54 protein-coding genes and 3 pseudogenes are annotated in these 55,500 nt (G+C 68.0%); 32 read left to right on the top strand and 25 right to left on the bottom strand.

The genetic code is table 11. From position 1 onward, the window contains the following. Window positions 1-302 precede the first annotated feature (302 nt). From rox to AB0H42_RS16450, 3 genes are all read left to right on the top strand, one after another. Entirely contained in the window at window positions 303-1,790 is a 1,488-nt protein-coding gene (rox, locus tag AB0H42_RS16460; RefSeq protein ID WP_357056190.1) for a rifampin monooxygenase, read from the top strand. A 345-nt stretch (window positions 1,791-2,135) separates the two neighbouring features. Beyond that, window positions 2,136-3,014, top strand: coding sequence for a VOC family protein (locus tag AB0H42_RS16455; RefSeq protein ID WP_357056187.1), 879 nt, complete (start codon window positions 2,136-2,138; stop codon window positions 3,012-3,014). 198 nt (window positions 3,015-3,212) lie between these two features. Further along, window positions 3,213-4,457 carry a cytochrome P450 gene (locus tag AB0H42_RS16450; RefSeq protein WP_357056184.1) on the top strand — a complete coding sequence of 415 codons (1,245 nt, stop codon included), beginning with the start codon at window positions 3,213-3,215 and terminating at the stop codon, window positions 4,455-4,457. Window positions 4,458-4,460: 3 nt separating this feature from the next. On the opposite strand, the gene AB0H42_RS16445 is transcribed toward AB0H42_RS16450, so the two are convergent. From AB0H42_RS16445 to AB0H42_RS16435, 3 genes are read right to left on the bottom strand one after another with little or no spacing between them, the layout of a single operon-like run. Beyond that, a complete protein-coding gene (locus tag AB0H42_RS16445) occupies window positions 4,461-5,129 on the bottom strand; it encodes a TetR/AcrR family transcriptional regulator (RefSeq protein ID WP_357056181.1) in 669 nt (222 codons plus the stop codon). Beyond that, a complete protein-coding gene (locus AB0H42_RS16440; protein ID WP_357056178.1) occupies window positions 5,126-6,724 on the bottom strand; it encodes an AMP-binding protein in 1,599 nt (532 codons plus the stop codon). The genes AB0H42_RS16445 and AB0H42_RS16440 overlap by 4 nt, the downstream gene beginning before the upstream one ends. Beyond that, window positions 6,721-7,644 carry a crotonase/enoyl-CoA hydratase family protein gene (locus AB0H42_RS16435; RefSeq protein ID WP_357056176.1) on the bottom strand — a complete coding sequence of 308 codons (924 nt, stop codon included), beginning with the start codon at window positions 7,642-7,644 and terminating at the stop codon, window positions 6,721-6,723. Before AB0H42_RS16435 ends, AB0H42_RS16440 begins: the two co-directional genes overlap by 4 nt. A gap of 227 nt (window positions 7,645-7,871) precedes the next feature. On the opposite strand from AB0H42_RS16435, the gene AB0H42_RS16430 reads away from it, so the two are divergent. Beyond that, the gene (locus AB0H42_RS16430; RefSeq protein WP_357056525.1) at window positions 7,872-8,579 is read left to right on the top strand and encodes a hypothetical protein; all 708 of its coding nucleotides are present in this window, start codon (window positions 7,872-7,874) and stop codon (window positions 8,577-8,579) included. A 135-nt stretch (window positions 8,580-8,714) separates the two neighbouring features. On the opposite strand, the pseudogene AB0H42_RS16425 reads toward AB0H42_RS16430, so the two are convergent. After that, window positions 8,715-9,785 (bottom strand): annotated as a pseudogene (locus AB0H42_RS16425) (HipA domain-containing protein); the annotation flags it as partial. Next, window positions 9,782-9,982, bottom strand: a complete 201-nt coding sequence (locus AB0H42_RS16420; RefSeq protein ID WP_357056173.1) for a helix-turn-helix domain-containing protein — start codon at window positions 9,980-9,982, stop codon at window positions 9,782-9,784. The gene AB0H42_RS16420 and the pseudogene AB0H42_RS16425, both read right to left, overlap by 4 nt. A 294-nt stretch (window positions 9,983-10,276) precedes the next feature. Between AB0H42_RS16420 and AB0H42_RS16415 the strand changes: the two genes are divergently transcribed. Further along, window positions 10,277-11,146 carry an alpha/beta hydrolase gene (locus AB0H42_RS16415; RefSeq protein WP_357056170.1) on the top strand — a complete coding sequence of 290 codons (870 nt, stop codon included), beginning with the start codon at window positions 10,277-10,279 and terminating at the stop codon, window positions 11,144-11,146. A 171-nt stretch (window positions 11,147-11,317) separates the two neighbouring features. Here AB0H42_RS16415 and AB0H42_RS16410 read toward each other — a convergent pair whose 3' ends face one another. Further along, window positions 11,318-12,523 (bottom strand): ferredoxin--NADP reductase, encoded by a 1,206-nt coding sequence (locus AB0H42_RS16410; RefSeq protein ID WP_357056167.1) that lies wholly within the window; start codon window positions 12,521-12,523, stop codon window positions 11,318-11,320. 100 nt (window positions 12,524-12,623) lie between these two features. Here AB0H42_RS16410 and AB0H42_RS16405 point away from each other — a divergent pair, with 100 nt between their 5' ends. The 5 genes and pseudogenes from AB0H42_RS16405 to AB0H42_RS16385 form a co-directional block, all read left to right on the top strand. After that, window positions 12,624-14,027 (top strand): AMP-binding protein, encoded by a 1,404-nt coding sequence (locus AB0H42_RS16405; protein WP_357056164.1) that lies wholly within the window; start codon window positions 12,624-12,626, stop codon window positions 14,025-14,027. Beyond that, on the top strand, window positions 14,005-14,910 hold the full coding sequence (locus AB0H42_RS16400) for an acyl-CoA dehydrogenase family protein (RefSeq protein WP_357056161.1): 906 nt from the start codon (window positions 14,005-14,007) through the stop codon (window positions 14,908-14,910). Before AB0H42_RS16405 ends, AB0H42_RS16400 begins: the two co-directional genes overlap by 23 nt. Further along, the gene (locus AB0H42_RS16395) at window positions 14,897-15,985 is read left to right on the top strand and encodes an acyl-CoA dehydrogenase family protein (RefSeq protein WP_357056158.1); all 1,089 of its coding nucleotides are present in this window, start codon (window positions 14,897-14,899) and stop codon (window positions 15,983-15,985) included. Before AB0H42_RS16400 ends, AB0H42_RS16395 begins: the two co-directional genes overlap by 14 nt. Before the next feature lies 1 nt (window position 15,986). After that, entirely contained in the window at window positions 15,987-16,751 is a 765-nt protein-coding gene (locus AB0H42_RS16390; RefSeq protein ID WP_357056155.1) for an enoyl-CoA hydratase/isomerase family protein, read from the top strand. 83 nt (window positions 16,752-16,834) lie between these two features. Beyond that, a pseudogene (locus tag AB0H42_RS16385) lies at window positions 16,835-17,467 on the top strand (phosphatase PAP2 family protein); the annotation flags it as partial. Window positions 17,468-17,482: 15 nt separating this feature from the next. Here AB0H42_RS16385 and AB0H42_RS16380 read toward each other — a convergent pair. Next, window positions 17,483-18,175 carry a response regulator transcription factor gene (locus AB0H42_RS16380; RefSeq protein ID WP_357056152.1) on the bottom strand — a complete coding sequence of 231 codons (693 nt, stop codon included), beginning with the start codon at window positions 18,173-18,175 and terminating at the stop codon, window positions 17,483-17,485. Next, complete coding sequence (locus tag AB0H42_RS16375; RefSeq protein ID WP_357056149.1) at window positions 18,172-19,605, bottom strand: histidine kinase; 1,434 nt, start codon at window positions 19,603-19,605, stop codon at window positions 18,172-18,174. The genes AB0H42_RS16380 and AB0H42_RS16375 overlap by 4 nt, the downstream gene beginning before the upstream one ends. A 390-nt stretch (window positions 19,606-19,995) precedes the next feature. Between AB0H42_RS16375 and AB0H42_RS16370 the strand changes: the two genes are divergently transcribed. Beyond that, window positions 19,996-20,715, top strand: a complete 720-nt coding sequence (locus AB0H42_RS16370; protein ID WP_357056146.1) for a GNAT family N-acetyltransferase — start codon at window positions 19,996-19,998, stop codon at window positions 20,713-20,715. 79 nt (window positions 20,716-20,794) lie between these two features. Here AB0H42_RS16370 and AB0H42_RS16365 read toward each other — a convergent pair whose 3' ends face one another. Together AB0H42_RS16365 and AB0H42_RS16360 are read right to left on the bottom strand one after the other, a co-directional pair. Then, complete coding sequence (locus AB0H42_RS16365) at window positions 20,795-21,532, bottom strand: SDR family NAD(P)-dependent oxidoreductase (RefSeq protein ID WP_357056489.1); 738 nt, start codon at window positions 21,530-21,532, stop codon at window positions 20,795-20,797. Between the two features lie 158 nt (window positions 21,533-21,690). Further along, window positions 21,691-22,455, bottom strand: coding sequence for an SDR family NAD(P)-dependent oxidoreductase (locus AB0H42_RS16360; protein ID WP_357056143.1), 765 nt, complete (start codon window positions 22,453-22,455; stop codon window positions 21,691-21,693). 100 nt (window positions 22,456-22,555) lie between these two features. Here AB0H42_RS16360 and AB0H42_RS16355 point away from each other — a divergent pair, with 100 nt between their 5' ends. The 3 genes from AB0H42_RS16355 to AB0H42_RS16345 are packed head-to-tail and all read left to right on the top strand — an operon-like array spanning window position 22,556 to window position 25,061. Further along, window positions 22,556-23,704 carry a thiolase family protein gene (locus tag AB0H42_RS16355; RefSeq protein ID WP_357056140.1) on the top strand — a complete coding sequence of 383 codons (1,149 nt, stop codon included), beginning with the start codon at window positions 22,556-22,558 and terminating at the stop codon, window positions 23,702-23,704. Beyond that, the gene (gene meaB / locus AB0H42_RS16350) at window positions 23,701-24,624 is read left to right on the top strand and encodes a methylmalonyl Co-A mutase-associated GTPase MeaB (RefSeq protein WP_357056137.1); all 924 of its coding nucleotides are present in this window, start codon (window positions 23,701-23,703) and stop codon (window positions 24,622-24,624) included. Before AB0H42_RS16355 ends, meaB begins: the two co-directional genes overlap by 4 nt. Further along, entirely contained in the window at window positions 24,621-25,061 is a 441-nt protein-coding gene (locus AB0H42_RS16345; RefSeq protein ID WP_357056134.1) for a hypothetical protein, read from the top strand. Before meaB ends, AB0H42_RS16345 begins: the two co-directional genes overlap by 4 nt. A gap of 189 nt (window positions 25,062-25,250) precedes the next feature. On the opposite strand, the gene AB0H42_RS16340 is transcribed toward AB0H42_RS16345, so the two are convergent. Genes AB0H42_RS16340 through AB0H42_RS16325 form a run of 4 tightly spaced genes read right to left on the bottom strand, consistent with a single transcriptional unit; the run spans window position 25,251 to window position 28,332 of the window. Further along, the gene (locus tag AB0H42_RS16340) at window positions 25,251-25,661 is read right to left on the bottom strand and encodes a nuclear transport factor 2 family protein (protein ID WP_357056131.1); all 411 of its coding nucleotides are present in this window, start codon (window positions 25,659-25,661) and stop codon (window positions 25,251-25,253) included. Beyond that, window positions 25,658-26,740 carry a dihydrodipicolinate reductase gene (locus AB0H42_RS16335; protein WP_357056128.1) on the bottom strand — a complete coding sequence of 361 codons (1,083 nt, stop codon included), beginning with the start codon at window positions 26,738-26,740 and terminating at the stop codon, window positions 25,658-25,660. Before AB0H42_RS16335 ends, AB0H42_RS16340 begins: the two co-directional genes overlap by 4 nt. 35 nt (window positions 26,741-26,775) lie before the next feature. Then, a complete protein-coding gene (locus tag AB0H42_RS16330) occupies window positions 26,776-27,627 on the bottom strand; it encodes an acyl-CoA thioesterase domain-containing protein (protein ID WP_357056124.1) in 852 nt (283 codons plus the stop codon). Window positions 27,628-27,675: 48 nt separating this feature from the next. Then, window positions 27,676-28,332 carry a TetR/AcrR family transcriptional regulator gene (locus AB0H42_RS16325; RefSeq protein WP_030521084.1) on the bottom strand — a complete coding sequence of 219 codons (657 nt, stop codon included), beginning with the start codon at window positions 28,330-28,332 and terminating at the stop codon, window positions 27,676-27,678. A 183-nt stretch (window positions 28,333-28,515) separates the two neighbouring features. Between AB0H42_RS16325 and AB0H42_RS16320 the strand changes: the two genes are divergently transcribed. From AB0H42_RS16320 to AB0H42_RS16305, 4 genes are all read left to right on the top strand, one after another. Then, on the top strand, window positions 28,516-29,514 hold the full coding sequence (locus AB0H42_RS16320; protein ID WP_357056121.1) for an acyl-CoA dehydrogenase family protein: 999 nt from the start codon (window positions 28,516-28,518) through the stop codon (window positions 29,512-29,514). A 124-nt stretch (window positions 29,515-29,638) separates the two neighbouring features. After that, window positions 29,639-30,427 carry an enoyl-CoA hydratase gene (locus AB0H42_RS16315; RefSeq protein ID WP_357056118.1) on the top strand — a complete coding sequence of 263 codons (789 nt, stop codon included), beginning with the start codon at window positions 29,639-29,641 and terminating at the stop codon, window positions 30,425-30,427. A 154-nt stretch (window positions 30,428-30,581) separates the two neighbouring features. Further along, window positions 30,582-31,130 (top strand): hypothetical protein, encoded by a 549-nt coding sequence (locus tag AB0H42_RS16310; RefSeq protein ID WP_357056116.1) that lies wholly within the window; start codon window positions 30,582-30,584, stop codon window positions 31,128-31,130. A 405-nt stretch (window positions 31,131-31,535) separates the two neighbouring features. Next, entirely contained in the window at window positions 31,536-32,081 is a 546-nt protein-coding gene (locus AB0H42_RS16305; RefSeq protein WP_357056113.1) for a hypothetical protein, read from the top strand. A gap of 100 nt (window positions 32,082-32,181) precedes the next feature. On the opposite strand, the gene AB0H42_RS16300 is transcribed toward AB0H42_RS16305, so the two are convergent. From AB0H42_RS16300 to AB0H42_RS16270, 7 genes are all read right to left on the bottom strand, one after another. Then, on the bottom strand, window positions 32,182-33,009 hold the full coding sequence (locus AB0H42_RS16300; protein WP_357056486.1) for an acyl-CoA dehydrogenase family protein: 828 nt from the start codon (window positions 33,007-33,009) through the stop codon (window positions 32,182-32,184). 51 nt (window positions 33,010-33,060) lie between these two features. Beyond that, the gene (locus AB0H42_RS16295) at window positions 33,061-34,176 is read right to left on the bottom strand and encodes an acyl-CoA dehydrogenase family protein (RefSeq protein WP_357056110.1); all 1,116 of its coding nucleotides are present in this window, start codon (window positions 34,174-34,176) and stop codon (window positions 33,061-33,063) included. 71 nt (window positions 34,177-34,247) lie between these two features. Then, window positions 34,248-34,664 carry a nuclear transport factor 2 family protein gene (locus AB0H42_RS16290; RefSeq protein WP_357056107.1) on the bottom strand — a complete coding sequence of 139 codons (417 nt, stop codon included), beginning with the start codon at window positions 34,662-34,664 and terminating at the stop codon, window positions 34,248-34,250. Next, a complete protein-coding gene (locus AB0H42_RS16285; RefSeq protein ID WP_357056483.1) occupies window positions 34,648-35,862 on the bottom strand; it encodes an amidohydrolase family protein in 1,215 nt (404 codons plus the stop codon). The genes AB0H42_RS16290 and AB0H42_RS16285 overlap by 17 nt, the downstream gene beginning before the upstream one ends. 2 nt (window positions 35,863-35,864) lie before the next feature. Further along, window positions 35,865-36,200 (bottom strand): hypothetical protein, encoded by a 336-nt coding sequence (locus tag AB0H42_RS16280; RefSeq protein WP_030521075.1) that lies wholly within the window; start codon window positions 36,198-36,200, stop codon window positions 35,865-35,867. Further along, window positions 36,190-37,452: an aromatic ring-hydroxylating dioxygenase subunit alpha gene (locus AB0H42_RS16275; protein WP_357056104.1), complete on the bottom strand. Its 1,263-nt coding sequence runs from the start codon at window positions 37,450-37,452 to the stop codon at window positions 36,190-36,192. The genes AB0H42_RS16280 and AB0H42_RS16275 overlap by 11 nt, the downstream gene beginning before the upstream one ends. A gap of 4 nt (window positions 37,453-37,456) precedes the next feature. Then, window positions 37,457-37,987, bottom strand: a complete 531-nt coding sequence (locus tag AB0H42_RS16270) for a carboxymuconolactone decarboxylase family protein (RefSeq protein ID WP_357056101.1) — start codon at window positions 37,985-37,987, stop codon at window positions 37,457-37,459. 342 nt (window positions 37,988-38,329) lie between these two features. Between AB0H42_RS16270 and AB0H42_RS16265 the strand changes: the two genes are divergently transcribed. The 12 genes from AB0H42_RS16265 to AB0H42_RS16210 all read left to right on the top strand — a co-directional run bounded on the left by AB0H42_RS16265 (window position 38,330) and on the right by AB0H42_RS16210 (window position 51,060). Further along, entirely contained in the window at window positions 38,330-39,703 is a 1,374-nt protein-coding gene (locus AB0H42_RS16265; protein ID WP_357056098.1) for an ABC transporter substrate-binding protein, read from the top strand. Between the two features lie 6 nt (window positions 39,704-39,709). Continuing rightward, window positions 39,710-41,836: an ABC transporter permease gene (locus AB0H42_RS16260; protein ID WP_357056096.1), complete on the top strand. Its 2,127-nt coding sequence runs from the start codon at window positions 39,710-39,712 to the stop codon at window positions 41,834-41,836. Further along, window positions 41,814-42,527 (top strand): ABC transporter ATP-binding protein, encoded by a 714-nt coding sequence (locus AB0H42_RS16255; RefSeq protein WP_357056093.1) that lies wholly within the window; start codon window positions 41,814-41,816, stop codon window positions 42,525-42,527. The genes AB0H42_RS16260 and AB0H42_RS16255 overlap by 23 nt, the downstream gene beginning before the upstream one ends. Then, the gene (locus AB0H42_RS16250; protein WP_357056090.1) at window positions 42,524-43,231 is read left to right on the top strand and encodes an ABC transporter ATP-binding protein; all 708 of its coding nucleotides are present in this window, start codon (window positions 42,524-42,526) and stop codon (window positions 43,229-43,231) included. Before AB0H42_RS16255 ends, AB0H42_RS16250 begins: the two co-directional genes overlap by 4 nt. Further along, window positions 43,228-43,605 carry a hypothetical protein gene (locus AB0H42_RS16245; RefSeq protein ID WP_357056087.1) on the top strand — a complete coding sequence of 126 codons (378 nt, stop codon included), beginning with the start codon at window positions 43,228-43,230 and terminating at the stop codon, window positions 43,603-43,605. The genes AB0H42_RS16250 and AB0H42_RS16245 overlap by 4 nt, the downstream gene beginning before the upstream one ends. Before the next feature lie 418 nt (window positions 43,606-44,023). Next, window positions 44,024-45,190 carry an acyl-CoA dehydrogenase family protein gene (locus AB0H42_RS16240; RefSeq protein WP_357056480.1) on the top strand — a complete coding sequence of 389 codons (1,167 nt, stop codon included), beginning with the start codon at window positions 44,024-44,026 and terminating at the stop codon, window positions 45,188-45,190. Then, complete coding sequence (locus AB0H42_RS16235) at window positions 45,190-45,957, top strand: SDR family NAD(P)-dependent oxidoreductase (protein WP_357056084.1); 768 nt, start codon at window positions 45,190-45,192, stop codon at window positions 45,955-45,957. The genes AB0H42_RS16240 and AB0H42_RS16235 overlap by 1 nt, the downstream gene beginning before the upstream one ends. Beyond that, window positions 45,957-47,189, top strand: a complete 1,233-nt coding sequence (locus AB0H42_RS16230) for a CaiB/BaiF CoA-transferase family protein (protein ID WP_357056081.1) — start codon at window positions 45,957-45,959, stop codon at window positions 47,187-47,189. Before AB0H42_RS16235 ends, AB0H42_RS16230 begins: the two co-directional genes overlap by 1 nt. Further along, a complete protein-coding gene (locus tag AB0H42_RS16225) occupies window positions 47,186-48,016 on the top strand; it encodes an enoyl-CoA hydratase-related protein (RefSeq protein ID WP_357056078.1) in 831 nt (276 codons plus the stop codon). The genes AB0H42_RS16230 and AB0H42_RS16225 overlap by 4 nt, the downstream gene beginning before the upstream one ends. Next, window positions 48,017-49,180 carry a thiolase family protein gene (locus AB0H42_RS16220; protein WP_357056075.1) on the top strand — a complete coding sequence of 388 codons (1,164 nt, stop codon included), beginning with the start codon at window positions 48,017-48,019 and terminating at the stop codon, window positions 49,178-49,180. It begins immediately after the preceding gene. 7 nt (window positions 49,181-49,187) lie between these two features. Further along, window positions 49,188-50,336, top strand: a complete 1,149-nt coding sequence (locus AB0H42_RS16215; protein WP_357056072.1) for an acyl-CoA dehydrogenase family protein — start codon at window positions 49,188-49,190, stop codon at window positions 50,334-50,336. 94 nt (window positions 50,337-50,430) lie between these two features. Continuing rightward, window positions 50,431-51,060 carry a hypothetical protein gene (locus AB0H42_RS16210; protein WP_357056069.1) on the top strand — a complete coding sequence of 210 codons (630 nt, stop codon included), beginning with the start codon at window positions 50,431-50,433 and terminating at the stop codon, window positions 51,058-51,060. A 29-nt stretch (window positions 51,061-51,089) separates the two neighbouring features. Here AB0H42_RS16210 and AB0H42_RS16205 read toward each other — a convergent pair whose 3' ends face one another. The 3 genes from AB0H42_RS16205 to AB0H42_RS16195 all read right to left on the bottom strand — a co-directional run bounded on the left by AB0H42_RS16205 (window position 51,090) and on the right by AB0H42_RS16195 (window position 53,866). Then, window positions 51,090-51,950 carry a TIGR03619 family F420-dependent LLM class oxidoreductase gene (locus tag AB0H42_RS16205; protein WP_357056066.1) on the bottom strand — a complete coding sequence of 287 codons (861 nt, stop codon included), beginning with the start codon at window positions 51,948-51,950 and terminating at the stop codon, window positions 51,090-51,092. 456 nt (window positions 51,951-52,406) lie between these two features. Then, on the bottom strand, window positions 52,407-53,210 hold the full coding sequence (locus AB0H42_RS16200) for an SDR family oxidoreductase (protein ID WP_357056063.1): 804 nt from the start codon (window positions 53,208-53,210) through the stop codon (window positions 52,407-52,409). Beyond that, window positions 53,207-53,866: a hypothetical protein gene (locus tag AB0H42_RS16195; RefSeq protein ID WP_357056060.1), complete on the bottom strand. Its 660-nt coding sequence runs from the start codon at window positions 53,864-53,866 to the stop codon at window positions 53,207-53,209. Before AB0H42_RS16195 ends, AB0H42_RS16200 begins: the two co-directional genes overlap by 4 nt. A 110-nt stretch (window positions 53,867-53,976) precedes the next feature. Here AB0H42_RS16195 and AB0H42_RS16190 point away from each other — a divergent pair, with 110 nt between their 5' ends. Both AB0H42_RS16190 and AB0H42_RS16185 read left to right on the top strand, forming a co-directional pair. Beyond that, window positions 53,977-54,648 carry a TetR/AcrR family transcriptional regulator gene (locus AB0H42_RS16190; protein WP_357056057.1) on the top strand — a complete coding sequence of 224 codons (672 nt, stop codon included), beginning with the start codon at window positions 53,977-53,979 and terminating at the stop codon, window positions 54,646-54,648. A 62-nt stretch (window positions 54,649-54,710) separates the two neighbouring features. Further along, window positions 54,711-55,253, top strand: coding sequence for a cytochrome P450 (locus AB0H42_RS16185; protein ID WP_357056054.1), 543 nt, complete (start codon window positions 54,711-54,713; stop codon window positions 55,251-55,253). 111 nt (window positions 55,254-55,364) lie between these two features. On the opposite strand, the pseudogene AB0H42_RS16180 reads toward AB0H42_RS16185, so the two are convergent. Next, window positions 55,365-55,500, bottom strand: a pseudogene (locus tag AB0H42_RS16180) (transposase); the annotation flags it as partial.

Genomic DNA, 55,500 nt, shown 5'->3' with positions numbered 1-55,500 from the left:
ACCCGGGCGGTCTGTCTCGCGTGCGGTGTCCGGCGGGATGGTCTTCGTGGTGCGGTCGCGCGTCGGCCCGGTGAGGGCGAATCGGGATGACTGCCTGAGCCCCTCCTACCAGCGAAACTTTTGGATCGGGCCGGTGAGCAGAGATCTCTTCCCCTTTCAACATATATCGCACAGGGGGACTTGCGGCAAGGCCCGGGGCATGGCGCAGAATAACCGGCCGAAGACCAGGACCTGCGAAAACGCGGGGCTGTAGCGGTGTGTGGACCGTGTGAGCGTCTGGTAGAACTCCGAACTCTCGGTGGATGGGGTGGCTCGTGTTCGATGTGATCATTGCCGGCGGTGGCCCGACCGGTTCGATGCTGGCCGGTGAGCTGCGCTTGCACGGGGTCCGTGTGCTCGTACTGGAGAAGGAGGTGCGGCCGCCCGCGTTCGTGCGTTCGCTGGGCCTGCATGTGCGCAGTATCGAGGTGATGGATCAGCGTGGCCTGCTGGAGCGGTTTCTCGCGCGCGGCCGTAAGCACCCGCTCGGGGGCTTCTTCGCCGGTATCGCCAAGCCCGCGCCGGAAGGGCTGGACAGTGCGCATGCCTACGTTCTCGGTATTCCGCAGACCGTCACCGAGCCCCTCCTGGCAGGGCACGCCGCCGAGCTCGGGGCGGAGATCCGGCGGGGCAGCGAGGTGACCGGGCTGAGTCAGGACGAGCACGGGGTGGACGTCGAACTGGCCGACGGTACGCGATTGCGTGCGCGGTACCTCGTGGGTTGCGATGGTGGCCGCAGTACGGTGCGCAAACTGCTCGATGTCGGTTTCCCGGGTGAACCGTCCTACAACGACACGCTGGTGGGCGAAATGGAGGTGACCGAGGACCCGGACACGATCACCACCACCGTCGCCGAGATTCGTAAGACGCAATTGCGTTTCGGCTTGGGTCCGCTCGGCGACGGGGTGTATCGCGTCGTCGTACCTGCGGCCGAAGTGGTAGAGGACCGTTCGGTCGCACCGACACTCGAAGAGTTCTCGCAGCAGCTGCGGGTGTTCGCCGGCACCGATTTCGGTGTGCATTCGCCGCGGTGGCTGTCCCGTTTCGGCGACGCCACCCGGTTGGCCGAGCGGTATCGGGTCGGGCGGGTGCTGCTGGCCGGCGATGCAGCGCACGTCCATCCGCCGATGGGCGGCCAGGGGCTCAATCTCGGCATCCAGGACGCGTTCAACCTCGGCTGGAAGCTTGCGGCCGAGATCAACGGCTGGGCGCCGGAGGGGTTGCTGGACAGCTATGAGAGCGAACGGCGGCCCGTGGCCGCCGACGTGCTCGACAATACTCGTGCCCAGGCGGAGTTGATGTCCACCGAACCCGGTCCGCGGGCGGTGCGCCGGCTGCTGTCGGAATTGATGGACTTCGAGGAGGTGAACCGCTACCTGATCGAGAAGATCGTCGCGATCGGTATCCGGTACGACTTCGGCGCGGGGCACGATCTGCTCGGCCGCCGCCAGCGTGACGTGCGATTGGGGCACGGCCGCCTCTACGAGTTGATGCACGCGGGGCGCGGCCTGCTGCTCGACCGGACCGGGCGGCTCTCGGTCGCCGGGTGGACGGACCGGATCGACCACGTCGTCGACAACAGCGTGGAACTCGACGTCCCCGCTGTTCTGCTCCGCCCTGACGGCCATGTCGCATGGGTCGGCGAGGAGCAACAGGATCTGCTCGAGCACCTGCCGCGCTGGTTCGGCGCGGCCGGCCCGTATCGCGGGGAGCGGTCACCTCTACCGGCAAGTTCCGGCCGATCGGGGTAGGGCGTGTTGTGCAAGAGCCGATGGAGAGGGCGAGCGACGCAGGCCTGATGGGTGGGCGCCGGGGCTGCTCCGGCGCGCGGCGGGCTTCCAATTCTCTGCGCAGTACCGGCACGACTTCCCGAGCGGGCTCCGGCCGCTTCAGTGCTTTGTCCGTAGTCGCGTGTTGTGCTGTACCGATGTTCTGCCCGAACAACCAATTCGCGACCGGCCGCGGCCGCCACCGGCAGTAGTGGGCCGCCGCCGTCAGGGTCCGAATCCGCCACTGCGGGGTCGTCCGATGTCGGAATGCGGCGTAAACGTGCGGATGACGTGGCCGTATCCCGGCAGCGATCGACGATTGTCGCCATGGGACACGACATCAACGGTTTTCACCACGTCGGGATCGTCGATCGCGATCTGGACACCATGGAGGCGACGTATCGATCGCTCGGGTTCACCCTGAGCCCGCGGTCGCGGCATATGTTGTCCGAGTGGCCGGGGGCGCCGTTGACGGCGGGGTGTACGGCCAATATGTGCGCGTTGTTCGGTGCTTCGTATATCGAGTTGCTCGGCATCGTGGACGACTCCGCCCCTGATCCCTGGCATACCAAGCAGATGGTGGAGCAGCACGGGGGGCTACGGATTCTCAGCTTCGATACCGGGGATGCGGTGGGCACCGACGCGCGACTGGGCGCGGCCGGGCTGCGTACCTCCGGAGTGCTGGAGCTCGAGCGTCCGGTCGACACCGAGGACGGCCCGGCGGTGCTGCGGGCCCGGTCGGTCCACTTGGACCCGCGGTCGACGGTCGAGGGCTATATCGGGGTCGCCCAGCACCTCACCCGGGAATACGTCCTGCAGCCGCGTTATCTGGCACACCCCAACGGTGCCCTCGGATTGACCGCCTTGCTAATCGTTGCCGCCGATGCCGAATTCGACGCCGTCCTCCGGCGTTATCAGCAGGTTCTGGGCGTCGCGCCGGAGACCGCGGGCCCGGTGACCGTCCTGACCCGCGGCAGCGCGCGCATCGAGATCGTGTCCGCGTCGGCCGCACCGGAGGTGCTGCCGGGTGAGACCGCGCCGGCGCCGTCGTATCTGGCGGCGCTGACCGTTGTCGTCGACGATATCGGCCGGGCTCGGACACTTGTCGAGGCAGCGGGCACCGAGACGCGTGCCACCGGCATCGGGTTTTTCGTATCCGGCCGGGACGCGTGCGGTAGCGGGCTGTTCTTCAGCGCGGCGCGATGATCGCCGACACCACCGGGGGCGACCGTGAATTGTGAACGGCCTGTACGACTGCCCCGGCGCTCGCCATACGACGACAGGCGCGGACGCGGCGTGCCGCCGTGAGTGCACACCGTGGCCGTCGATTGCGGCTTCGGCCGCTGGGCCCCGAGTGCGTCCGTTCGCCGATATCGCACCGGTATGGTGCCTAGGATTCGTCCGGTGACGACTTCCGACCAGCTATCGCCCCGAGCCCCGCACAGCTCACCGATCGGTACCGACGGCCCCCGGATCCCGCTGTATGCACCGGAGTTCGCGGTCGATCCGCACAGCACCTATCGCGCGATGCGGGAACAATACGGGTCGCTGGTTCCGGTGGAGGTGGCTCCGGGGGTGCCCGCGACACTGGTGATCGGCTATTACACCGCACTGCGTATTTTCGGCGATCCGGACCATTTCCCGGCAGATCCGCGGACATGGCAGCGCGATATCCCCGCGGACTGCCCGGTACTGCCGCTCATGCAGTGGCGGCCGAACGCACGGCGTAATGACGGCCACGCACACACGCGTTACCGGCAGGCGATCGTCGCGGGGCTGGCCGAGGTCGACCCGTTCGGCCTGCACGCGACCGTGGAGCGGATAGCTGCGCCACTGATCAACTCCTTCTGCGGCGACGGATCCGCTGACCTGATCCGGCAGTACGCGTTTCCGCTCACCTTCGCGGTGCTGAACGCGATGCTGGGCTGTCCCACCGAGATCGCGCAGCGGGCCGCGACAGGCATGGCGGCGATGTTCGAGGGCGTCGGCGCGGAGGAGGGAGCCCGGATGCTGATGAAATCGCTGGCGGATCTGGTCGAACTCAAACGCGCCGAGCCCGGTGATGATGTGACGACGCGGATGATGCGGCATTCGAGCGCATTGACCGAGCCCGAGCTCGCGAACCAGGTGGGCACGCTCTACGGGGCCGGTATCGAACCGCTGCAGAATCTGATCGTCAATGCGCTGCGGCTGATGCTCACCGACGAACAGTTCGGGGGCCGGGCGCTCGACGGAAGCCTGTCCACCCGGGACGCTCTGGACGAAGTGCTGTTCAACGATCCGCCGATGGCGAATTTCTGTTTCACGTTCCCGAAACAGCCGATACTCATCGACGATGTCTGGCTGCCGGCCCATCAGCCCGTCGTCATCAGTATGGCCGCCTGTAACACCGATCCGGTGATCGGGACGAACCAGCATGCGGGCAACCGTGCGCATCTGGCCTTCGGTGGCGGGCCGCATGTCTGTCCGGCGAGTTCGCTGGCCTATCTGATCGCGCAGGATGCCATCGACCAGTTGCTCGACGGCCTACCCGAGATCCGGCTGGCGGTGCCGGCCGCCGAGCTGACCTGGCGGACCGGTGCGTTCCATCGCGCGTTGACCGCGCTACCCGTCGTCTTTCCCCCGTCACCCCCGCTGTGGCCGGTATAGCCGTCAGCTGTCGCGCAGTCGCTCCACGCTGTGCAGCCAGTCGTCGATGATCCGGTCTGCCACGGTCGGATCGGCGCGCATGAGGCGGGTCAGTTCGAGTCCGCGCACGAGTGCCATGAGCGATTCGAAGGCGGTGCGGGCCGCTTCGGGATCGGCGATGCCCGCATGCTGCCGGAAGAACACGCGGAGTGCGGACCCCAGCCGTTTCTCCGCCGGGAGTAGCGCCGCGCGCAGTTGCGTATCGGTGCGGGAGGCGGCCCACAGCTCGAGGGCGGCCTGAAAGGGCGGTCCGGCCATCGCCGACCGGATCGCCCGCACCAGCTGTGCCAGGGCCTCGGGGCCGTCGCCGAGATCGGCGGCGACTTCACCGAGGTGACGCAGGCGGATATCGGCGATGTGGTGGATCGCGGCGACCAGTAGTTCCGCTTTCGAGGGGAAATGATGGAGCAGCGCGCCCCGCGATACGCCGGCCGCCTCTTGGATCCGCTGAGTGGTCGTCCCGGCGTAGCCGTACTCCACCAGACATCGGATCGCGGCGTCGAGCAGCCCCTCACGGGTTCTCGCATGCTGCTCTTTACGGGTCGGAATCGCCGCGCGCGCCGCCGGTGGCGCGGAAGGCGGCCGCTCCTCCGAACCTCCACTGTCCTCGGCGCGCACCGGCTTCCAGTTCACAATGCTTCCAGCCGGCCGTCGGCGACCTGGTCGCGAAGCCGGATTTTCTGGAGTTTGCCCATCGCGTTGACGGGAAAACTCTCGGCGACGTACCAGGATTTGGGAGTCTTGTGCGGAGCGAGCCGTTCCCGCAGGTAATCGTGCAGCTCCGCCGACGTGGGGGCCGGCGCTGCCGGGTCCGGCCGGACCACGGCGGCCACACTTTCGCCCCAGATCTCGTCGGGCAGGTCGAGCACAGCCGCGTCGGCGATCGCGGGGTGCGCGACCAGAGCTTGTTCGATCTCGCGTGGATAGATGTTCTCCCCGCCGCGGATGATCATATCCTCGAGTCGTCCGGTGACCCGGATGTATCCGCGGGCGTCCATCGTTCCGAGATCGCCGGTGCGCAGCCGGCCCTCGGCATCGATTGTCTGTGTGGTCTCGGCGGGCATATCGAGGTACCCGATCATCTGCTGGTACCCGCGGGCGCAGATCTCGCCCTCGACCCCGAGGGGCTGCACCGCACCGGTGCCGGGATCGACGATGGACACTTCCACTCCGGGCAGGGGCCGGCCGGCCGTGAACCGGTTGTCCTCGTGGCTGTCGGCCGGACTCGTCTGGCATACGATCGGCCCGAGTTCGGTCTGACCGTAGACCGCGCTGGTCGCGGCGCCGCAGAGTTTCGCCCAGGCGTCGACCAGGGCAGGCTGGACGGCATCGCCCCCGGACATGACGACCCGCAGCGCACCGAGGTCGAAATCGGCAAGTCCGGGATGCGCGAGTAAGGCGTGCAACATCGCGGGCACGCCACCGTAGATCTCGGCGTGATGATCCTGGATCGCCGTCAGCATTGTGGTGGGATCGAAGATCTCGGCGAGAACGAGCGTGGCCCGCTGGTACATCGAACCCAGTGCGGCCAGACCGCAGCCCGCGGTGTGGAACAGCGGCAGCGCGGTGGCGAATGTCGCTCCCGGAGAGGCGCCGCAGCGGTCACGGACAAACGCCGCGTTGGTCACCATCGACCGGTGCGCGAGTACCGCCGGCTTCGCCCGGCCGGTGGTGCCGGAAGTGAATTGGATCTGGGTGGCCGACCGCGGATCGACAACCGGTAACTGGGCCCGCTTCTCGGTGCGGCGTACCTCGTCGAGCCAGCCTTCGAAGGCAATGGATTCCCGGACCGCGGGCAGCACCGTGCGGATCTGTACGGCCATATCGGTGCCGCGGAAGCTGTCGGTGTGGAAGACACCGGCCGCGCGTGACCTGTCGAGCGCGTAGTCGAGTTCGGGTCCGCGCAGCGCGGAGTTGGTCGTGACGAGCACCAGGCCGCCGAGGGCGGCGCCGTACTGGAGTACGAGCCATTCGGGGACATTCGGCGCCCATACCGCTATATGTTCGCCCGGCTGGAAACGGGCGAGCAACCAGGCTGCCGTACGTTCGGCATCATCGAGCAACTGTGCGTAGGTCCAGGTGCGGTCGTTGCGGTCGGGCGCGACCGAGACGAGCGCGAGCCGTTCCGGTGCCTCGGCGGCCGCCTGCTGGAGCAGTCCGCCCACGGTGAGCTCGAGCACGGGACTGCTGATGTCGATCGGCCATACGGATCGGGTGAGCGCGGTCATCGGCTGCGCTCGCCCGTGGCGGTCGCCTTCTCGTCGAGTTCGCGTTTCATGCGCGCGATTTCGTCATCGGACGGGATATCGCCGCCGCCGTCGGGGATGAAACGACCGGTATCACGCCACTGGACGGCGGCATCGAAGCCGTGTTGCTGGGCGAAGTCGACGAACCAGCGGCCTTCGGGGGAGTGGCGGGTGATGCCGTCGAAGAGGACGGCGAGGTTCTGGGTCGATTGCAGGCCCATGTTGTCGTATGCCTGATTGATCATCATCTTCTGCATGACCAGCTGGTTGGTCGGGACCCCGGCCATCCGGTCGACGAGGCCCTCGACCGCGGTGTCGAGTTCGGCCGCCGGTACCGCATCGATGACCAGCCCCCACTCCCGGGCCCGGACCCCGTCGATGGTGTCACCGGTGAACAGCATCCGTTTGGCGCGTTCGGCGCCCAGGCGATACACCCACATGGCAGTCGTGGGGCAGCCCCATACCCGGGCCGGCATGTACCCGATTCGGGCATCCTCGGCCATCACCACCAAATCGCAGGAGAGGGCGATATCGCTGCCGCCCGCCACCGCGTAACCGTGCACCTTGGCGACGGTCGGCTTGGCCGAACGCCAGAGCGAGAAGAAGTGGTCGGTGTTGGCTTTCATCATCCGGAAGTCCTTGATCGGATCCCAGAGCGCACCCTGATGTTCCTCGCCGCCTTCGGCGTAGAGCTTCAGATCGTAGCCCGCGCAGAAGGCGCGCCCGGCGCCCTGGATCACGATGACACGCACGGAATCGTCGGCATTCGCCGCGGCGACGGCCCCGCCGATCTCGCGGGCCATCTCGCCGGTGATCGCGTTCAGCCGCTCCGGGCGGTTCAGGGTGAGGTAGGCGCGATGGTCGCGTACTGCGTAGTCGACGGTATTACCGGCGAAAGTCATCTCGGTATTCCAATCTTGGCGGTGTTCGGTGCCGAGCACGCTTTCACAGTCTGATTGGATGTCAATAAGATGCCCTGTCCCGGGGGCCGACCTACGGACACTCCGCACACCGTCTGCTACGGCCCGTATATCGACGGGATGCGGTCCCCAGGCAGTATCCGGAAAGGGGAACGCTGGTACGCCAGGAGCGTCCGCCGGGTGTCGGCCCGGTGCTCTACCATCGCCGAATGTCGTTCACCCTGCGCCAGTGGCATACCGATACCGGCAAACCCGAGCCGGAACCCTCGGTGAGGCAGACACCGGTAGCCCACCGAGAGTCGGTCGGTCCCTGGACATTCGAGATCCGCAGCGATATCCCACTGTCCCCGCTCGACTGTGAACGGATTATCGCCTCTATCGTTTCGCCGGACGGTGCCGGACAGGACCGCGAGGACATCCCGGCCGATGCGGCCGCGCGGGCCGGTGCGGAACTCACCCAAGCGCTCGGCACGGGGCGCAGCCTGGACGACCACCTCGACGACGACGTATCGCTGTTCATCCGGACCGACTTCGGTGACGACGAGGCGTGGCGGGTCGTGGCCGCATTGGCGATGGCCCCCGGCGCGGGCGAGGAGGCCGAATTCGTCGCCACGCTGACCTGCATCGACAATCCGGAGAACGAGGGCATGTCGATCGAGGCACTGCTCGACAAGATCGGCGACCGGCCGACCTACTATGCCTTCCTCGCCGACACCGTCACCCTCACCGACCCCGAACACCCGATCCTCGCTGTCGACACCGGCCCGGAGGAGACCGGCCACGACCGCGGCCGGACGGTCCGAATTGTCCCGTCGGAGATGTGGGGCATCGAAAACAATCTGTCCATCGCCAATATGGACTTTCAGGACTTCGCCGACGCCGCCGACCCGGACGGTGTGTTCCGCGGTTTCGCCTGAGGGCCTGCAGCGGCCGCAATCGAAGTCACAGTCGCTGCAACTCGCTGCGGCGGAACCCAGTTCGCGTTCCACTTTTCGGACCGGGGAGCCGGTGAAAGGGAGCCGGCCGTAGTCGACAGCCTCCGCAGCGCGCAGTGCGGCGGCTGCGCCACGGTCGGGTAGGCCGATCTCGGCGGCGAAGCCGATCCAGTCGCGTGCTTTGAGTTTGCGGGTTCGGCCGCCTACCGGCAGTGCCATCGAATCATCGTCATAGATCAGTGTGCCGGGGATGTCGTATATCGGTGCGATTGCCCATCGTTTGTCCGGAGCTTCGAGCACGCCGAGGTTCTTGGCGTGTAGATCCCCGTTTCCGGTGAGCCAGGCGAACAAGAATTGCAGGTACAGGTTCCGAACGGCGACGCGCGGTGCGTGTACCACGGCGGCGAGTGCCCGGACGACCTCGATCGCGTCCACTGCGTACTTCCCCGCAGGCGGGATTCCCATTACTTGTGTGGCGTCTTCGAACGCCATCCGAGTCCATTCGCCGCCCTGCTCGACGCGGTCGAACCGTCGCACCAGCAATCCGGGCGTGCCCGCCCGGTCGGTGATCAACTGCGCGGCGGCGACGGGAACCTTGAGTAACCGCGCCGCCTCGAGGTGGAGCGCTTCGTTCTCCACCAGATGCGGGAACCCGTCCTGCGAGAGTTTCAGGATGAACCGTCCGAAACCGGCCGCGAGAGGCGTGCTGATCATGGACGTACTGGCCTTCTGCTGCACACCCGGCAGCGCATGAGGGTCGACTTTCTCTACCAGGTCCGTGAAGTCCGGATCGGCAGGGGACTCGCCGCTGACGAGTGCCGGAACCTCGACCAGTGGTTCTCCATGGGGTATCACCTGCACGTCCCCGGGTGCGTCGGTGCCGACCGCCAGTAGCAGGGTGAGTTCGTCGTCGAGGCCGGTTTTCACCGCCCGTCGCAGTACCGACAGCCGGTGTCCTTCGGGGAGCAACCCCGCGAAGTAGGCCGGCAGGCTTCCTCCGAAAGTGCGGATCGGCTCGTCGGTCAGTGGCAGCGTGGTGGCGATCGGTCGATCGGATGCAGTCAGATATTCGGGAAGGTAGCGGAACTCGACTGTTCCGTCGGTGCTCTTCGTCATCGCCGCCGCTCGTCGGCCGGACTTGTAGACGTCCGCGGCGCGAACAGTGCGGAGGCGGGTCAGGTCCGTCATCCGTGGAGTTCCAGGGTGAGACCGAGGACGTCTGCGACCTCGGCAACCGTTCCGATCCCGGTGGTCCCGGTTCCGTGCTCGATATCGCGGACCGTGCGGGTCGATGTTCCGGCGAGATCGGCGAGCTGCTCCTGAGTGAGTCGGTACCGGCGGCGGGCAGCGCGGATATCGGTGCCGATACGCTGCACCCGATTCATACCGTCTCCAATCCGGCAGAATGCTGCCGAAAGCTCGAGAAGTAGTCCAAAGAGTACGGCAGCTACCTTGAATCGGCAAGATTCTGCCGTTTCATGCTTGTGGTTACGTACCTGGGTCGTCCTGACCGCATTTCCGGCAGTATTCTGCCGGAAATGCGGCCGAAGATCTCTCGCCTCGCCCGGTCTTCCCGCCGCCGTTGCGAAGCTCGGGTAGCAATCGCGGACAGGACCGGAAGCTCGGCCGAACCGGTCCGGGGGCGATGATTTATCGGTCCGGAGGGCGTCGTCACCGGTATGTCGACGCATACTCTCGAAACCGCCGGTGCCGATATCGTCTACGACGTGCACGGCCCGCTGCCCACCGCTGAGGGACGGCCGCCGCTGTTCATGATCGGCCAGCCCATGGAGGCGGCCGGCTTCCGGGCGCTCGCCGCGCAGTTCCCCGACCGCACCGTCGTCACCTACGATCCGCGGGGCCTCGGCCGCAGTGTCCGCAAGGACGGTCGCGTCGACCACGTGCCGGAGGTACAAGCGGAGGACGTTCATGCCGTCGTCGAGGCGCTCGGTGCCGGTCCGGTCGAGATGTTCGCCAGCAGCGGCGGTGCGGTGACCGCGCTCGCGCTCGTGGCGGCCCACCCCGGCGACGTGATCACCCTGGTGGCGCACGAACCGCCGCTGATCCCGGTGCTGCCCGATGCCGCGGCCGCCGAACGTGCCCGTGCGGCTGTGCGTGACGCATACGAGGCAAAGGGCTTCGGTGCCGGGATGGCGGCCTTCCTCGCGATGACTTCCTGGCAGGGCGAGTTCACCGACGAGTACTTCGCGCAACCGGCGGCAGACCCGGCCGTGTTCGGGATGCCGACCGAGGACGACGGCTCTCGGGACAACCCGCTGCTGTCGGATCGCTCACGGGCGGTCACCGGCTATCGGCCCGACCCCGGCGTAGTGGCCGCCGCGCCGACCCGCGTCGTCATCGCGGTGGGAGTCGAGACCTGGGATGCGTTCACCGGCCGCACCGCGGTGGCCACCGCCGAACTACTCGGTCAGCGTGTGACCGTGTTCCCGAGCCATCATGGTGGCTTCCTCGATGAAGAGTTCGGGTACGCGGGGCGGCCCGAGGAATTCGCGGACAGGCTGCGGGAGGTTTTGAACGATCGCGGGTGAGCCTGTACCTGCTGTCCGTGAGCTGGATGAATCGGCCGGAGACGTTGTCGAGGTCGATCTCGTTCAGCGCCGCAGCACTCCGTCCCCAGAGGCACGCCCGTGTACCCCGCCGCGCGAGATGACCGACGACGTCACCGCGACCCGCGCGCGCAACGCCGCTGTCAGCGGGAGCTATTCGTAGCGGACGGTCACCGATGGGGTATCGGGGACGGCCTGGCAGGTGAGGATGTAGCCCTCCTCGAGGTCGTCGTCGGTGAGGGCGTCGTTGACCCGCATGGTCGCCTTGCCCTCGGTGAGTTTGGCCATGCAGGTGGCGCAGTTGCCGGATTCGCAGGAGAACGGGGGCGTCAGCCCGGCTCGGCGGGCGCTTTCCAGCAGGGTTTCGCCGTCGCGACGCGGGACGGATTTCTTCTTGCGGTTGAGGAAGATCGTCACCGTGCCTTCCTCGGTGGCGGATCCCTCGGGGGTGGTCGCCGGAGCGCCGGTGCTCTCGGTCTGTGCCACGGGACCGGCGCTGGATGCCGGGGCGGCGAGACCGCCTGACACGGTTGCGGCGGCGGTCACGGCCGCGGTGGAGCCCGCCGGTGCCGCAGGGCTCGGGGTGGCAGCCGCAGTCGGTTTCGTGTTGGAGACAACCTGTGCCGCAAGCAGATTCGAGGCGCCCGCCGTGGGTGGGGCGGTCTTGGCGGGGGCGCCGCCGAACCGCTCGGAGAAGATCCGGCCCGGGCCCGGTAGCGCGGTCTCGATGAGTTCCATGAAGGGTTCCGGGCCGCAGATGTACGCGTCACCGGAGGTGTGGGGGCCGACGAATTCGAGGACCTTCGCGGCGTCCACGTACCCGTGTTCGTCGTCGCGGTGCCGCACGACGGTCAGCCGGCCGGGGTGGCGGGCGGCCAGTTCGTCCAGGGCGGCTTCGAAGATGGCGGAGGTGCGGTCGCGGTCGGCGCACAGCAGGCGGACGTCGCGATCGGTGGTCGCCAGCGTGCTCTTGGCCAGGGAGATGATCGGCGTGATTCCGCTGCCGCCGGAGAAACCGAGTACCGGGACATCGCCTTCGCGCAGGCAGAATCGGCCGGTCGGCACCGTCAGTTCGACCTCGTCGCCCTCGCTGAGGTTGTCGTGCATCCAGTTCGACACCGTGCCGCCGGGTACGCGTTTGACCGTGGTCATGAACTCGGTATCGGTCACCGGGCAACTCGACATCGAGTACGAGCGGAAGTACGGCTTGCCGTCGACCACGAACTTGAACGTGCAGAACTGGCCGGCCTGGTAAGGGAAGGGGCCGTCGTGCGGTTCCAGCACGAAGGTGCGGGTGTCCGGTGTCTCCTTCACGATGCGCGTCACCTTCGCGCGCCGGAACAACGGTGGTCTCGCCATGGTCGCCTCCTTCTGGTATTAAGATTCTATCCAAGCGAGAATAGTATTCTCAAATTCGGATAGGAACTGCCATGAAGCGCTACCGGATCGGGGGACGCAGATGACGGGCCCCACAGTGCTCGCCTTCGAGGACCGCGAGTACACCCGCGCCGAACTGGATGCGGCGGCCGACGGTCTGGCCGAGTTGCTCGCACAGCGCGGGGTCGGATCCGGGCAGCGAGTGGCGTTGATGTCCTCGAACCGCCCCGAATTCGTGACCGCGGTGCTGGCCGTCTGGCGGCGGGGGTCCGCGGTCGTGCTGCTCAGTCCGGCGTGGAAACGTGCCGAGGTCGCGCACGCGCTCGAGATCACCGGCGCGCAGCACGCGCTCGGCGATCATCCGGTGCTGGCCGAGCTCGCGGACATGATCTCCCTGGACGAACCCGCGCCCCCGCCCACCCGCCCGTTCGCCGAGCCCGCGCCCGGCAGTGACGCGGTGCTCGTGTTCAGCTCCGGCACCACCGGTATGCCGAAAGCCGTCCGCCACACCCACGCGTCGTTCGCGGCGGCGGTGCGGCACTGGCGCGACGCGCTGCGACTGGGCTCGGGCGACCGGATCCAGGTGGCCACACCGCCGTCGCATATCCTCGGCATCCTCAATATCGTCACCGCGCTGGAGTGCGGCGCCTGGGTGCGGTTGCACCGGCGGTTCGAACTGGAACGGGTGCTGCGGCACATCGAATCGGACAAGATCACCATCGAGATGGCGGTCGCGCCGATCGCCTTGGCGATGGCGCAGCACCCTGGTCTGGAGTCCTATGACCTCTCCTCGCTGCGCTACATCATGTGGGGCGCGACCCCGGTGACGGCGAGTGTCGCCGAAACCGTCACCCGGCGCACCGGCGTCACCTGGCTACCCGCCTACGGGGCGAGCGAACTCCCGGTGATCGCCTGCAACCCGATCGAATCGCCACGACTCGATTCCGTCGGCAAGGCCGTGCCCGGCGTCGATGTGCGGGTGGTGTCGCTGGCGGACGGACGACCCGTCGCGCCGGGGGCGGACGGCGAGATCCAGTTGCGCGCCGACTCGGTGATGGCGGGCTATCTGCCCGATTCGGCCACCGCGGGGGCGTTCGACGACGGCTGGTACCGCACCGGCGATGTCGGGAATCTGGACGCGGACGGCTGGCTGCGGCTCACCGACCGCTCCAAGGAAATGATCAAGGTCCGCGGATTCCAGGTGGCGCCGGCCGAGATCGAAACCGTCCTGCACGGCCACGACGCGGTCGCCGACTGCGCGGTGTTCGGGGTGCCCGACGGTGCGAACGGCGAAGCCATCGTGGCGGCCGTGGCGCTCGCGAGTCCGGTGACGGCCGACGAACTGATGACGACCGTGCAGGAGCGGCTGGCCGGGTACAAGCGGTTGCGGCAGGTGCTGTTCGTGGACGAGATCCCCCGCCTGCCCTCCGGCAAGGTGCTGCGGCGAGTACTGAAGGAGCGGTATGGACGTCCGGCTGACGAGTGAACAGCGGCAACTACGCGACGCGGCCGCGAAACTGGCCGACGAACTCGGCCCGGGGTCGGTGCTGGACCTGGCCGATGCCCGCCGCCGCACCCGGTTGGAGGAAGCGCTCGCGGGCACCGGTTTCCGGGAACTGCGCTCCGACGGCGCCTCCGGGGTGGAGGTGGCGATCGTGGCCGAGGAGTTCGCGCGCGGACTGGTCGATGTCCCGTTCCTGGGTCCGGTCCTCGCCGACGATCTGCAGGGCCGGCTCGACGGAGACACCGCGCGGTGGACGGTCGCGCACACGGACGCCGCGATCGACGCTTCCGGCTGCGACCGGGTGCTGAAGCTGGAGGGCCGCGGTGTGTTCGCCGGGCCGGTCGGCGACGAGGTCGCCGGCGCGGACCTCACCCGGGCCGCGGGTGCGGCCGCGGGACCCTGGGAGCCGCGGGGCGATATCTCCACGGGACACCGGGATCGCTGGCTGGCGTTGGCGCTCACCGCCACCTGCGCCGACCTGGTCGGTGCCGCGCGTGGAGCCCAGCGGCTCGCGGTGGAGTACGCGAAAGTCCGTAGCCAGTACGGGCACACGATCGGCTCCTATCAGGCGATAGGTCACCTGCTGGCGGAGAGCGAGGCCCTGATCGAAGGATCGATCAGTGTGCTCTGGCATGCCGCCTGGGCCGTCGACGAACTCGAGCCGCGGGAGGCTCTGCGGGCCGCCCGGATCGCCAAGATCTATGCCGCCCGCGCCGCCCGGACCGTCTGCGAAACCGCGATCCAGGTGCACGGCGGGATCGGCAACACCTGGGAATGCCTGGCCCACGTGTATCTGCGGCGGGCGCTGGTGTCCACCGAACTGTTCCCCGTTCGCCTGGAGGAGGCCGGCCTTGGACTTTCGTGATTCCCCGGAGGAGGCGGCGTTCCGTGAACGCCTGCGTGACTGGCTCGCCGGGGTGGCGGGCACCTACCCGACCTCCGGCGACGAGTACTGGGCCCGGCAGGGCGAATGGCATGCCGAGCTGTACCGGGCCGGATTCTTCGGGCTGTCCTGGCCCAAGGAGTACGGCGGACAGGAGTTGGCGCCGGTCTACGACGTGATCCTGGACGAGGAACTGGCGATCGCGGGGGCGCCGCCGCGGCCGAGTCTCGGCTATCTGATCCAGGGGCTGGGCCATCACGCGAGCCCGGAGCTGTGCCGGCGTTTCCTGCCCGGCATGATCGACGGAAGCCAGCGGTGGTGCCAGGGTTTCAGTGAGCCGGGCGCCGGATCGGATCTGGCCTCCCTCACCACCACGGCCACCCGCGACGGCGACGACTACGTCATCCACGGGCACAAGATCTGGACCAGCTACTCCGATGTAGCCGATTGGTGCCTGCTACTGGCCCGCACCGATTCCGCCGCGCCACGGCACAAAGGGATCTCGGCGTTCGTGCTCTCGATGAAGCAGCCCGGGGTGGAGCAGCGGCCGCTGGAGATGATGAGCGGAGTGACCACCGAATTCGGCCAGGTCCTCTTCGACGGCGCCCGGGTGCCCGCGGATCAGCTGGTGGGCGCGCCCGGCGAGGGCTGGAAACTCGCCATGACCGTGGTCGGGCACGAACGCGAACCGTCCACCCTCGGCTACGCCGCGCGCTACGGGAAGCTGGTGCGCCAGCTGGCCGCGCGCACCGACGGCGCGGTCCCCGACGAACTCGCGTGGGCGGCGGTCCAGGCGGAGATGCTGCGACTGCACGTCCGCCGGCGGCTGTCCGAACAACTGGACGGGGTGACCCACGGTCCGCAGGGGTCGCTCGACAAATTGCTCATGACCTGGGTCGACCAGTCGGTCGGGCATGCCGCGCTCGCCGTGGCGGGCACCGGCGACCAGGAGATGTTCGGCTCCTATCTCTACAGCCGCGCGCAGAGCGTGATGGGCGGGACATCGCAGATCCAGAAGAACATCATCGCCGCGCGCATCCTCGGATTGGGAGCCTGAAATGTACGATATGCCACCGGAAATCGACGTCCACGCCGACGGTCCGCTGCGAATCATCACCCTCAACCGCCCGGACGCGCTCAATGCCGTGGACGACGCGCTGCACACCGGGCTGGCCCGGCTGTGGCCGCGCCTGGCCGAGGATCACGACGCGCGGGCGGCGGTGCTCACCGGTGCCGGCAAGGCATTTTCTGCCGGCGGTGATTTCGCCTATCTCGAGGAACTGGGCCGCGATACGGTGCTGCGCGAGAAGACCATCGCGCACGGTCGCGATATCGTGCTCGGTATGGCGCGCTGCCGGGTTCCGGTGGTTGCCGCGGTCAACGGTCCCGCCGTCGGTCTCGGCTGCAGCCTGGTCTCGCTCAGCGATATCGTCTACATCGCCGACACCGCCTATCTCGCCGACCCGCACGTCCAGGTCGGTCTGGTGGCCGCCGACGGCGGTCCGCTGACCTGGCCGCTGCACACGAGTCTGCTGCTGGCCAAGGAGTACGCACTCACCGGCGCGCGCATCTCGGCGGAACGCGCGCGCGAGATGGGGCTGGCCAATCATGTGGTGGCCGATCCGCTGGCCGAGGCGCTGGCCTGTGCGAAGCGGATCGCGGAAATGCCCCGCCAAGCGGTGGAAGCGACCAAGCGCGTATTGAACATCCAGCTCGAGGAATCGGTGGCGGCCACCCTGGACTACGCCACCACCGCGGAGTACCAGTCGTTCCAGACCGACGATTTCCGCGCGACGATCGCCAGGCTCACCGGCGGCAAGTAGATGTCAATCCCGACGATGGTCATATCGGTAGGTGGTCGTTCGGCCGATGTGGTCGGTGATCGCCACTTCTAGTGTCGTTCGCCATGCGAACCAGAGAGTGGGCCGAGATAGGCCGGTGGCTGTTTGTGGCGGTGGCAGTCGTGGTGGCCGGTGGTGTGGTCGTGGTGTGGCTGTCTCCAGGAGGTCTGGGGCAGCCGGGGCCGATCGAGATCACCGAGGGGCTTTCCGCGTCGATGTATCGGGTGTCGGCCGGTGTATTCGATTCCCCGTGGTCGGTTCGGTCGGTGGAGGTGTTCGGGGAGGGGTGCCTGTTGATTCTGGGCGTGCTGTGGGCCGGATCGGCGTGGTCGGGTTTCCGAGGACGGCAGTGGCCGCTGGTCATGACGACCGTGGCGACGGCGCTGGGCACGATCGGGGCATACGTGGTCAGCGAGGCGGTGAAGTTGGTGGTGGATGAGGAACGACCCTGTCGCGCAATACAATCGACGGGCGATGCGCTGTCCTGTCCGCCGACCGGCGACTGGTCTTTCCCGAGCAATCACGCGACCCTCGCGGCGGGGCTGGCGGTGGGGCTGATGGCCGCCCGGCGCAGATTGGCAGTTCCGGTGGTGGCGTTGACGGTCGTGGCGGCGGTATCGCGGTTGGCGGCGGGGGTTCACTATCCGCACGATGTGCTCGCCGGCTGTGTGCTCGGTGCCTGCACGGTCGGTGCGCTGCTGGCGGTGGTGAGATCAGCGGGGTCGGTTCTGCCCGGCGGTATCCGGCGCGACGAGACCGGCCTCGTAGGCCACGACCGCGGCGGCCGCACGGTTGTCGACGTCGAGCGTGGCCAGGATAGAACTCACATGAGCTTTGATCGTCCCCTCCACCACGTTCAGCCTGCGCGCGATCTGCCCGTTGGTCAGCCCGGTACCGAGCAGGGCCAGGACCTGTCGTTCTCGCACGGTGAGCGCTTCGACCCGGGTGCGGGCGCCGGCCCGGCTGTCGGCGGCCGACCGCAGCCCGGAGTTCGCCAGATGGGCAACGACTCGCGCGGCGACCTTCGGTGAGAGATAGGCGGCGCCGTCGGACACCGCGCGCACACCGGCGAGGAGTTCCTCCGGATCGCCGGATTTGGTGAGGAACCCGGCGACGCCGCCGCTCAGCGCCCGCAGAATGTATTCGTCCTCACCGAAAGTGGTGAGCACTATCAGACCGGTGGACGGTGCGATCTGCCGGATCTGGGCCGCGGCGGCGATGCCGTCCAGTCCGGGCATGCGGATGTCGAGCACCGCGATATCCGGGCGGTGCCGCCGCACCGCGTCGACCGCTTCGCGGCCGTCGGCGGCTTCGGCCACGACGGTGATCTGCGGATCGGTACTCAAGATGGTGCGGACTCCGGCGCGGACGAGCGGTTCGTCGTCGGCGATCAGAACTCGCGTCACCGGGTCTGCTCCTCGGCGATCACGTCGATGCCGGCCAAGGTGTCCTCGCCGGTCCGGAAGCACAGGCGGTAGGAATCACCCGAGCGATCGTCGAACGGATTCGCTGTGATCGAGTAGTACTCGCACGCCGTGTCCGGAGGAAGTCGACTGTCCGGGGGTGCGTCCAGTTGCCGTGGGGGAAGGTATTCGGCCACTTCACTGCGGTGCTGTCCGACTTCGAGTCTGTCGAAATCCATCCGGTCGAGTACCGATGTCCGCAAGGTCATTGCCTCCCATATCCGCAAGCCACCGGTCAGCAGCGCGCCCGTGACCAAGGGAACCACAACCGCGGCGACCGCGACGCGCCGCAGGCGGGTACGGTCGCGGTGTTGCTGGTCGACGATCTGAATGTCGAATGCGGAGTCCGGGATCGGATCGCCGTCGCCGCGGTCACCGTCGGGGTGGTTCGGAAACCGCGCATGGACAACGAACTCGTCGCCGTGGCGGCGGTGGGACAGCATCCCGCCGGCCAGCCGGGCCCGCTCCGCCAAGCCCACGAGACCGGAGCCGGTTCCGCCGGCGGTGTGCGCGGAAGCCGAGATCGGTCCGTTGGTAACCGACACTTCGGTTTCCATACCGCGGCAACCGATCCGTACCCGCGCCGACGAGGCCGGAGCATGCTTGGCCACGTTGGTCAAACCCTCCTGCACTACACGGAACACAGCATGCTCGACCATCGGCGACACCCCTGCGGATGCTCCCGCGATATCGAGCTCGACCCGTAGGCCCGCGGCGCGGGCGCGCTCGACCAGATCGGTGATATCCCGCGAGGCCGGTTCACCGGTGGAAGCCCGCAAGATCCCGATCACCTCGCCCAGGTGGTCGACCGCCGCCGCGGTTCGCTCCCTGAGCCGGCGAGCCGAATCTCGATGCTCGGCGGAAAGGTCGTCGGCCATCTGCAGTGCGCCGGCGGACAGCGCTATCAAGCTCAGTTCGTGGCCCAGCCCATCGTGCATATCCTGGGCGATCAGGAGGCGTTCGCGCAACCGTGCCTGCTCGGCGACCATGGCTTTCGCTCGCTGCGCCTGCGCGGCACGGTCCCAGCCCGCCCGGGTCAGCGCGCGCGACAAATACCAGAACCGGCCGAGAAACCACGGCACCATCCCGGCAGCCACGAACACAACCGAGAAGACAGCGGCGGCAGAGGTCGATGACGGCCATACGGACACCACGACCACCACCGACGCCGCCACGGCGACCGACACCACTGCCGCGGGAGATATCGAACGCGCGCGGAAGCCCGCGATAAAACCGCACACCACGACCAATGGAACCCACCGCGCATCGATTACCGCGAGAACCGAACCCGCGACCACCGACCCCAGCGACACCCACTCCATCCACCGCGCGGCCATCGCCGAGCTTTCCGGAAGCATCCTCGATCGAGCCACACACCGACTCTAAGGACCGCGCCTGGTTCACGGCCGGACTTCATCGAGGTCGGTGTCGAGTAACACCAGGCCGGGTACGGTGCCGGCGGCCGGCTGTTGATCGGTGACCGGGCGCTCCGCGGCCTCTCCGTGGAGGGCAGATCCTCGCCGCCGGAACCATGACGGAACTGTCCGCCTCCGAGGGCCCGTGGTTGCAGAGGTATTTCCGAGGCGCCCGAGGCTGACCGTAGACACGCTCGTGCCAACAGCCTGCTCCGGAAAGAGTCTGTGGTACCGCCGGTTTGTACTTCGGAAAGAGCGGTGCGGCCATTGCGGTGGAAAGATTTACGGTCGCGTGTCCGGCCGGGGACAGCGCAGAAGTGTGTCGGTGGTCCCTGGAGGAAAGAATCGATGTCGGGGTGGTCCCGTGTAAGAGCCGAGTTGTTGCAGCGGGTGAAGAGCGTTGTAGACGGTGTTGCCCATCTCCGCGCCGAGCCCTCCTCCCGAACCGCCGATGGACTGCGCGGCGGACTCGAAGCGACCCACGATGCCGAGGACCGAGGCAAGACAACGCTCGCCGCGCGCCGAACCGACAGTTCCCCTGACTATGCCGTACCCAAAGCGTCCACGACGGCGGAGAACCGTCCCACCGGAGCTGCGATACGCCGTCTTCTTCCGGATGACTGGCGGGTCAACAGAGAAATCGCTCTCGCCATGGGTGGCGGTTACCCCCTCGACTTCCGGACAGCTGCCTCGGTCGCGGAGAAAAAAACCGAACAGGAGTTTCGGGCGGATTTCGACCGGCTGGAATCCTTTGTCGCATTCCGGGACGGATCGCCGATAGGGCGCACCCGGCTCGTGCGTGGCGATGACCCTGAGATACTGACGATGGCCGCGGTGTGGGTCTCGCCCGCCGCCCGCGGGGCCGGTATCGGAGACCAACTGATGACCAACGCGTTGGGCTGGGCACGAGAGCACGGCTTCCGGGAGATCAGACTGTGGGTGCGGGAGAACAACGAGCACGCCACGAACCTGTATCTGCGGCACGCGTTCCAATTCACCGGCGAGTCCAAGCCGCACTTCGCCGACCCCTCGTTGCGAACGGTCGAGATGCGCCACGACCTCTTCTGACGACTACCCGATGCGACGGGGACGCACCGCTGTGGGAGCCGCGCAGTCGAATCGACGGCTCCGGTAGCCGGAACCGGAATCACACTGTGGTGACCAGGGTTTCCGAGCGTTGGACTGTCCCGGTGAGGCCGGTACCGTCCTGCGCCGCGAGCAGTGCCGCGGCCCGCCCCATCGTCTCCGGCGGTTCCACCATCTCGGCCGGGATCTCGCCGCCACCCGCGGCCTGCCAGCCCTCCGTCAGGACCACCCGGGACGGGCTCAGGCAGTTCACCGCGATATTGTCCGGCCACAGGTCGGCGGCCAGGCCGAGATAGAGGCGTTCGACCGCGGCCTTGGACACCCAGTAGGCGTTGGACCCGCGGTCCGTCATGTTCACGCCGGTGGTGGTGACCGCGATGAGTGAACCTCCGCCGCGGGCCCGGATATATGGGATCGCCGCGCGGGTCACCAGGAATACGCCGGTGAGGTTCACATCCAGGCACAGCTGCCAGCGCTTCAGCGGGGTGCTCTCGACGGGCCCCAGCCACAGCACGCCGGCATTCGCGACCAGGATGTCGATGCCGCCGAATTCGGTGACGGTGGTCGCCAGTGCCGTGCGCACCGATTCCTCGTCGGTGACATCGCAGGGCACCGGCAGCGCCCGTCCGCCCGCGGCGGCTATTCGCCCGGCCACTTCGTGAATGGTTCCGGGAACCCGGCCCGGCTGCTCGGAGCGGGCCGCCACCGCGACCGACGCGCCCTGCGCGGCCAGAGTCGCTGCTATCGCGGCGCCGATGCCGCGACTGGCCCCGGCCACGAAGGCGACCTTCCCCGTCAGCGGTCTCCCGGCGTGCGGGCTGCGGGTATCGCCACCGGCCCGCGCCGCCGGCCCGGAGTCCGGGCCGCGGCCGTCCGCTGCCGGGGATCGCACGGGCGGCGCGGACAGTCCCGTGCTGTTCGACCCGGACGCCGCACGGCCCGGTTCGGTCGGTTCGCTCACTTCGGTGGGAACCGCAGGGCGCCGTCGAGGCGGATGACCTCGCCGTTGAGATAGTCGTTCTCCACGATCGACTGCACCAGCTGCCCGTATTCCGGCGAGCGCCCCATCCGTTTCGGGAACGGGATCTGCGGCGACCAGTACTGTTCGAGCTGGTCCGCGGCTTTGCCGTAGGCGGGGGTGTTGAACGTGCCCGGGGCGATGGTCACCACCCGGATACCGAGCGGGGACAGATCGCGGGCCGCGACCAGGGTCATCCCGATCACGCCACCTTTCGCCGCGGAGTAGGGGAGCTGACCGATCTGTCCCTCGTAGCCGGCGACCGACGCGGTGTTGACGATCACGCCGCGCGCACCTTCCGCGGTGGGTTCGGATTCGGCGATCGCGGCGGCGGACAGTCGCATTACGTTGAAGACCGCGATCAGATAGAACTCGATGGTGGTACGGAACCCGTCGAGGGCCAGCGGGGTGCCGTCCTTGCCCACCAGCCGCCCGCCGGCGGCGGGCCCGCCGTGGGTGTCGACCGAGATCCGCAACGGTCCGAGGGATTTCGCCTCCTCGACGGCGGCCCGCACCGAATCCTCGCTGGTGGCGTCGGTGTGCACATAGCGGATCCCGAGCTCGTCGGACAATTCCTTGCCTTTGTCGTCGGCGACATCGGCCACCACGACCTTGGCGCCGGCCGCGTGCAGCCGCCGGACCGTGGCCTCGCCCAGTCCACCCGTGCCACCGACGACGATCGCCGAACTTCCCTCGATCTGCATGACGCTACCCTCTCTTGCGATTATCGCTCTCAGATTGAGAGAATACTATTCTCATGTATATCGGCAAGATCGTCGACGTGGGGGAAACTGGAGAGAACTGATGCCTGAAGCCGTGATCGTATCCGCGCTGCGCACCCCGATCGGGACCGCCGTCAAGGGCACGCTGCGCGAAACCACCGCCTTCGACCTGGCCCACCACGTGGTCGAGGCGACGACCAAACAGCTCGAGACCGACGCGCCCATCGACGATCTGATCCTCGGCGAGGGCCGCTACGGCGGCGGGGTGATCGCCCGGCACGCCGCGATCACCGCCGGGCTGACCGGGGTGCCCGGGCTGGCGCACAACCGCCACTGCGCGGCGGGTATGGCGGCGGTGCAGACGGCGGCGGCCGGTATCCGGGCCGGGATGGACCGGCTGGTGCTGGCCGGTGGGGTCAACGCCGATTCCACCGCACCGAAGGCCCGGTTCCGGGTGGGACCCGACGAATGGGCCGATCCGTGGACCTCGCCGTCGCATCCGGATCGGCCGGACGCGCCGAACCTGGACATGTCGATCACCGTGGGCTGGAACGCCGCGGTGAAATCCGGTATCTCCCGGGAAGAGCTGGACGCCTGGGCGCTGCGCTCGCATCGCAATGCGATCGCGGCGATCGACGAGGGACGTTTCGACGACGAGGTCGTCCCGATCGGTACGCCCTTCGGGCAATTCGCGGTCGACGAGCATCCGCGGCGGACGACGACCCTGGAAAAGCTCGCCGCGCTGAAGGTGCTGCACCCCGAGATCGACGGGTTCTCGATCACCGCGGGCAATGCGGCGGGCGCCAACGACGGGGCCGCGCTGCTCACCGTCGCCAGTGACGAACTGGGTCTCCCGGCGCTGGCCACCATCCGGTCCTGGGCGTCGGTGGGGGTGGACCCGGCCGACACCGGCCTGGCGCCGATCGAGGCGATCACGAAAGCCGCGCGCAGAGCCGGTATCTCGCTCGCCGACGTGAGACTGTTCGAGATCAACGAGGCGTTCGCGTCCGTCCCGATCGCGGCCGTGCGCGCCCTGGACCTGGACCCGGGCCTGGTCAACGTCAACGGCAGCGGCTGCTCGCTCGGGCATCCGGTGGCGGCCACCGGGGCGCGCATGATCGTGACCACGGTCCACGAACTACGCCGCCGCGGCGGCGGCCTGGCGATCGTGGCGATGTGTGCCGGTGGGGGGATGGGTTCGGCGACCGTGCTCGAGGTCGCCGCGCCGTGACCGGCAACGGTGCCGCCGGGGGTAGGTCCCCGGCGGAACTGATCGCCGCCGCGCGCACCGGATCGGTGCGCGCGGCGGGCCGGTTGCTCACCCTGATCGAGGGGCCGGCCCGCGACGAGGTGCTGCGGTTGCTGGAACCGGTGGATATCCGGGTGGTGGGTTTCACCGGCCCGCCGGGCGCCGGGAAGTCGACCACCATCGCGGCGGTCGTGAGTACCTATCGCGCACAGGGTCTCCGGGTCGCCGTGCTGGCCGTCGACCCGTCCTCGCCCTACAGCGGCGGCGCGCTCCTCGGTGACCGGATCCGCATGGCCGCCCATATCGACGATCCGCAGGTACTGATCCGATCGATGGCGACCCGCGGGCATCTGGGCGGACTGTCGGCGGCGGTGCCCGCGGCGATCCGGCTGCTGGCCGCGCTGTCCTACGACCTGGTCGTCATCGAATCGGTCGGGGTGGGTCAGTCCGAGATCGAAATCGCCGCTGTGGCCGACCCGACCGTCGTGGTACTCACTCCGGGTGCCGGTGATGCTGTGCAGGCCGCGAAGGCGGGGTTGCTCGAAGTGGCCGACATCCTGGTGGTGAACAAAGCCGACCGTGAAGGGGCCGAACAGACGGTACGTGAGTTGCGCGCCGAATCGGATGCCCCGATTCTCACGGCTGTCGCGGCGACCGGTACCGGTATCCACGAACTGGTCGACGCCGTCGACGCCCACCATCGCGCCGATACCATGCAGCGCCGTGCCGCCCGGGCCCGGGCTCAGATCCTGTCTCTCGCCTACAGTCGATTACGCGTCCATCCCGGACTCGGCGCCCTGGCCGACGCGGTGGGCACGGGCGAATGCGACCCCTATACCGCCGTCGACCAGCTGCTGCGGCCGGTCGGTGACGGAGACCGGTGTATCAGACTATTCGAGTGACCTTCCGATTGATGCCCGGCACCGGGCTCGTCCTCCCGGCGAACGCAGGCGTCCTGCGATTCGGCATGACCGAGCACGCGGCGCAGTGGACGGCGTCAACTCTGGCGGACATCCGCGTCGGCGGGTGGAAGTGCGGAGCACACTGGACCTTCTTCTTCATCCACCACGGCATCCTGGTCACGCCCTATTCCTGCACGGCGTGCGCCGAGCAGACCATGGGCCACTTGATCGTCGAGCGGGAGTACGTCCTGGACCGGGCCGCCGACGTTCCGGTCGCCTTCGGCGACTTCGACCTCTTCGGCTACCCGATCCACGAACTGACCGAGGCCCTCGCCCCGTCGGACCGCCAGCTCCTACTGCCCGCAGACGTCGACCCGCAGAGCACGCACTACCTGTCCGCCGTACGCCTCGACGCCTGTGAAAGCGACCGTCGCTAGAGGTCCGCGTCCGCCGCCAGGTCACCCCGACCTCGACCCCCGCGGCACCGTCCGCAGCAGACGACGACCTTCGTCATCGTCGAGCTCTTGTATCTCGACCATGCCGGCCCGCCGGCAACCCGGCGCGTCGCATCATCCAGCGACGGGCCTCAACCGATGCGTCGCCAGGGCAAATGTTGCCTGATGCCGCTAGCCGCCCGCGGGCCGGTAGTCCGTGTGCAGACGGGTCAATCGCTGGGTTCGGATGCGCCACTCGCCGTCGACCTTGGCGTAGGTCTCGTGGTAGTGACCGAAACCGTGCACGCGGGTACCGTCCGGCCAGGTCAGCCGGTCTTCCATCGCCCAGATACTCTGTGCCGTGGTCTCGCTCAGTACATCGATCTCGGGCGAGTGCCCGTGGTGGATGGTCAGCGCGCCGCCGATCCGGGCGGTGAGGAAAGTGAGGAATTCGTCGGCCCCGGTGATCACCTCCCCACCCGACTCGGACAGGTCGATCACGACGTCGTCGCAGAACAGCGCCCGGAACCCGGACCAGTCCTTGGTGTCCATCAGACGGAAATAGCGGGCTTTCAGCGCGCGCAGTGCCTCGTAATCGTTCATGGCCGTTCCAGGTTCGCGGTGATAGTCGGCAGGTCGAGTACCGTGCGGATGCCCGGTGGCGCCGCACAGACGGGTGCGACGGCGTTGACCGCGCGGTTGGCGGTATAGGAGGGGGAGTGTTCGGCCATCTCCGCGAGCGGGAAAGGGAACACCATATCGATCTCGAGCGGAGCGTCCCCGCGTACCGACAGATGCCAGCCGGTGGGGCGGATATCCCAGCCGGTTTCGGCGTCGGCACCGCAATGCCAGACGGCCCGGAAGGATACGACGGTGTGCCCGGCGCGGCGGCCGGCGATCGTGATGCGCTGCGCCGCCACCGTGCCCTTCTCGACGGTGCCGGCGGCGATCTCGAACGTGTGCCCCGCGGTCGCGACCTCGCCCGCCGCGGTCACCTCGTCGAGGGGCAGGCCGATCCCGTCGGCGAGCAACCGCAGCGACGGCCCGAAGCTGTCGCGTAGATGGTCGAGCCGGGCGGCGGCGAAATCGGCCGGGGGACTGCCGAATCCCATGACGTCGAACAGGATGCCCGGTGAGTTCCGCTGGGAGAGGTCGGCGTATTCCTCGATGGCCAGCGAGTCGAGCCGCAGCTGGATCGAGGCGAGTACCAGCGGTACCGCCTCGGTGACGAACCCCGGGCTGCTGCCGGTGCTGTGGATCGAGGTGGCCCCGGCCGCGCAGGCCGCCTCCACGCGGGATCGGATCCCGGCATCCATAGTGGGTGGGTGATGGAAGAGGCCGACGGTGGTGACGATATTCGTGCCCGCGGCCAGCATCGCGCACACCTCGTCGATATCGCAGGTCTGCGGCATATAGAGCACACAGTCCGGGCGCCGGGCCAGGATCTGCTCGATATCGGCACTCGCCCGGACTCCGGTCGGTGCGTCCAGACCGCAGAGTTCGGCGGCGTCGCGCCCGACCTTGTCCGGCGAATGCGAATAGAGAGCAGCCAGTTCGAGTTCCGGATGGGCGATCACCGCGCGCAGGGCGCGTCGGCCGATGGTGCCGGTGGCCCATTGGGCGACCCGGTACGGGCCGCCGAGGTCACGACCGGCGAAGGCGGCCGGGGTGTCGGGTTGCATCGGATTCTCCGTCCGTGGAGTGCGGTACCTGCCGGTCAGGGACGGAAACGCAGCAGGGCTTCCTGCGCGAACGAGGCGACCAGGGTGCCGTCGGTGGTGAGGACGTCACCGCGCCCGTAGGCGCGACCGTGGGCCAGGACCGTGCCGTGATGCCGCAACAGCAGCCAGTCGTCGCTGCGGAACGGCCGATGGAACCAGAGGGTGTGCGAGGTGGTGGCCGAGGTGAATTCGGTACCGTTGCCGCTGTGCTCGAAACCGTCGAGCTGGCGCAGCACCGTACCGATCACGTTCAGATCGGTCACGTAGGCCACCAGTCCGGGGGCGAGTTCGGGCCCGACCTCGGGGGTGCGCATCCACAGGTCGTATTCGGCCGGGCCCACCGATTTATCGCTCAGATCGGTCAGCGAGCGGGTCTCCCACGGGATGAGCCCGATCTCGATCCGATGCTCGGGTCCCGGCAGCGGCGAGGGCGCCGCGATCTCCTGGCTCTGCCGGCCGTCCTCCATCGCGGTCATGGAGACCAGCGCGGTGGCGATCACATCGCCCTTCTGGCGCGCGACGATGGTGAGGGTCGCGAACGAGCGGCCGCGGTGTTGCGGGTGCACCACGTAGTACACCGGGGCATCGCTCTTACCTTCGCGCGCGAAGATCACGTGCACGGATTTCACGGTCTTGTCGGGGCAGGCGAAAACCGCCGCGCGCAGGAACTGCGCCAGCAGCTGGCCGCCGAACAAACGGTGGTACTCGAGTTGCTGATTGGGACCTTCGAACACCGACAGGGTGGCCTGGGGGTCGGGCGCCGGCGCGTCGTCGTCGCCGGCCTGCGGCGCGGTCGGCCGCAGGCGGAGGTCCATGCAGGCGAGAAGGTCGGTCCAGAGATCGGGCATACAGCGAGTGTAAGCCCGTTTCTCTGATTTGGAGAACGTTATTCTCGCTCAGTCGGCGTGCGCGAAACCCCGGGCGCAGAATTCCCAGATCTCCTCGGCGGAGATAGGGTACGCGGTCTCGTCGTCGATACCGCCGTTGGACTGCGCGGTGAACATGACCGTCTGCATCACCATGGCCGCCATCCGGCGTGGGTTGACCTCGCTGCGCAGCAGTCCGGCCTTGTCGGCGTCGATCATGAGCTCGGTGAACAGCGCCAGCAGTGGGGTGTGCGCGACCTTCACCTGGGCCGGATGGCTGACCAGCAGCTGCGGCGCGAAATCGGTGAACAGCGGGCGCTGCGCGGTCGGATCCGGGCGGCACAGTTCGTAGAGGAGTTCCACGGCCAGTTGCAGTCGTTCCAGGGCGTTGTCCTTACCCGCCGCGGCCGCGCGGATCTGTTCGGCGGTCCGGCTCAGGGCGTCCTCGAACAGGGCCAGCAGCAGTTCATGCTTACCGTCGAACTGCAGGTAGAAGCTGCGCAGGGACTGTTTCGACCGATCCACGACCTCCTGGACCGTGAAATCGGTGGTGCCCTTCTCGGTGATGATCGCCTGGGCGGCATCGAGGAAGCGCTGGACCCGCTGTTCCGCGCGGAGTTTCGCGGTGCGGATCGAGCGCTCGACGGCGCGCTGCTTCCAGGCCGGTTCTTCGCTCGGGCTGGTCACCGGATGACCCGTCCGATCCCATCGATCCCATCTGTGGAGAACATGAGTGCACTGTACCGGAGAACGTCCCATGTCTGGGCAGGCACGTCCCGTGTTCGCACCACTGAGGAGACTATTAATTTCATCTCAAGAGAATGCTATTCTCCTCAACGTAACGCAACCCCGCCACAGGAGGCAGCCCGGATGCTCTTCGAGTTCGATGCCGATCAGCGGCTGCTGCGCGATACGGTCCGGGAAGTCACCGCCAAGGAGTGCCCGCCCGCGGTGATCCGGGAGATCGTGGACGCCGGTGCGGATCCGGGGCGGCTGTGGAAGACCTACGTCGAGCTCGGCTGGACCGAACTCGTGGAACCGGAAGCGACCGTGGAACTCGGTATCGTGATCGAAGGACTGGGCCGGGCGACCGATCCCACACCCTATCTCGCCACCATGACCCAGTTCGCGCCGCTGGCCGGGGATTCGGCCACCGCCGACGGCACCGGTGCCGCGGTGTTCGAGGGGATCACCGCGACCCGCGACGGCGACGGCTGGTTGCTGCACGGCAGCGCCGCTCCGGTCCTGGACGGCGACCGCTGCGATCGTCTCGCGGTGGTCACCGAAGCCGGTGTGTTCGTGGTCCCCGCCCATGTCGTCACCGCCCGGCGGACCGCCGCCTTCGATCCGGTGCTGCACCTGGCCGAGGTCACCTTCGACGCGGTACGGGTCACCGACGGCGACCGTACCGCCGCCGATCCCGAACGGGCCCGCCAGCTGGCACTGACGGGTCTGGCGCTGACGACGGTGGGCGCCTGTCAGCGGGTCCTCGACATGGTGCTCGAGCACGTTCGCACCCGGCATCAGTTCGATACCGCCATCGGCGCGTTCCAGGCGGTCCAGCACAAGGCGGCCGATATGCATCTGGCCATCGAACGAGCCAGGGCACTCGCGTACTTCGCGGCGCTGTGCCTGGCCGAGGACGATCCGCGGCGCAAGCTGGCGGCCGCGATGGCCAAAGCGGCAGCGGGTGAATGCCAGTCGACGGTGTTCCGCCACGGGGTGCAGTTGTTCGGGGCCATGGGCTTCACCTGGGAAAACGATCTGCAGTTCGCGATCAAGCGGGCCAAGGCCGGTGAGCTGCTGTTCGGCGGGGCGGCGCGGCATCGCGCGGTGGTCGCCGCGGAATACCTCGCCGCCGCACGATGAACGGCGCCACCATGGGATCGCGTCTCCGCGGCGGCCGGGCGATCCGACGGCCGCGGGCGGCGCAGTAAGCGGAAGACTCGCGCCGGGCCCGTGCCCGGCGCACCCGGAACCGAGGAGTACTGCTTTGTCGTATATCGACTACGAGGTCGCCGACAAGATCGCGACGATCACGCTGAACCGGCCCGAGGCCGCCAATGCCCAGAACTCGGCGCTGCTGGACGAACTCGATGCCGCCTGGACGCGGGCGGCCACCGACGAGGACGTGGTGGTCATCGTCCTGAACGCCGCGGGCAAGCATTTCTCGGCCGGTCACGATCTCAAGGACGACAGCTGGCCGAAACCGAAGAAGATCACCCTCGACTGGATCTATCAGACCGAGAGCCGGCGGTACCTGGAGTACACGCTGCGGTGGCGCAATGTGCCCAAACCGTCGATCGCGGCGGTCCAGGGCCGGTGTATCGCGGGCGGGCTGATGCTGTGCTGGCCGTGTGATCTCATCATCGCCGCGGACAACGCGCTGTTCTCCGATCCGGTGGCGATGATGGGGATCGGCGGTGTCGAGTACCACGGGCACACCTGGGAACTCGGGCCGCGCAAGGCCAAGGAGATCCTGTTCACCGGCCGCGCGGTGACCGCCCAGGAGGCCGCGCAGACCGGCATGGTGAACACGGTGGTCCCGTTGGCGGAGCTACCGGCCAAGACCGCGGAGCTGGCGGCCCAGATCGCGAAGATGCCGCCGTTCGGATTACGCCAGGCGAAACGGGCGGTGAACCAGACGCTGGACGTCCAGGGTTTCTACGCGGCGGTGCAATCGGTCTTCGATATCCATTCCACCGGACACGGAAACGCGTTGAGTGTGAGCGGCTATCCGATTCTGGTCGACCTCGAACAGATGAAATCGAATATCAAGTAGATCTGCCGCTCGGGGGATCGATCCGTTCGCCGCGGTATCGATCCCCCGATATCGGAAAGTGATCACCGAAAAGTAAACCGGCGGTCAGGGATTCTTCGACACGGGTAGCGTAACCGATTACGACAGCCCGGAACCCTGTTTCCAAATTTCCCTGATGGACAACGAATCCGTGTTCATCGGAAAGGTTTCCGCCATGCGTTCCAGTAGAATCCGGCGTAGTGCCGCACTCATCGGCCTGATGGCGCTGACGGCCACGGCCGTCCTCGGCTGCGGCGATTCCACCGACGATGCCGCCGCCGCCACCTCGGCTCCGGCGGCCACCAGTTCGGCCGCGCCGGCCTCGGCCTCCCCGGAGGTCCAGAAGGAGATCACCGACGCGTTCATCACCTTCTTCGACGGGAAGGCGCCGGCCGCCACCCGGGCGGGGCTCGTCGAGAAGGGGGACGCGTTCGCGCCGATGCTCGAGGGTATGGCCGCCGACCCCCGGGCCTCCGGAACGAGTGTGACCGTCTCCGCGGTCCGACTCGTCGACGACAAGACCGCGGAGGTCACCTATACCCTCCTGCTGGGCGGGAATCCGGTGCTGCCGGACCAGCTGGGGCAGGCGATCGAGGAGGGCGGCACCTGGAAGGTCGCGGCGATGACGTTCTGTTCGCTGCTGGCCGTCCAGGGCAGCGGTGCGCCGAGTCCGGCGTGTAGCTGATCGTCGCTCGCCCGCACTGTTCCCTTCATCGGAACATCCGTCCCGCGCGGTGATACCGCGCGATGGATCCGACCGGGCTCGGGTGCCGCGTATCCATTGCGCAGAATCGATACGCCGCCCGGGCCCGCGGCGGTCACATCGATGTCGTGACAGTGCCCGAGTGGTGAAGGGGTGGTGGCCGCGGAGCGTGGGGCTGAGGGGAAGCCACCTCGGGTGCCGAGGCCGACCCGGATCCTGGATACCCCGGTAGGTAGCCAGGCGCGGGCTGTTTACCGGATTTCTATCCGTTCAAATGCTGCGAATTCACCCTTACCCCAGAGTGTCCCGGGCTAAGCTCGCCGCGGCATCTGCGGCAAACCATGTTTTCCGGAGCTGCGCTTCATCACTCTGCAGAAAGACGAATCGATGTCACGAAGACACCGGGTAGCGCGTATTGCTGCCGCGGCCGGGATCGCGCTTGCCCTGACCGCGGCCACCGGCTGCGGTAATTTCCTCGGCCCGGACAACTGTTATGTGCTACCCGCGGCGGATACTCCCGGAGCGGCCGAGAAGTCGGCGACGGCAGCCGGAGCCGAGGCCGGTGTCGCGGCAGCGGAGTCGCCGGCCGTCGCGAGTGCCGCCATTGTGGGCGCCTACACGACATTCTTCGCCCCGGCCACCTCGACCGCGGACCGTATCGCTCTGGTGGAGCGCGGTCCGGATTTCGAAACCGAGATCTCGGGAATGGCGAACCATATCCGCACGGCACTCACCACCGTCGAGGTCACCAATGTGGTATTGGTTCAGCCCGGGAAAGCCGAATTACGGTTCACCCTGAGCATTTCCGGCAGTCCGGTGGTGGACGGACAGGTCGGCCACGCGGCCCGCGAGGCGGACGGCTGGAAGATAGCGGCCTCCACCATGTGCGGCCTGGTCGCGATCTCCGGGGGAGTATCGCAGGCCTGCGCCTGAACCCACCCGCGACCCGGTAGCCGGAGCGCCTCGTACGGGGGTCGATGAACCGGGCCACCGAGCCACCGCCCTGGTGCGCCGACCAGGGCGAGACGGCGATTCACAGATGCGCGAGCCGCGGCGCGTACCCCAGATCGCGGAGAATCGCGCCGGCCTCCCGGGTGAGGTCCCGGGCACTGCCGAACAGTCCGTCGAGGACCAGAGCTCGCTTGTAGTGACGGTGGAACTCGTGTTCCGCGGTGAAGCCGATACCGCCCAGCACCTGCTGGCAATGCCGGGCCGTCAGCAACGCCGCCCGGCCCGCGGCAGCTTTCGCCAGCAGGGCGGCGAGCGCCTCGGAATCTTCGGGGCGGGGACGGTGCAGGTCCGGATGCGCCGGGTGGTGGGCATCGCCGGGCGATACCGCGAGCGCGGCCTCCGCGCCCTCGACGGCCACCAGGGATTCGGCCAGGCGATGCCGGACGGCCTGGAATCCCGCCACCGGCCTGCCGAACTGATGCCGCTCGAGCGCGTGCCGCCGGGCCAGTTCGAGCATGACCCGCGCCGACCCCACCAGCCACCAGCCCAGTGCCCGGCGTGCCGCGTTCGTCGCGGCGTCCGGCAGTGCCCCGGCGGTCCCATTGGTGTCGTTCGTACGCGCCAACGGCAGTTCGGGATCGACGAGTTCCGCCGTGCCCGCGGGTCGTTCGTCGACCCAGCGCACCCAGGCGCCGCCGGTGAACGGTAGCGGTATCCGCTCGCCGAACGGCCGACCCGCCGCGTGCGCGATCACATCATCGAGCAGCGGGGCGTGGGCGCCGGTTTCACCGAGCAGCCGGAAGACCAGGGGGACGGCGCTCTCGGTGATATCGGCGGGACCGGTGAGCAGGTCGTGCCAGCCCAGTTCGCACAGCGCCGGATACAGGCCGGCGCCGGGGGTCGCGCTCATCGTCTTGCGGAGCGTATCGGTGAGCAGAATCTGTTCGTCGGCGTCCACCGCTCACTCCTTCCCCAGGTCGAGCAGGCGGCGGGCGATGATGTTGCGCTGGATCTCGGCGGTGCCGCCGTAGATGGTCGCCGCGCGCGAATACAGGAATTCCGAGCGCCATTCGGTCTCGTCGAGTTCGACGACACCCGGGAGCAGATCGCGCGCGGTATCGAACAGTTGCTGTTCCGCGGTCGCCAGCAGCACCTTGTCGACGGAGGTGTCGGGTCCCAGCGCGGCGCCGCCGGCCAGTCGCCGCTGGGTGGCCCGGGACCGGCAGCGCGCGGTGTGCAGCGCCAGGTAGGCGGCGCCGAGATCGGCGTCGTCACCGGCGGCGGTCTGATCCAGGACCCGGTCGAGCCGGGTGAACAGGTGGGCGATGCGATGCCAGAAGCAGGTGGAGCGCTCGTACGGCAGCAGATCCATGGCGACCCGCCAGCCGTCGCCGGGCCGGCCGAGCATCCGCTCGGCACCCACCACCACATCATCGAAGTACACCTCGGCGAATTCGTCGACGCCGTGCATGGTGCGCAGCGGTCGTACGGTGATCCCCGGGGTGTCCATATCGACGAAGAACGCGGTGATCCCGTCGTGTCCGGGGCCGGTGCGGGTCAGCAGGACGCAGCGGGCGGCGAACTGCGCCAGGCTGGTCCACACCTTCTGGCCGTTGATCACCCAGTCCGTCCCCCGCCGGTCGGCCCGGGTGCGCAGGGAGGCCAGATCGGAGCCCGAACCCGGTTCGGAGAAGCCCTGGCACCACTGTTCGCTGCCGTCGAGCAGCCGGGGCACCATCCGCGCGGCCAGCTCGGGCCGGGCATAGGAGATCATGGTGGGGGCGAGCACCTCGACCATGGAATAGATACCCGGTTCGGCCAGGCCGCGGGTGGCGACCTCCTCACCGAGCACCGCCCGCAGCAGCGGTTCGCCGCCGAGCCCGCCGACGGTCTCCGGCCAGCCGTACCGCATCCAGCCGCCGTCGTAGAGCGCCCGCCGGACCCGGGCCAGCTGCGCGACCTGGGCGTCGAAACCGGGCTCCGGCCCGGGGGAGAGGTCGTGCTCGTCCAGCCAGGCGCGCAAGCCGGACCGAAACTCCTCGACTTTCGCTTCCGCCTCCGGGCCTGACTCGCTCATGCTGTGCCGATCGGGTATGAGCGAGGGCCCTGCGTGGTCACGCTTCGCTTCCGCCTCCGGGCCTGACTCGCTCATACCGCCGGCCGCTCGAAGGCGTGCGGGATACCGGAATCGTGGATGCCGCTGCGCCGGATGAAGGTCATGGCACGGGTCCGCAACCGCCACCCCTGCTCGGTGCGCAGATAGGTGTCGCTGTAGTAGCCGATCCGCATATCGTGGCTGGACTGCTCCACGAAGCACAGCGGCTGGGTTCCGGTTCCGGTATCGCCGTCCAGCTCGATGAGCGGGGTGCCGGTGAGGAACAGTCCCTTGGGCGCGGCGTCCACGAGTTCGGGGAACACGTCGAGGGTGTAGCTGTCACCGAACGCGCTGTATGTGCCGTCGGGAGTGAATACGCCGACCAAACCCTCGATATCGCCCTTGGTGATGGTTACCGCGTACCGGGCGAGCAACTGCTGGATCTCGATCAGGTCATCGATTGCCGCCATAGACCTTCCCGCCTTTCATGACGAACCGCACCTGCTGGGTGACAGTGATATCGGCCAGCGGATCGCCGGGTACCCCGATCACATCCGCCAGCAGTCCCTCGGCCAGCCGGCCGCGATCGTTCACCTGGATCAGGTCGGCCGCGGTGACCGTGGCCGCCCGCAACACCGACAGCGGGTCCATGCCGCGCTCCACCAACGCCACCAGTTCGTCGGCATTGCGGCCGTGCGGAATGGCCGGTGCGTCGGTGCCGACCGCGATCTTGACCCCGGCGTCGAAGGCCGCCTTCACCGAAGTACGTGCCTTCGGGAACATCTCGGCGGCCTTGGCCTGCAACTCCGGGGCGGCCTTGGACACATCCATGGCGTCGGCGAGGCGAGTGGTCGGCACCAGATAGGTGCCGGCCTGCACCATCATATCGATGGCTTCGTCGTCGACCAGGAAACCGTGCTCGATACAGTCGATGCCGGCCCGGACCGCTTCCTTGACCGCCTCCGCGCCGTGGGTGTGCGCGGCGACGCGCAAGCCGCGCCGATGTGCCTCGTCCACGATCGCGCGCAGTTCCTCGGTCGAATAGTGTTGTGCGCCCGGAGCACCCGTCAATGACATGACCCCGCCGGAAACGCAGATCTTGATCAGCTGGGCGCCGTGTTTGATCTGGTACCGGACCGCTTTGCGTACCTCGTCGACGCCGTTGGCGATGCCCTCCTCCAAGGTCAGCTGGAGGACATTCGGTGCGAACGCGGCGAACATCGTGGGATCCAGATGCCCGCCGGTGGGGGTGATGGCATGGCCGGCCGGGACGATACGCGGTCCGTCGATCCAGCCCGCGTCGATCGCTTTACCGAGCGCCACATCCAGGAGATAACCGCCGGTCTTGACGAACAACCCGAGGTTGCGCACGGTGGTGAACCCGGCGCGGAGGGTGCGCCGGGCATTGCCCACCGCGCGCAGCATGCGCAGTGGTGGATCATCCTGCACCGAGGAGACGAGGCCGGTTTCGCCCCGCCCACCCATCAGCAGGTTGACCTCCATATCCATCAACCCCGGGAGCAGGACGAGATCGCCCAGCTCCACGATTTCACCCTCGGGTTCACCACCGACTCCGACGATCCGATCACCCTCGACGCGCAGGATGCCGGGCCGGACGATCTGGCCGGTGTCCACGTCGAGGAGACCGGCAGCGCGCAGAGTCAGCATGCTCACACCACCGGCTCCCGCACGATATCCAGGTAGGCCGCACCGCTGTCGGGCACCCGGGGCTGCTTCCAGACCTCCACCGGGAACGACGCCATCACCAGCGACTGCAGCAGATGGAACAGATTGCGCGCGTCATCGGGCAGGTCGTCGAGGTCGAACCGGTCGCAATAGGCGATGGCGTCCTCGAGCCGCGCCATACCGGCGTCGTAGAACTCCTGCATCTCCGGCATCGTGGAAGCCAGCCGTTTGGCATAGCGCTCGGGTTCGGTCGGCAGGATCCAGTCCTCGAACCGGGCCAGATCGGCGAATTCGGCCGGCAGTTTCGACTCAGTTGCCATTGCGGTACTCCTCGACTTTCTTCTGGGCGGTCTTGTGCAGGTGGCGCAGCAGGATCTCCTGGTCGTTGAGCGGGAAATCGGTGACGGTGCGGGTCGCGATCATCGTCTGGGTGGCCTCGAGGGTGTTGGCGTCCTGCAACGCGTATTCCTTGAAGGTCACCCCGGCCAGTTCCTGGGCCAGGCGTTCCCGGGCGTTCTTCGCGGGCACGAAGTACAGATTGGCCTCGAAGACGTGCTTGTTCACCGCAGTCGGCCAGTAGTGATAGGTGAGATACCAGCCCGGCGCCCAGAACAGCAGCGACATATTGGGCCAGATCTCGAACTCGTCCACACCCCAGGCTTTGTGGCCGCTGGGGTTGATACCCACGGGCAGCGGGTCCAGGCCCTCGATATCGGGCCGGTCCCACGGTCCGAACAGGCCGCTGCGCAGGATTCGCTCGATCGGCTTGACCATGTTCAGGTCTTTGGGCGGTGCCATCCCGCCCCACGACGAGATCATCGAATGCGGTGCCTGGATGTCGTAGTGCAGGGCCTCGTAGCCGTAGCCGGCGAGTTTGTCCGCTTCGTCCTTCACTGCCTGCTTCATATGCAGGATCGGCGCGTGGTAGAACTCGGCGAATGCGTCGATGAACAGTTTCCAGTTGCTGCCGACCTCGGCCTTGTAACTGAACACCTCGGTCATCTCGTGGAAGGGATAGCCTTCCAAGCCCTTGATCATCGGGCCGAGGAAGGTGGTCAGCGGTTCGGCGTCGGCGTCGAGGTTGACGAAGACGAACCCCTCCCACACCTCGCAGCGCACATCCTTGAGGCCGTAGTCGGCGCGGTCGAGGCCGAAGAACTCCTTCTCCTGCTGGACGAAGGTCAGCTCGCCCTCGAGGCTATAGCGCCAGGCGTGGTATTTGCAGGTGAACTGTTTGCAGAAGCCCGAGGTCTCCTCGTTGGGGAAATCGTCCCAGACGAGTTTGTTGCCGCGGTGGCGGCAGACGTTGTGATAGGCGTGGATCTGGTCGTCGTTCCCGCGCACGATGATCAGCGAGGTACCCGCGGAGGGGAGTTCCTTGGTGAAGTAGTTGCCCTTGCGGGGCAGGCGCTCCACCCGGCCGACATTGAGCCAGGTGCGCTTGAAGATCGCGTTGCGCTCGTCCTCGTAGAACTCGGGGTCGATGGAATCGCTGTAGTCGACCGGTTCGGTGCCCAGGTCCGGGTAATGCTCGGTCCAGCTACCCGCTGCCGGTTTGTTGAAGTGTGCCAAGGGATTACCTCTCGTACTCGGATCGGACGCCGAAGGTGTTGAAGGCCGCGGCGAGCGTGTTGTAGGTGCCGATGGTGAAGATCAGGTCCATGCGCTGCTGTTCGTCGAGGTGTGCGCACAGCGCGTCCCAGGTGGCGTCGGCCAGATTCGACTTTTCGTCGAGCTCGTCGACCGCCCGCAGGATCAGCTGATCGAGCGCCGCGGTGGCCTCGCCCCGCCGGACCGCCTCGATCTCGGCTGCGGTGATGCCTTCCGCGAGCGCGGCTTCCCGGTGGTGGTTCCACTCGTAGATACAGTCCCGCCGGTGCGCGACCCGCAGGATCGCGAGCTCACGCAGGCGGGCCGGCAGCGACGACCGGAACAGCAGATGGACGTTCAGGGTCAGGAACGCCTTGGTGAGCTCCGGATGCCGGACCAGCGTCGACAGGGCGTTGCTCGCCGATTCCGGATTGCGCAGCCGGCGCGGGAGCATCACCCGGAGCGCGGCGTCGACTTCGTCGTCCCACTCTTCGGCGGGTAGCGGCGGTACACGCATCGCGCCTCCTCTCGATGAGAATGGTATTCTCGATTTCGGATAATAGGTTTCCATGCGGCGGCCCGTTAGTCAACGCGAGGGTCTACGGACAGGTCGTGGGCACTGTGTACACCGGGGCCTGTCGGCGTTCGGGTGCTGCGAGCTATGGGTTCGGACCTCCTGTGTGCCCGGAAAACAGGATATTGATTCTCGATTAGTGAGAAGCTAGTTTTCACTCACTGAGAGCTATGGATACGGCCCGGCCGCCCGGGAAGTCTCGCCGCGGAACTCGGTGCGCGGGCGGACGCTGTACCGCCCGATCACGATCGGCCGGCCGATGGGGCCGGCGCAGAAAGGACCGTCGTGAGACCGAAGCGAATAGCCGCCGGCCTGATCGCCGTGGCATTGCTCGCCACCGCCGGTTGCGGAGGCCGTACCGGAACCGAAACCGGGAACACCTCGTCCGGTGATTCGGTGGTCGCCGATTTCGGGGACCTGACCGGTGTCTGCCAGGACGGCGATGCCGCCGGGTCGCCGACCCAGGGCGTCACCGACACCGAGATCACCGTCGGCGTCTTCTCCGATGTCGGCTATTCGAAGAACCCGGAATTCGTGGACGCCGCCAAGGTGTTCACCTCGTGGTGCAATGCCGCGGGCGGGATCAACGGGCGCACCATCACCACCGGGACCCACGATTCCAAGGTGATGGCGGTACGGCAGAAGATGGTGGAGGCCTGCCGGACCGATTTCGCGCTGGTGGGCGGCGGCGCCGGGCTCGACGGTCTCGGTGTGAAGGAACGCCTCGAGTGCACCCTGCCCGATATCCCGGCGCAGGTCTCCCAGCAGCCCAACCTCGGCGCCGACCTGCAGGTGATCCCCTCACCCAGCACCTATGCCCACTACGACCCCTACAACGCCTTCCGTCGGTGGCTGACAACGGAGGCATACCCGCAGTCGGCCGGCGCGGTCGGGATCATCAACGGTGACTCCCCGGTCACCAAGGTCCTCGGTGACAAGGCCGTCGAATCGCTGAAGGCGATGGGCGCGAACGTCGTCTACAACGAGCTGTACCCGGTGGGCGGGGTGACCGACTGGACGCCCTACGCGCAGGCCATCAAGAACAGCGGGGTCCGCGGGCTGATCTGGTACGGCGAGGACGCGCCGCTGGCCAAACTCGAGGAGAAGCTGACCTCGATGGACTACAAGCTCGACTGGATCGACCCGAACAACAACGCTTTCCGGCCCGACTACGTGGAGTTGCTCGGGCGTTCGGCGAGTTACCAGAACAACCTGGTCGACTTGGGCGGTGTGGTGCCGCCGCAGCTGGCCGGTGAATCGGCGGCCATGCAGCAGTTGCAGGACCTCTATCAGAAGTACGCGCCGGACGCGGTGATCACCCTGCCGGCCGTCCGTGCCTTCTCGGCCTGGCTGCTGTTCGCGAAGGCGGCGAGCAGTTGCGGTGCCGAGCTGACCCGGACCTGCCTGATCGAGGCGGCGCAGAAAGAGAACGCCTGGAACGGGGGCGGGCTGCACAGCCCGAACGACCTCACCAACAAAGACGCTCCGCCGACCTGCTTCAACGTCATGCAGGCGACGCCGGACGGCTGGAAGCCCGCGGAATTCGGTGCCGACAACGGACTGTTCCGCTGCAACACCCCGCCCTACCGCTACACCGGTGACTACGGCGAGCCGATGACGCTCGCCGATGTCGGCAAGACCATGGCGGACGTCGAGTAATCGATCATGGATCAATTTCTCGCCTTCGGGATCGTCGGGCTGAGCACCGCCGCCGTCTATGCCGTCATCGGCAGCGGTCTGGTGCTCACCCATACGACGACCGGAATCTTCAACTTCGCGCACGGCGCCGCCGGTATGATGGCGGCGTTCTCGTACTGGCAGCTCACCGCCGGGTGGGATGTCCCGGTCCCGGCCGCCCTGGCGATCGTGCTGCTGGTGCTGGCGCCGCTGTCCGGTCTGCTGGTGGAGCGGGCACTGCGGGCGGTCCAGGGTCTCGGTGACGCGGAGAAACTGGTGATGACGGTCGCGCTGCTGAGCGGGCTCATCGCCACCGCGCGCTGGATCTGGAATCCGATGCAGGCCCGCACCCTGCCCACCTTCTTCGCCGAAACCGAACCCCTCCGGATCGGCTCGGCCACCGTCACCTGGCATCAGGCGCTCACCATGCTGGTGGCGGTCGCCGTCGCGGTGGGTCTGCGGGTGCTGCTGTTCAACACCCGCACCGGGGCGGAGATGCGGGCCACCGTCGACGATCGCGCGCTGGCCGGTCTCACCGGCGCGGACCCGATCCGGGCCAACCGGGTCGCCTGGATGCTGGGCATCGAATTGGCGGCCGTGGGCGGCATTCTCATCGCTCCGACGGTGTCACTGGACGCCGCCACGCTGTCGCTGCTCATCGTCAGCGCCTACACCGCGGCCATCTTCGGCCGCCTGCGCAGTCTGCCGATGACCTTCGTCGGCGCGATCGTGGTCGGGCTGATGGAGAGCTACCTGACCGGATACCTGCCGCAGCACGAGTATCTGCCGGGGCTGCGACTGGCCGCGCCGGCGCTGTTGCTGCTGATCGCGCTGCTGCTCTTCCCGCACGGCCGGTTGCGCGGCCGCGACCGCAAACTCAGCCCGGTGCCCACCCCGTCGCGCGGCGGGGCGCTGTTCTTCGCCGGCGTGATCGCGCTGCTGGGCCTGATGGTCGCCACCACTCTCGGCGAAAGCGATCTGATCGCCTACGGTCCGATGTTCGCCTTCGGTGTCATCGCGCTGTCGTTCGTCCCGCTGTCCGGTTACGCGGGACAGATCTCGCTGGCACAGCTCAGCATGGCGGGTATCGGTGCCGTCGCCTACGCCCATCTGGCTCCGGACGGTCAGTGGTGGGGGTTGCTCGGGGCGGTGCTGATCGCGGCCGTCGCGGGGGCGCTGGTCGCGGTCCCGGCGCTGCGTTTGTCCGGGGTGTACCTGGCCCTGGGCACCGCGGCCTTCGCGGTGATCCTGGACCGGTGGATCTTCACTCTGCCCGCGTTCGAGATCGGCGGCGTGCGGATCGCGTTCTTCGACCAGGGTTCGGTGGAAGTGGCCGGAGTGAATCTGTTCGGGCTGAAACTGGAGGAGACAGCGCAGATCACCGTCTTCGCGGCGGTCTGCCTGGCACTGGCCACCCTCGGCGTCGCGGTGCTGCGCCGCGGGCGCTTCGGCCGCCGGCTCATCGCCCTGCGCGACAGCGAGGCCGCCTACGCCACCCTCGGCGGCAACCTGCTGCTCGCCAAGGTCGCGGTCTTCGCGCTCAGCGCGGGCCTGGCCGGGTTGGGCGGCGCGCTCTACGGCATGCAGATCGGCTCGGTGACACCGGAACAGTTCAATTTCGTGGCCGGTATGCCGATCTTCCTGGTCGCCGTGTTCGCCGGACTCGGTGCCCTGGGCAACGGGCTGTTCGTCGGCGTCGCGCTCTACGGGCCGCTGCTGGCGGTCCCGGTGCTCTTCCCGTCCACCGAGAACCTGATCCATGTGATCCCGGCACTGGCCGGTATCGCCTTCGGCGGCGGGGTGGTGAGCCACGGCGCCGTGGCGCGGATGCGGGAGGGTTTCGAGGCGGCTATCCGCAATCGGGTGGCCCTGGCCGCCATGATCGGTATTCCGGTGGTGCTGTGGCTGCTGCGGCTGGCCGGTGCCATCGACGGCTGGATCCTGTTCTGGGGCTCGGTGCTCGGCGTCTTCGCGGTCCGGATCCGGGCGAACAACCGGGAACAGCGCGCCACCGCGAGCGAACCGGATGTACCGGTCGAATGGTGGGGTGTGAAACGCCCGTGGCGCGCCGCGGACAAGGAGGTGCTCGACCATGCCGTCACTGCTGCACGTTAGCGATGTCACCGTCACCTTCGGCGGCCGGCGAGCCCTCGACGGCGCCGGGCTGCGCGCCGAGGCCGGGCAGGTCACCGGCCTGATCGGCCCGAACGGAGCGGGGAAGAGCACCCTGTTCGATGTGATCTGCGGATTGCGGCGTCCCGCGGCGGGCCGGGTCCGGCTGGGTGAGAAGGACATCACCCGGCTGGCTCCGGCGCGCCGGGCCCGGCACGGGATGGCACGCACCTTCCAGCGGCTCGAACTGTTCGGCCGGCTCTCGGTCCGCGACAACCTGCTCGTGGCCGCCGAACTCGGCCCGCACCGGCGACGCGCCGCGCAGCTCACCGACGAGATCATCGACCGCCTCGAATTGGGCGCCCGCGCCGGCGATCTCGCCGACGCCCTGCCCACCGGACTGGCCCGGCTCGTCGAAGTGGGCCGGGCGCTGGCCGTGCGGCCCACGCTGCTGCTGCTCGACGAACCCGCTGCCGGGCAGGACAGTACGGAAACGGACCGGTTCGCCGGGCTGCTGCGTTCGGTCGCCGCCGACGGCACCGCCGTGGTGCTGGTCGAACACGATATGGGCCTGGTGATGAACGTTTGCGACCACGTGTACGTCCTGGATCTCGGCACGGTGATCGCCGAGGGAACTCCGGAGCGGATCCGCGCCGATGAACAGGTCCTCGCCGCATACCTGGGGGCCGCATGACCACCCTGCTGGAACTACGCGGTATCCGCGCCGCCTACGGCGCGATCACCGTGCTGCACGGTGTCGATCTGAGCGTGCGGGCGGGCGAGGTGGTCGCGCTGCTCGGCCCCAACGGCGCCGGTAAGACCACCACGCTCTCGGTCGCGGCCGGGGTGCATCCGGTCGCGGACGGGGAACTCCGCCTCGGCGGTCGCGTGGTGAACGGCGTCGACCCCCGGGATCTGGCACGCGCCGGGGTCTGCCTGATCCCGGAAGGCCGGGGCATCTTCCCGAACCTCACCGTGCGCGACAACCTGCTCCTGATGACCTTCACCGGCCGGCCCCGCGCGCACATCGAGGAGATCGCCTTCACCCGCTTCCCGATCCTGGCCCAGCGGGCCGGACAGACCGCGGGCACGCTCTCCGGCGGCGAACAGCAGATGCTGGCGCTGGCGCGCGGCCTGGCCACCGATCCGGCCGTACTGATGCTGGACGAATTGTCCATGGGGCTCGCGCCGCTGGTGGTGGGCCGTCTCTACGAGCAGGTCGCCGAGATCGCCCGGCAGGGCGTCGCGGTGCTCGTCGTCGAACAGTTCGCCGCCGCCGTATTGGATATCGCCGACTCCGCCGCCGTCCTGGTGCGCGGCCGCGTCGAATATCAGGGCCCGCCCGATCAAGGGCTCCGCAACGAATTGGCCACTCTCTACCTAGGAAGTTCCGCATGACCGAATCGACCCGGGCCGACCGTTTCGTCGCCGAGCTCGCCGAACTGAAGATCCCCGACCCCGCCGCCGGCCGCGGCGCGCTGTGGTTGCGCGCGGGCGGGGCACTGCTGATTCTCGGGCCGGTGGTGACGGTGCTGGCATATCTGATGTCGCACAACACCTCCGACGCGCTGGTCCAGCGCGACGCGCTCGTCATCGCCCTGGCCGGGGTGGCGCTGAGCATCGTGGGGGCGGCGCTGTTCCTGCGCTACTCCTTGACCGGGGTCCTGCGGTACTGGATGGCCCGGCAGTCCTACGACCTGGCCCAGCTGGCCGAACGGTTGCACGGGGCCACAGAGAAGGAATCCGGTGCGGTCACGGTGCCACAGCGGTGAGAGCTTGCGGCCTACCGCGGTGTATCGCCAGAGGGCCGATATCGGCATCGACGCGGCGTTGCGCGTGGCGCCGGGGCGGTGATACCTGACGAAAACTCGCCGGTCTCGCAGCGGCGAACCGTTCTGGGACCGAGTGGTCGACCGCTCCGGAGGAACCGCTCCGGCCACGGCGGTGAATCGCCCGGGCAGAGCCGGTGGACCGGTCCGGATCCGCGGCGGTGGACCGGTCGGGGCAGACAGTGGGACGTTCCGTCTCAGCGGTGACCCGATGCGGGCGAGGGGACCCGCCGGCCGCGACGGCGGTGCAGGTATACACCGCGGTCGACCGCGCCGGGCCACCGCGGCGGGGCCGGGTACGCGTTTGCGATGCGGGGCCGCGGTCCGGCGACGACGAGAGGGAGTTGATGTGTCCGACGGTATGAGTTTCGAGCTGAGCGAGGATCAGCGGCTAATCCGCGACTCCGTGGCCGAACTGGCCCGGAAATTCGACGATCAGTACTGGATGGAGAAGGACCGGGAACACGAATTCCCCACCGAGTTCTATCGTGCCATCGCCGACGGCGGCTGGCTGGGCCTGTGCATTCCCGAGGAGTACGGCGGGCACGGCCTCGGGATCACCGAGGCCTCGATCCTGGCCGAACAGGTGTCGCGGTCCGGCGGCGGAATGAACGCCGCCACCTCGATCCATATGTCGATCTTCGGTATGCAACCGGTGGTGGTGCACGGTTCGGCGGAACTGAAACAACGCACCCTGCCGCGGGTCGCCCGCGGTGACCTGCACGTCTGCTTCGGGGTCACGGAACCGGGCGCGGGCCTGGACACCAGCCGGATCACCACCTTCGCTCGCCGCGACGGCGACCACTACGTGGTCAACGGCCGCAAGGTCTGGATCTCCAAGGCGCTGGAGTCGGAGAAGATCCTGCTGCTGACCCGCACGCAGAAGTACGAGGATGTCGAGAAGAAGACCAGCGGTATGACGCTGTTCCTCACCGATATCGACCGCGACCACATCGATATCCGGCCCATCCCGAAAATGGGCCGCAACGCGGTGTCCTCCAATGAGCTGTTCATCGACGATCTGCGGATACCGGTCGAGGACCGGGTGGGGGAGGAGGGCCGCGGGTTCGAATATCTCCTCGACGGCCTGAATCCCGAACGGATGCTCATCGCGGCCGAAGCGCTCGGGCTGGGCCGGGTCGCGCTGGACCGGGCTGTCCGGTACGCGAACGAGCGTGAGGTCTTCGGGCGGCCGATCGGCAAGAACCAGGGGATCCAGTTCCCGCTGGCCGATTCGCTGGCCCGGCTGGACGCGGCCGAACTCGTACTGCGCAAGGCGACCTGGTTGTACGACCAGGGCAAATCGTGCGGTCGAGAGGCCAATACCGCGAAATACCTCTGCGCGGAGGCAGGCTTCGAGGCCGCCGACCGGGCAATGCAGACGCACGGTGGAATGGGCTATTCGGAGGAGTACCACATCTCCCGGTATTTCCGGGAGTCGCGGGTTATGCGGATCGCACCGATCAGTCAGGAAATGATCCTCAACTATTTGGGGTCGCACGTATTGGGAATGCCGAGGAGTTACTGATGGCAGCGAACAACGGTTTGTTCGATCTGACCGGCCGCACGGCCCTGGTCACCGGGGCGGCCGGCGGTATCGGTTCGGCGGTGGCCCGCGCGCTGGCCGCCCAAGGGGCCGCGGTACTGGTCACCGACCTCGACGGCGGCGCCGCGGGCGCGGTCGCCGAGAAGATCACCGCCGACGGCGGCACGGCACAGGCGTGCGCCCTGAACGTGGCCGACCCCGAATCCGCGGTGGCCGCCGCCCGGCAGGCCGCCGAATTGGGCGGCGGGACGGTCAACATCGTGGTGAACAATGCCGGGATCACGGCGCCGGCCATGTTCCCGAAGACCACGCCGGACTCCATGCGCAAGATCTTCGATGTGCACGTGCTCGGCACGTTCAACTGCAGTCAGGCCGCACTGCCCTACCTGCCGTCCGACGGCACCGGCCGCATCATCAACGTGACCTCCTCCGCGGGTCTCACCGGAACCCTCGGCCAGGTCAACTATTCCGCCGCCAAGGCCGGGATCATCGGCATCACCAAGTCGCTGGCCCGGGAACTGGCCCGGAAGAACATCCTGGTGAACGCGCTCGCCCCGCTGGCCGCGACCCCCATGACCGAAACCATCCGCACCGACGAGAAATTCGCGGAGCAGATGCTCAACCGGATACCGCTGCGCCGCTGGGCCGAACCCGACGAGGTCGCGGGCGCATTCGTCTTCCTGGCCTCCGATGCCGCGTCGTTCGTGACCGGCCAGGTGCTGCCGGTCGACGGCGGCATGGTGATGTGATGGCCACCGCCGGACCGCTGGCCGGAGTGCTGGTGGTGGCGTTGGAACAGGCGGTATCGGCGCCCATGTGCACCCGCACCCTCGCCGATTTCGGCGCCCGGGTGATCAAGGTGGAGAACCCGGCCGGCGGTGATTTCGCCCGGCACTACGACGATGTCGTGGCGGGCCAGGCAGCCCATTTCGTCTGGGTCAACCGGGGCAAGGAATCGGTTACCCTCGACCTGAAATCCGGCCGGGGTCTGGCGGTGCTGCACGAACTGCTGACCCGCGCGGATGTGCTGGTGTCGAATCTGGCGCCGGGCGCCACCGCGCGGCTCGGCCTGGCCCCCGCCGATCTGGCCGGACGACATCCACATCTGCTCGCGCTGGAGATAGACGGTTTCGGGGCGGGCGGCCCGCTCTCGCACAAACGCGCCTACGATCTGCTCGTCCAGGCGGAGTCCGGGGTGTGCTCGGTGACCGGGCGCCCGGGCGAACCGGCCAAACCCGGACCGGCGGTGGCGGATGTGACCACGGGACTGTATGCGGCACTGTCGATCGTGACCCAGCTGTGCGGACGATATCGGGAGACCGGTACCACCGGTGGCTCGATCAGTATCAGCCTCTTCGACACCATGGCCGAGATGATGGGCTACCACCTGAACTACACCCGGCACTCCGGGGTGGAGCAGCAGCCGCTCGGTATGAGCTCGCCCGCGGTGGCGCCGTACGGCGCCTATGCCACCGGGGACGGGCAGACCGTGGTGCTCGGCACCACCAACGACCGGGAGTGGCAGCGGCTGGCGCGGGAGATCCTGGGCCGCCCGGATCTCGCCGGGGACGACCGTTTCCGGAGCAATTCAGACCGGGTGCGCAACCGTGGGCTGCTGGACGAGGCCATCGGCGACTGGTGTGCCCGGCACACCCTGGCCGAGGTGCAGAAGGCGGCCGACGAGGCCGGTATCGGCAACTCGCGGTACAACACCGCGGCCGAGATGATCGACCATCCGCAACTCACGGCCCGCGATCGCTGGCGTGCGGTGGACAGCCCCGGCGGGCCGGTGCCCGCCCTGCTGCCACCGGCCGTGATCGCCGGTTTCGATCCGCCGATGGGCGCGGTTCCGGGACTGGGCGAGCACACCGACGCCGTGCTGCGGGAACTGGGCCGGTCGGCGGCGGAGATCGACGGGCTGCGCGCCGACTCGGTGATCGGGCCCGCATACCGGGCCGTGGGCGCGGGGGAGCGACAGTGACGAACGGCGAGCCGCCCACCGGCGAACCCGAGCTGCTGGTGGCCGACCGGGCCGGAGTGCGGACGGTGACCCTGAACCGGCCGCACCGCAAGAATGCCATGACCTGGGCGATGTGGCGGGAATTGGCGGATGTCCTGCGCGATACCGGCGGCGACCGGTCCGTGCGCGCGCTGGTGCTCACCGGCGCCGGGGGCGCATTCTGTTCGGGAGCCGATATCTCGGTGCCCGATGCCCGGCACCCGATGGACAAACTGCGGATCTTCACCGATCTCGCTCTGCAACTGCACGAACTGCCGGTTCCCACCGTCGCGAAGGTGACCGGAGTGGCGGTCGGCGCCGGATGGAATCTGGCCCTGGGCTGCGATCTGGTGGTCGCCACCCCCGGGGCGACATTCGCGCAGATCTTCGCGCGGCGCGGGCTGTCGGTGGATCTCGGTGGCTCCTGGTTGCTGCCGAAACTGGTCGGCCTCCAGCAGGCCAAACGTCTGGCCCTGCTGGCCGAGACCGTCGACGCCGCACGCGCCGAGGCGCTGGGATTGGTCACTTGGGTGATCACGGACGCGGAGATAGACGCGTTCACCGCGGATCTCGCGGACCGGCTGGCGGCCGGGCCGCCGGTCGCGCTGGCGCAGACCAAGGCCTTGCTGAACGAGGGTGCAGACTCGACATTACGAGAGGCTTTGGCCGGCGAGGCCCGGGCCCAGGGAGTCAATTTCGCCACTGCCGACGCGCCGGAGGCGTACGCGGCCTTCGCCGGGAAACGCACACCGCGTTTCACCGGCGCCTGGTCGCTGCCCCCGGCCGGCGGCGAGAAAGAGAGCGGGTAGATGCGGGAAGCAGTGATCGCCGGCGCGGTGCGCACACCGGTCGGCAAACGGAAGGGCGGCCTGTCGAGTGTGCACGCCGCCGACCTGTCCGCGGTGGTGCTGCGGGCCCTCGCCGAACGCACCGGCGTCGACCCGGCGCTGATCGACGATGTGGTGTGGGGGTGTGTGTCCCAGGTCGGCGATCAGTCGAGCAATATCGGCCGGTACGCGGTACTGGCCGCCGGCTGGCCCGAATCCATCCCCGGGACCACGGTGAACCGGGCCTGCGGGTCGAGTCAGCAGGCCTTGGATTTCGCGGCGCAGGCGGTGCTGTCCGGTCAGCAGGATCTGGTGGTGGCCGGCGGGGTCGAGGTGATGAGCCGGGTGCCGCTGGGCGCCGCCCGCGCGACCGGACAGCCGTACGGCCCGGCGGTGCTGGCGCGTTACGAAGATTTCTCCTTCAACCAGGGAATCTCGGCCGAACTCATCGCCCGGAAATGGGGTTTCACCCGGCCGGTGCTCGACGAGTACTCCGCGCGATCACACGAGCTGGCGGCCGCCGCCCAGGACCGGGGCGCGTTCGAGGAGCAGATCGTCGCGGTCGACGCGCCCGCCGGGGAGACCACCGAGGGGGGAAAGGTCACCGCCGACGAGGGGATCCGCCGCGGTACGACCGCCGCGAAGCTGGCGAATCTGAAACCGGCGTTTCAGGACGACGGCGTCATCCACGCGGGTAACTCCTCCCAGATCTCCGACGGCGCCGCGGCCCTGCTGGTCACCACTTCCGAGAAGGCCGCCGAACTCGGCCTGACCCCGCTCGTGCGCTACCGCGCGGGTGCGGTGGCGGGCGCCGACCCGGTGCTCATGCTCACCGGTCCCATCCCGGCGACCGAGAAAGTGCTGCGCAGAACCGGGCTCACGGTCGCCGATATCGGGATCTTCGAGGTGAACGAGGCGTTCGCGCCGGTCCCGCTGGCCTGGCAGGCCGAAACCGGCGCCGATCCGGAGCGGCTCAACCCGCTGGGTGGTGCCATCGCACTCGGACATCCGCTCGGCGGTTCGGGCGCGGTGCTCATGACCAGGATGATCCATCACATGCGGGACCACGGGATCCGCTTCGGCCTGCAAACCATGTGCGAGGGCGGCGGCACCGCCAATGCCACCGTCGTCGAACTCGTCTCCTAGGAAGAACATGCGTCGCGATCTGTTCACCGCCGACCACGAAGCGTTCCGGGATCTGGCGCGCGAGTTCATCGAGAAGGAGGTGGTGCCCCGGTACCCGGACTGGGAGAAGCGGGGGCAGATGCCCCGCGAGGTGTTCCGGCGGCTGGGTGAACTCGGTCTGCTCGGTACCGCGATCCCGGAAGAGTACGGCGGGATGGGGGTCCGGGACTACCGGTACAACGTGGTGTTGCAGGAGGAGGCCCAGCGGGCGCTGGTGACCCTCGGTACCGTGCGCACCCAGCTCGACGTGATCCTGCCGTACCTCCTCGGGTACGCCGACGCGGCGCAGCGGCAACGGTGGTTCGCCGGACTCGCCGACGGGAGCCTGCTCACCGCGATCGCGATGACCGAGCCGGGCACCGGGTCCGATCTCGCCGGTATCCGCACCACCGCGGTCCGCGACGGCGACGACTATGTGCTCAACGGAGCGAAAACCTTCATCACCGGCGGTCTGCTCGCCGATCTGGTGATCGTGGTGGCCCGCACCGCGACCGATCCGGACAACCGGCGGGCGGGCCTGACCCTGCTGGTGGTGGAGGACGGGATGCCCGGTTTCGAGCGGGGCCGGGTCCTGGACAAGATGGGATGCAAGGTGCAGGACACGGTGGAGCTGTCGTTCACCGATGTCCGGGTACCGGTGGCCAACAGGCTGGGGGAGGAGGGTGCCGCCTTCGGCTATCTCGGCCACAACCTGCCCCAGGAGCGGATGACGGTGGCGGTCGGGTCGGTGGCGCAGGCGCGGGCGGCGCTGCGCGCCACCATCGATTACGTCAAGGAACGCAAGGCATTCGGGACGCCGGTGGCGTCGTTCCAGAACACGAAATTCGAACTCGCCGCGATCTCCGCCGAGATCGAGGCCGGGCAGACCCTGGTGGATCGCGCGGTGCGGGATCTGGTGGACGGGCAACTCTCCGGTGCGGACGCCGCCCGGGTGAAACTGTTCGCCACCGAGACCCAGGCCCGGGTCGTCGACCGGTGCCTGCAGTTGTTCGGCGGTTACGGCTACATGATGGAGTATCCGATCGCCCGGCTCTACACCGATGCCCGGGTCGCGCGAATCTACGCCGGGACCAGCGAGGTCATGAAAGTTATCATTGCCAAGGACCTTGGTTTGTGATGTATAGCACACTTAATATTTCGATGAGACGTGCATCACATATTGCCGTTCGACCCTACTGTTTCAGCAGTTGGTTTATCGAACGGAGTACCCGGTGATCGGTTCACGGGATGAAGACAGTGCGGCTGATTGCCCTCCGGACACCGAAACCGTGGTCGGCCCGGGGCTACGTCCGGTCGACTTCATGCGCGCGCACGCCCGCCGTCACCCGCTGCGCCACCGGCTGGCAATCGTCGCGCCGAACACCGTGGACGCGGTGCGGTATGCGGGCGGGTTCATCTTCGACCGCATGATGGGCGGCTGGGAGGTGGTCGCCGTGCTCACCGAACACGACGATGTGCGCCCGCTCGAGATCCTCGGCGCGACCGTTCTGGACCTCACCACGGCCATGGCCTCGCCGGTACACGACACCTGGCCGGAGAGCGTGCTGCTGGCGCCGGACGTCTTCGTCTCGAACGAATGGGTTCGCAGAGGTGCCATCGACTGTCTGGACAAGGGACTGGTCGAACTCGCGGTCTGGGGCGACGAGCTGCCCGCCGAACTCGCGTGCCGGGTCCTGTCCGCCCACCACCCCCTCAGTTCCGCGGCCCGGGCATTCAAACGATGCGCCCTCGGGGCGGCCGGGGTGCCGGAACAGGCCCGCGAGGATATCGAGGTCTTCCACAGCGGTGAGGTCCTGCTGGCCGATCTCCGTGGCCGCCAGGCCCTGGTCCGCGCGGTCTGAACCGCGCGGGCCGGGTCCGGCGGCGCCGGTCAGGAATCCCCGGCGCGGAAGCGTTCGGCGAATTCGGAGAGTTCGTCCTGCTGTTCGGCCGGATCGGTGGCCGTAGCGCTCACGACCACCCGGGTCACTCCCTGAGCCGTGAAGGCGGCCAAGCGCTCGTCGGTCATATCCAGCCCGCTCCACCGCGTGTACTCGAGCAGGCCGGGATCGCGTCCCGCCGCCGCCGCGGTCGCGCGGGCCAGTTCCCACTGCGCCGCGCGCTCGTCCGGGAGCAGCGCACCACCCGCGAAATACCCGTCGCCACGCAGCCCGGCCCGGCGTGCGGCGGCCGCGCTGGAACCACCGATGTGCACGGGCAAGGTGTGGGCGCCGTGTGGTTTGGGGAACTGGACCAGGTTCTCGAAGTCGAAGAATTCGCCGTGATGGCTCACCCCCTCCTCGTCCCCGGACCACAGCAACCGCAGCACATCGATCGCCTCGTCGGCCCGTCGCCCGCGCGTGCGGAAATCGACGCCGGCCGCGGCCGCCTCGGCCGGCAGTGTGCCCAGCCCGACGGACAGCAGCCGCATCCGCCCCTTCGACAGCACATCGATCGTCGCCAGCTGCTTGGCCAGCACGACCGGATGCCGATAGGGCAGCAGTAGAACCCCGGTACCGAGCAGCAGCCGGTCGGTGACCGCGGCGACGAAGGCGAGAGTGTCCAGTGGGTCGGTGAAGGGCAGGGCGGGTGGTACCTCGAAATTGTGCAGTGTCGCCCCGGGATACAGGACCAGATGTTCGGGCAGGTACAGCCCTTCGAATCCACAGGCCTCGGCATGCCGCGCGTAGGCGGCGAGGCGATCCGGATCCGCACCGAAATGGGCGGTGCTGTAACTGACTGCGAACTTCATCATGTTCCTTCCGATGCCCGTGCCGCGGGCCGGCCGACCTGCCCGCGGGGTTCCCGTGACGTCTCGTCGACGACGACCTCACCCGATGAACCTGCCGGGCCGCCGCGAAAATTCCTGCCCGGCAAGCGCTCAGGGCAGAGGCCCGTGGTTTCCAGGCCGGGAAGACCGACGACTTCGCGGCGCAGGTTGCCGGGGGTCGGCTCACTCCCGCGGCGGCCGGCATGGTGTGGGGCGAGGCCGAGCGCGTCGTTTCCGCATTGGACCGCGGCGATTGCTGGTGGATTCCGCGGTGGCAGGATTTGCGGCCCTGAGCCCGGCCGCGGCCGCGCTCTGTGACGCTATTCAGGGGTCCGGAAAGTCTTCGGAAGATCTGGTCCCGCCCGGACAGGACCTCGTGCCGGCGACCGGTGGACCGCAATCCGTGGGATCGCCGGGTAACCGGTCGATGTGTCACCGTTACCGGATGCGATCCAGGTAGTCCTTTCGCTGCGCTGGGTCGTAACCGCCGTACTCGGTGCCGCCTACGAAGCGTTTGAGCCACCACAGGACCGGGGTGGGCGTCAGTTCTTCGATCAGGCCCATCGGGGCGAGCCAGCGGGGCACGGTCACCTCGCCGCGGCCGTGGCGGGCGCTGTCGGCGATGGCGGTAGCGACCTGCTGGGGTGTGAGCGTGGGCTGTAGTCGCAACCGCACCCCGGAGGTGAGGTCGGTATGGGTGGCGGCGGGCAGCACCGTGGTGACGGTGACGCCCGAGCCCGCGAGTTCGGCGCGCAGCGCGCGGGAGAAGGCCACGACCCCGAACTTGGACGCGCAGTAGGTCGCGATCCCGGGCGTGGTGATCTTGCCCGCCATGGACGCGACATTGACGATGTGCCCGCGCCGCCGCAGCCGCATCCCGGGCAGCACCAGGTGCACGCCGGTGAGCACGGCGCCGAGGTTTACGGCGAGTTCGCGCTGCATCGCGGCCAGGTCCTGGTCGGCGAAACCGCCCATGAACTGGACACCCGCATTGTTGACCAGCATGTCGATCGGGCCGTCTTCTTCCGCGGCGGCCAGGAAAGTACGGAAGCTGTTCTCGTCGGTGACATCGAGAACGTGGGCGCCGGCACCGATCTCGGCGGCGGTCTGTTCGGCGGCCGGTAGATCGCGATCACCGATCCACACCCGGGCACCGCGGGCGATCAGGTTCTCGGCGGTGGCCCGTCCGATCCCGCGCGCCCCGCCGGTGATGCAGACCCGGGCGCCGCGCACCTCGATCACAGCGGGCTGCCGATCGGCTCGCGCAGCGCGAAGTAGGCGATGAGCCTGATCGCGCCGTTGTTCATCCGTAGCAGTGCCCGGCCGAGGTAGACGCCGGGAATCACCTCCACGATCTCGTCGCGGGTCCGCGCGATGGGGAAGGTCCGGATGCCGGGATTGCGGTATTCGGGTACCGCGTAGTCCAGGGCGCGCACGGTCTTGTCCGGTTCGATCCAGCTCGGGGCGAGTGCGTGCGCGAAGTCGAAACCCTCCATCTCGGCGCCGACGCGGCGCAGGCCGCGGTAGCCGGCGGTGATGACCGGCATCACGAAACGGGCGATCGGTGAAAGCCTGTTCCAGCCGACCCCGCCGGCCGGATCGAAGGTCTTGCCCCGCCAGGTCGGGTCGATACGCAGCAACGGGTTCGCGAGCCGCGCTTCGGGGATCCCGAAGAGCTTCCCTACGATCAGGCCCTCCATCTTCCCGTCCGGTCCTTCGGGTGCGATTCCCGCGTCGAACACTTCCGCGAGTCCGGCGTGATCCGCACGCGCACCGAGACCCGCGAGGTAATCCCACGCCTGCGCACGAACCGAAACCGGATGTGCCGTCGCTCGGTCCCGCAGCTCTTCGCACATCGCGCGCGGCGCCGATATTTGTTGTTCCCACTGTGTCGTCATCACTCACTCCAATCTGGTACGTTCCTGTACCAGTTTATTTGGTACGGAACTGTGCCAGATATGTGGAAGGTGTGTCAACGGCCCGACAGCGGAAATGGGAGGATGACAGTGTGCCGACCGCTGAACGGAAGTACGCGGGAGATTCCGCAGCCACGCGGACTCTGCGCCGGCGCGGCACCCTGATCGACGTCGCGCTCACCGAAATGGCCGAGAATCGTTGGCGCACGGCGACGGTGGAGGCGCTCTGCCGGTCGGCCGAACTCAACAAGCGCTACTTCTACGAAAGCTTCGACGGTCTCGACGCCCTGGCCGACGCGGTCATCGAATCGATCGCCGCCGAGGTGGCCGAAGCGGCCGTGGGTGGTTACGTCCCGCTGCTCGACCGGCCGGTGCGGGAACAAGCCCGGGGCGCGATCGCCGCCGTCGTCGATACCCTCGGTAACGATCCGCGCAAAGCACTCGTCCTCCTCGGCGGTGTCCCCACCACCCCGGTGGCGCACGAGAAACGCACCGCCGTCATCGCGGGACTCACCGCCGCGTTGATCGCGCACGCCCGCACCACCCACGACCTGTCACTCGAGCAGGACTCCCTGGCCTCCACCGCCCCCGCCTTCGTCATCGGTGGCACTGCCCAGACGATCCTGTCCTGGGCCGGTGGGGATTTATCGGTCACCCGCGACCGCCTCGTCGAGGACATCACCGCGCTGTGGATGATCCTGGAGCGCGACGCCACCGGGCTGGCCCGCTCACGGCTCGCCGGTTCCTCCGCCGACCCGGCGTGACGCGGTATCCGCCGACGAGCTCTTCCGGACGGGCGGCTGTGGCGGGCCGGGGGTTGCCGCCGGTGGCGGGTCCACGGTCGTCGCTTCTCGGCACCGCTGCCTGGCTGCTGGCCACCCGGCCCGAGCTCGCCGCGACCTTGCGCACCGAGCCGGACCTGATCCCGGTCTTCGTCGAGGAGGTCCTGCGGCTGGAGTCCCCGTTCCGGGGGCACTACCGGCATGTGGTGGCCGACACCACTCTCGGCGGGGTCGAGCTGCCCGCGGGATCGCATCTGTATCTGCTGTGGGGGTCGGCCAATCGCGATCCCGCGGTCTTCGACCGCCCCGGGGAGATTCTGCTCGAGCGCCGCCGCGGGCATCTCGCCTTCGGCCGCGGGATCCACTTCTGCGTCGGTGCGGCGCCGGCCCGTATGGAAGCCCGCGCGGCGATCGGCATGCTGTTGCGAAGGACCCGCGATTCCGCGCCGTCGACCCCGCGCCGAGCTGGGCGCCGAGCCATCTGGTGCGCCGCCTTTCCCGTCTCGATCTCACTCTGGCCTGACCGACGCCCGATAGCGCGCCCAACGCCGCCGAGAGTGTCAGAATTTTTGTGGGCGGAACAGTGACCGTTCCGTTTAATTCCCAGTTATCCGCTCACCATAAAACAGCGCGAGCGTGTTGAGTATATCCTTCCACCCAGCGATCTTTCCAGTGATATTCGGACGATTCTTCAACGGATTTCGTATGACCAGGTAGAGAACCTTGAGTGCCGCTTGCCCATTGGGGAAGTGCCCACGCCGCCTGGTTGCCTGCCGGAACCGGGAATTCAGGCTCTCGATGGCATTCGTAGTGTAGACAAGCTTCCGGATGGGT

Origin of the sequence: Nocardia sp. NPDC050799, assembly GCF_040654015.1 — a bacterium.
Taxonomy (GTDB): domain Bacteria; phylum Actinomycetota; class Actinomycetes; order Mycobacteriales; family Mycobacteriaceae; genus Nocardia.
The sequence above is the reverse complement of the archived record's forward strand: the minus strand, read 5'-3'. Positions and strand labels throughout refer to the sequence as shown.

What these genes read in the sequence shown, in the direction of transcription:
- AB0H42_RS16440 (WP_357056178.1), bottom strand. Translation starts at nt 6,724, where the DNA reads ATGACCGCGCTCACCCGATCCGTATGGCCGATCGACATCAGCAGTCCC.
- AB0H42_RS16405 (WP_357056164.1), top strand. Translation starts at nt 12,624, where the DNA reads ATGACGGGCCCCACAGTGCTCGCCTTCGAGGACCGCGAGTACACCCGC.
- AB0H42_RS16295 (WP_357056110.1), bottom strand. Translation starts at nt 34,176, where the DNA reads ATGAGCGAGTCAGGCCCGGAGGCGGAAGCGAAAGTCGAGGAGTTTCGG.
- AB0H42_RS16320 (WP_357056121.1), top strand. Translation starts at nt 28,516, where the DNA reads ATGCTCTTCGAGTTCGATGCCGATCAGCGGCTGCTGCGCGATACGGTC.
- AB0H42_RS16310 (WP_357056116.1), top strand. Translation starts at nt 30,582, where the DNA reads ATGGACAACGAATCCGTGTTCATCGGAAAGGTTTCCGCCATGCGTTCC.
- AB0H42_RS16340 (WP_357056131.1), bottom strand. Translation starts at nt 25,661, where the DNA reads ATGAACGATTACGAGGCACTGCGCGCGCTGAAAGCCCGCTATTTCCGT.
- AB0H42_RS16390 (WP_357056155.1), top strand. Translation starts at nt 15,987, where the DNA reads ATGTACGATATGCCACCGGAAATCGACGTCCACGCCGACGGTCCGCTG.
- AB0H42_RS16330 (WP_357056124.1), bottom strand. Translation starts at nt 27,627, where the DNA reads ATGCCCGATCTCTGGACCGACCTTCTCGCCTGCATGGACCTCCGCCTG.
- AB0H42_RS16410 (WP_357056167.1), bottom strand. Translation starts at nt 12,523, where the DNA reads ATGGCGAGACCACCGTTGTTCCGGCGCGCGAAGGTGACGCGCATCGTG.
- AB0H42_RS16235 (WP_357056084.1), top strand. Translation starts at nt 45,190, where the DNA reads ATGGCAGCGAACAACGGTTTGTTCGATCTGACCGGCCGCACGGCCCTG.
- AB0H42_RS16230 (WP_357056081.1), top strand. Translation starts at nt 45,957, where the DNA reads ATGGCCACCGCCGGACCGCTGGCCGGAGTGCTGGTGGTGGCGTTGGAA.
- AB0H42_RS16240 (WP_357056480.1), top strand. Translation starts at nt 44,024, where the DNA reads ATGAGTTTCGAGCTGAGCGAGGATCAGCGGCTAATCCGCGACTCCGTG.
- AB0H42_RS16285 (WP_357056483.1), bottom strand. Translation starts at nt 35,862, where the DNA reads ATGCTGACTCTGCGCGCTGCCGGTCTCCTCGACGTGGACACCGGCCAG.
- AB0H42_RS16335 (WP_357056128.1), bottom strand. Translation starts at nt 26,740, where the DNA reads ATGCAACCCGACACCCCGGCCGCCTTCGCCGGTCGTGACCTCGGCGGC.
- AB0H42_RS16250 (WP_357056090.1), top strand. Translation starts at nt 42,524, where the DNA reads ATGACCACCCTGCTGGAACTACGCGGTATCCGCGCCGCCTACGGCGCG.
- AB0H42_RS16435 (WP_357056176.1), bottom strand. Translation starts at nt 7,644, where the DNA reads ATGACTTTCGCCGGTAATACCGTCGACTACGCAGTACGCGACCATCGC.
- AB0H42_RS16400 (WP_357056161.1), top strand. Translation starts at nt 14,005, where the DNA reads ATGGACGTCCGGCTGACGAGTGAACAGCGGCAACTACGCGACGCGGCC.
- AB0H42_RS16215 (WP_357056072.1), top strand. Translation starts at nt 49,188, where the DNA reads ATGCGTCGCGATCTGTTCACCGCCGACCACGAAGCGTTCCGGGATCTG.
- AB0H42_RS16220 (WP_357056075.1), top strand. Translation starts at nt 48,017, where the DNA reads ATGCGGGAAGCAGTGATCGCCGGCGCGGTGCGCACACCGGTCGGCAAA.
- AB0H42_RS16305 (WP_357056113.1), top strand. Translation starts at nt 31,536, where the DNA reads ATGTCACGAAGACACCGGGTAGCGCGTATTGCTGCCGCGGCCGGGATC.
- AB0H42_RS16420 (WP_357056173.1), bottom strand. Translation starts at nt 9,982, where the DNA reads ATGAATCGGGTGCAGCGTATCGGCACCGATATCCGCGCTGCCCGCCGC.
- AB0H42_RS16370 (WP_357056146.1), top strand. Translation starts at nt 19,996, where the DNA reads ATGTCGGGGTGGTCCCGTGTAAGAGCCGAGTTGTTGCAGCGGGTGAAG.
- AB0H42_RS16280 (WP_030521075.1), bottom strand. Translation starts at nt 36,200, where the DNA reads ATGGCAACTGAGTCGAAACTGCCGGCCGAATTCGCCGATCTGGCCCGG.
- AB0H42_RS16290 (WP_357056107.1), bottom strand. Translation starts at nt 34,664, where the DNA reads ATGGCGGCAATCGATGACCTGATCGAGATCCAGCAGTTGCTCGCCCGG.
- AB0H42_RS16195 (WP_357056060.1), bottom strand. Translation starts at nt 53,866, where the DNA reads ATGACGACACAGTGGGAACAACAAATATCGGCGCCGCGCGCGATGTGC.
- AB0H42_RS16245 (WP_357056087.1), top strand. Translation starts at nt 43,228, where the DNA reads ATGACCGAATCGACCCGGGCCGACCGTTTCGTCGCCGAGCTCGCCGAA.
- AB0H42_RS16270 (WP_357056101.1), bottom strand. Translation starts at nt 37,987, where the DNA reads ATGCGTGTACCGCCGCTACCCGCCGAAGAGTGGGACGACGAAGTCGAC.
- AB0H42_RS16255 (WP_357056093.1), top strand. Translation starts at nt 41,814, where the DNA reads ATGCCGTCACTGCTGCACGTTAGCGATGTCACCGTCACCTTCGGCGGC.
- AB0H42_RS16415 (WP_357056170.1), top strand. Translation starts at nt 10,277, where the DNA reads ATGTCGACGCATACTCTCGAAACCGCCGGTGCCGATATCGTCTACGAC.
- rox (WP_357056190.1), top strand. Translation starts at nt 303, where the DNA reads ATGGGGTGGCTCGTGTTCGATGTGATCATTGCCGGCGGTGGCCCGACC.
- AB0H42_RS16205 (WP_357056066.1), bottom strand. Translation starts at nt 51,950, where the DNA reads ATGAAGTTCGCAGTCAGTTACAGCACCGCCCATTTCGGTGCGGATCCG.
- AB0H42_RS16430 (WP_357056525.1), top strand. Translation starts at nt 7,872, where the DNA reads ATGTCGTTCACCCTGCGCCAGTGGCATACCGATACCGGCAAACCCGAG.
- AB0H42_RS16360 (WP_357056143.1), bottom strand. Translation starts at nt 22,455, where the DNA reads ATGCAGATCGAGGGAAGTTCGGCGATCGTCGTCGGTGGCACGGGTGGA.
- AB0H42_RS16355 (WP_357056140.1), top strand. Translation starts at nt 22,556, where the DNA reads ATGCCTGAAGCCGTGATCGTATCCGCGCTGCGCACCCCGATCGGGACC.
- AB0H42_RS16300 (WP_357056486.1), bottom strand. Translation starts at nt 33,009, where the DNA reads ATGAGCGCGACCCCCGGCGCCGGCCTGTATCCGGCGCTGTGCGAACTG.
- AB0H42_RS16455 (WP_357056187.1), top strand. Translation starts at nt 2,136, where the DNA reads ATGGGACACGACATCAACGGTTTTCACCACGTCGGGATCGTCGATCGC.
- AB0H42_RS16260 (WP_357056096.1), top strand. Translation starts at nt 39,710, where the DNA reads ATGGATCAATTTCTCGCCTTCGGGATCGTCGGGCTGAGCACCGCCGCC.